Here is a 57,671-nt window from a genome sequence, read left to right as displayed (position 1 = left end):
CAGCCGATCCGCAGTCAGTTCGACCATGTGTCGGTCGTGGCTGATCAGGATCACCGCCCCTTCGTAAGCATTCAGGGCTTGAACGAGTGCCTCGCGAGCATCGACGTCAAGGTGGTTGGTTGGCTCATCGAGGATCAGCAGATGCGGGGCATCGCGCGTGACGAGCGCCAGGGCCAGCCGCGCCCGTTCGCCACCTGACAGCTTCGATACGGGCGTGAGCGCGCGCTCCCCCGAGAACCCGAAACGCCCCAGTTGCCCCCGAACGGCGACTGTGGGCTTGCCCTCCATGGCTCGGGTCATGTGCACCAGCGGCGTGTCGCTGCCAGCCAGCTCCTCCACCTGATACTGAGTGAAGTAGCCAATCGCCAGCTTGCCCGAGACGTTCATTTCGCCTTCCATAGGTTCAAGCTGTCCCGCAAGCAGGCGCGCAAGCGTGGTCTTGCCGTTGCCGTTGCGGCCCAGCAACGCAATTCGGTCGTCCGGATCGATTCGCAGGCCCAGGCGCCGCAGGATCGGCTTGCCCTCGGCATAGCCGACGGCCGCCCGGTCGAGGGTAATCAGTGGCGGACGCAATTCCTTGGGACTGGGGAAATCGAAGCTGAGCGAAGGGTCTTCCATCATCGCCAGGACGGGCTGCATCTTCGCGAGCATCTTGGCTCGCGACTGGGCCTGCTTGGCCGTTGAAGCGCGCGCGCTGTTGCGGCGCACATAGTCCTCGAGCTTGGCGCGCTGTGCGTCCTGCGACGCCTTTGCTGCAGCCAGTTGCGCGGCTCGCTCCGCCCGCTGGCGTTCGAAGCTGTCGTAGCCGCCGGCATAGAGGGTGGTCTTGCCCCCTTGCAGATGAAGAATGTTGTCGACCACGTTGTTGAGCAGGTCACGTTCGTGACTGATGACGATCAACGTGCCGGGATAAGACCGCAGGAAGCTCTCAAGCCAGAGAGTGGCTTCCAGATCCAGGTGGTTGGAAGGCTCGTCGAGCAGCAGCAAGTCAGGTTGCGAGAAGAGGAGGCTGGCGAGCGCCACGCGCATCTTCCAGCCGCCCGAAAAGCTCTCCAGCGGCTCTGCCTGCATCGCCTCGTCGAAGCCCAGGCCAATCAGGATGCGCGCTGCACGGGCCGGCGCGCTGTAGGCATCGATTGCCAGCAGGCGCTCGTGCACGTCCCCGAGGCGATCGGGATCGACGCAGGTCTCCGCTTCTTCCAGCAACTGTGCGCGTTCCACGTCCGCAGCCAGCACAGTTTCAAATGGGGATGCCGTGCCGCTGGGCGCCTCTTGTGCGATGTACCCGAGCCGGGCCCTGCGCGGCATCTCAATGGAACCGTCATCGGGCTCAAGCTGCCCGATCATAACCTTCATCAAGGTAGATTTGCCCGCGCCGTTGCGCCCGATGAGGCCCACGCGCGCGCCGGTGGGGATCGCGGCTGTCGCTTGGTCGAGGATGGTGCGCCCGCCAAGGCGAACGGTGATGCCGGAGATCGTCAACATGACGCGCCCCCTAACAGGCGAGCGTCAGAAACCCAACGGTGCGTGTGGGGTCCGCTGCGCGGGGAAAGCCCTCATCGGGTCGCAACGATGCTCTTGGCCACGGCCTCGGCCACCTTGATGCCATCTATAGCGGCCGAAAGGATACCTCCCGCATATCCCGCGCCCTCGCCTGCGGGGAACAGACGCTCTGTGTTGAGGTTCTGGAAATCGATTCCACGGGTGATTCGCACTGGCGAGGACGTCCGTGTCTCGACGCCGGTCATGACCACATCGGGATGATCGTACCGGGCGATCTGGCGGCCAAAGACCGGCAGAGCCTCTCGCATGGCTTCGACGGCAAAGGCCGGCAGGCAATTTGCCAGATCCGTCATGGTGACTCCCGGTTTGTAGGAGGGGGTCACCTCACCAAGTTCCGTTGACCGTCGTCCCGCCAGGAAATCGCCCACTTTCTGACCCGGCGCCGAGTAATTCGAACCTCCGACTTCATACGCCAGCGATTCCCATTTCCGCTGAAAGTCGATGCCAGCGAGCGGCCCTTCGGGGTAATCGCGCGCAGGATCAACACCCACAACCAGGCCCGAATTAGCGTTGAATTCGGCACGCGAGTATTGGCTCATGCCGTTGGTGACGACCCGACCGACTTCGGACGTGGCGGCGACCACACGGCCGCCAGGGCACATGCAGAAGCTGTAGACCGTGCGGCCGTTGGCACAATGATGCGCGAGCGAGTACGCGGCCGCGCCGAGGTCCGGATGCCCAGCGCAATTGCCATAACGAGCGCGGTCTACCCAGCTTTGAGGGTGCTCAATCCGCACACCAATGGAGAATGGCTTGGCTTCGAGATGAACGTGCTGCGCGTGTAGCATCTCAAACGTCGGCCTGGCGCTGTGCCCGACCGCGAGCACGACATGGTCAGCCTCCAGGAACGAGCCGTCGTGCAGATGCAGACCACGTAGCCGCTGACGCCCGTCGGGCAGTTTATCGAGCGCAATATCGTCGACCCGCGTCTGCCAGCGATACTCGCCGCCCAGCGCCTCGATGGATCGGCGCATGCTCTCTACCATCGTGACGAGACGGAATGTGCCGATGTGCGGGTGTGCTTGCCACAGGATGTCGTCCGGAGCGCCAGCTGCCACGAACTCTTCCAGGACTTTCCGGCCCAGGAAGCGAGGATCCTTGACGCGGCAATAGAGCTTGCCGTCCGAGAAGGTGCCCGCCCCGCCTTCTCCGAACTGGACGTTGGAATCGGCGTTAAGCTCGGCCCGTCGCCAGAGGCCCCAAGTGTCCCTTGTTCGCTCGCGCACGACTTTGCCGCGGTCGAGGATGATGGGCCGGAAGCCCATCTGGGCCAGGATCAGTCCGGCGAAAAGGCCGCAAGGGCCGGCGCCGACTACCACGGGCCGCAAGCCCGACCAGCCCTCCGGCGCCGTCGCTATGAACCGGTAGGTCATGTTGGGAGTGGGCCGAACATCCTTGTCGCCGGAGAAACGCTCCAGCACTTCCGCTTCCTCCGCAAGCTCCACGTCGACCGCGTAGACCAGCTGGATAGCCGTGCGTCGCCGCGCGTCGTTACCGCGCTTGAAAACCGTATGGCTCTGAAGCTGGTCGCGCTCGATCCCCAGTCGCGTGCAGATCGCAGCAGGCAGGGCATCGGGCTCATGATCGAGAGGCAGCGTAAGGCCGGAGAGCCTGAGCATCAGGACGCCTTGGCGCTGTTGTGCTCGTTCAGGCGAACGCGTTGCAAACTTGCCGAGCGGTGCAAGTTCCGTTTGTACTCCCCTGCCTGCGGAGGCCGATGTCCTTGTAATCTATGCGTCATGGCCGCGCCCCTAGCGTATTCTACGCTCGGCCACGAGGGCTTCATCGCCCCGAAGAAGCGAGCACGACGGCGTCACTCGCTCATACGGCAGACGTATTCTCGCCGATCTCCGCGAAGTAGCGTGCCATCGCATCCACGCAGCCGTTGCTCAATTCAATGAAGGCGCGGCGCCGATCGGTTTCGTCGCTCACCCGCAAGAATAGCCCTTGCTCCACCATTTGGCCGATCCACCGGAGGGCAGTCGTGGGTGGCACACCCGAAGCGATACACAGCGAGGTTACGGAGACACGCCTGTGCTCGGCACGCGCCGCCGTCAGGTCGAGCAGCATGTCCCATGCTGGATCCGCGAAGATCTGCGAACCGAAATGACGGCTGCGTAATTGGCGGTGGCGGATGATACGCCGCACGAGCCGGGGATCGGGCAGAGGCGGTCTTGCTGTGCGGGGACCCTCCTGCAACAGCGGCACTGCCGCTTCGCTCGCCACATGTTGAGCGGGAGCGAGGCGATCGATGCGACCTGCAATCTGGCCCACTTGCTCGGTAAGCCGCATGAGAAGGCCGCGCTCGTCCTCCGAGAGTTCGCGCAGCCGCCCGGAAGGGAACTGTGCCAGTACATGGCCGAGAGAAATCACACGCTCAGCGCGATCGGGGTCGACGAGAATTTGGGCGCCACTCTGGTCCAGGCAGCCAAACACGTCTTCCAGACCATCGACCACGGTCGAGACGATCAACCGGCTGCCGGTACGGGCGGCGCGAACATCCAGCCGTGCCAGCGCCGCCAGCGTTTGCGCATCGACAAAGGGGCAGTCCACCAACACCACGTCGGCCAGCGGCCGAGCCTCACCTTCGGTGAGCGCCGAAAGGTCTGCCGCCACGCTGACGCGCAGATCCGACGCTTGCGCATCTTCGCGCAGCATCCCGCGGATATGCGGGCGGTCCGCATAGATCGAGAGCGTCAGGGGCAGACCCGCAGGCTCACCTTCGGTAGCGGCATACCAGCAGTCCTCGTCAGGCGCGGCTCTTTGATCGAGGGCAGGTGCGAACTTGTTCATGACACACGACTCCGTTCCGAGGCGGACTACGTGAACAAGCGTAGAACAAAAAGGGTATATGTCAAGAATGGAGGAAACAACGAAGGCTTCGGAACCCGGGTTGCCCCGATATGCCGCTGATCCGCTTCAGGTCAGATCCAGCCGCCCAGTTCGCGGCGGATCAAGTTCTCCAACATGATCATTCCCGGCTCGCGATCATTGAGGCATGCCAAAGTGGCGAAATCTGTGCCACCCGCCTCCATGAAGGTCTCACGCCCCCGGATCGCCAACTCCTCCAGCGTCTCCAGGCAATCTGCCGAGAAGCCGGGCGCAGCCAGGACCATCCGGCGAGTGCCGTTGCGAGCTTCTTCTGCAATCGTGATGTCCGTGGCAGGCTCCAGCCATTTCGCGCGTCCGAAGCGCGACTGGAATGTCGTATCGATCCGAAGCTTCGGAAACTGCGGTGCGAGCGCTTCCCCCAACAGCCGCGCGGTCTTGCGGCAATGGCAGTAGTACGGATCGCCCAGTTGCAGCGTACGTTCGGGCATGCCGTGGAAAGACAACAGCAAAACCTCGGGATTGAAAGACAAGCCGCCGATCTGGCTTCCGATATCTCGCGCGAGCGCATCGATATACCCGCGATCGTCATAGTAGGGCGGCAGTGTGCGGAGCGCAGGCTGCCAGCGCATGGCGCCAAGCGCCTTGCAGATCGCATCCATGACCGACGCATTGGTAGCCGCAGAGTACTGCGGATAGAGTGGCGCGACGAGAATGCGATCACAACCCTGCGACTGCAGAGCGGCGAAACGGTCCGAGACAGCGGGCTTGCCGTACCGCATCGCCCAGTCCACGATCACGCGATCCCCCATTCGCTCCCGCAAGGCTCGCGCTTGGCGTGAAGTGATAGCTGCAAGAGGCGACCCCTCGTCGGTCCAGACCTGCTGGTAAGCGTGCGCAGACTTACGCGGACGCGTGCGCAGGATCACACCGTGCAGGATCGGCCCCCACACCAGCTTGGGGATCTCCACCACACGCGGGTCACTGAGGAACTCCGCCAGGTAGCGCCGCACCGCGGCAGGACTCGATTCGTCAGGCGTGCCGAGATTTACGAGCAGGACGCCGATGCGGCCAAAAGCGACACGGGGATGGTCGAGGGGTCGGGTCACACATCCTCCGAGAGCAGGGGCAATTGGCGCAGGCGCAAGCCCGTCGCTGAAAACAGGGCGTTGGCGACGGCCGGTGCTACCGCGACAACGCCAATTTCGCAGGGGTCTTCCGATTCGGCATCGCTCTTGATGAACTCGACGTCGACAGCGGGGCAATCTGTCAGAACGGGCAGATTCAATGCGCCAAGGCGCCCTGTCAACGGCAAGCCTGCCTCATAGCCGGGGCTGCACCCCAGCGTGAGGCCAAGGCCAAAAATCAGCCCACCCTCGATCTGCTGCCGCGCAATGTCGAGATTAACGACCCGCCCAATATCCACCACCGCCGAAAGCTTGTCGACCCGGACTGCCTCAGCCTCGCGCCGGGCAGTGGCGATAACGGCGATGCGGCCATTCCCCATCACATGGCAGGCAATGCCTTGGCCGCTGTTGGCGCTACCTCCATCCCAGCTCGCCAGCGTGGCGACGCGCTGCAGGCATTCAGCGAGGCGCGGATCGCCGCCAAGCAGCGCCATGCGATAGGCAAGCGGCTCTCTCCCTGCGTTGTGCGCCAGCTCATCGATGAAGGATTCGGTGAAGAACGCCGTGTAGCCATGCGCATTGCCGCGCAGCCGCCCTGAGGGCAGCGGCACGGTTGCGGGCACATGATCGATCGCGAGATGCTCAATGGCGTAGGGCGGAACCGCGCCCTCGATCGCCATCGGGTCGGCTTTGCCAGCAACGGCGTCGATCGCTTCGAAAGGCCCAGCCCCGTCAAACAGACGGCGACCGAATTCGAGCGCAGCGGGCGGCACCGCGATCCGCGCCCGCAGTCCGCCCAACCGTCCTTCCGCATCGAGATTGGCGTACATGACAGCCGCTGCGGGTGGGCGCGGCCAGCCTGCGACGTGTTCCTGTTTGCGCGACCAGACGAGTTGCACCGGCTTGTCGCAAGCCTTTGCGATCAGCGCCGCCTCAACGGCGTGATTATCCTGCAGCCGACGATCAAAACTGCCGCCCAACGGCATGGAATAAAGGATCACATCCTCCGGATCGATATCGAGCGCGCGCGCTGCGGCCTCGCGTGTCGCTTGAGGAGCCTGGGTCGCTGCCCAGAGTTCAAGGCGCCCGTTGGCGTAGCGGGCAGTGGATGTGGCAGTTTCGATGGTGGCGTGAACCGCCGGAGCCACTTCGTACCGCAACTGGAGCGGCATAGTGCCTGAGAGGTAGGCGTCCGGATCCCCACGGGAATAGAGCCGCGCAGCCTCGCCAGTGCGGAGCGCCGCGTCGAGCGGCTCGGAAATCCCCGTGCTGTCCGCACGGTCGCTGGCGGAGAAGCGCGCATCAATGCGGGTGAGCGCATTGTCCGCGGCCCACCAGTTGGTGGCTACCGCTGCGACCCAACGATCATTGCGCACCAGCGCCACCAAACCGCGCACATGGCGCGCCGCGTCCTTCTCGTAGGTTGCAAACTCCGCACGCCCGATGTGTCCGTGCCGGATGGCCGCATAGACCATATCCGGCAGCCGCACGTCGCCCGCGAACTGATAGGTGCCATCGACTTTCGAGGGCAGATCGAGGCGCGGGTAGCGCAGCTGCGCCCCGGGCGGGAAATCTTGGGGGTGCTCAGCAGGAGGAGCGTCCCGCAGAGGCGGCGATCCCGGCGGATCGAGATCCGCAGTGTCGGCTGCGAGCGGGCCGAATGGTAGGCGTTTGCCTTCATGTATCACAAAGCCGTTCTGCGCTTCGCACTCCTGCCACTCAACGTTCCACCGTTTCGCCGCAGCCATGCATAGCAGGGACCGCGCCGAGGCCGCTGCGACCCGCGCAGGAGCCTCATACGCCGCGAGCGCGGTCCCCTCAGCCGTCACGTTGAAGCTGTGATTGCGGGCCCAGCGGCGCACGAATATGCCGTCTTCTCCCCCCAGCCAGCCCGCCCAGGTGGGCATCCACATCGGCGCCCACCGGGCGGCAAGAGCATAATTGGCGTAGAGCGGGCTCGATGGCGCGGGCTCGACCGCGATCTGCCGCCAGTCCGCGCCAAGCTCATAAGCGACGACTTGCGGGATCAGCGTCGTGACACCTTGCCCCATCTCGACCTGAGGTACCGCCACAGTGACCACGCCATCGCTGGCGATCTTGATCCAGGCATCAAACGCCACTTCGCCGCGCCCGGGCTCAAGCGGCAAGGGGTAGCGGCGGGAGCGCAAGTTGTAGCCCACCAGGAGGCCACCCCCCACGAGCGCACCGATCAGGACACCGCGCCGGTTTACCGCCATCACCCGAGCCCGTTCGCAACCGGCTGGCTGCTCAAGGAGCGTTCATCCATGCGGTTACTCCTGCAGCGATTGCCGCGAATGCCGGCGCCCGGGGCCCGTCACCGGCAGCCGGCGGCACCCCCTCATCGCTCTCTCGCCGGATCGAAATATCCAGCGGGATGCGCCCAAGGAACGGGCAACCTCGCTCCTCGGCTGCGGCTTGCGCGCCGCCGATACCGAACGGATCGCTGGTCTCACCGCAATGCGGACAGACGTACCCCGCCATATTCTCCACCAACCCGATCACGGGGACGCCGCCTTTGTCGAACAGGGCGATCGCGCGCGTAGCATCCAGCAATGCGAGATCCTGCGGGGTGGAGACGATCACCGCGCCATCGGGCTTGAAGCGCTGGAGCATGGTGAGCTGAATGTCGCCGGTTCCGGGCGGCAGGTCCACGATCAGGACATCGACTCCCGTCCAGTCCCCCTCCAGCATCTGGACGAGAGCATTGCCCGCCATGGGTCCGCGCCACGCTATCGCCTGCCCCGGCTCCGCAAGATGTGCCATCGAGAGCACCGACACGCCCCACCGGCTTTCGACGGGGATCAGCTTTTTGTCGCGGGCGACCGGGCGCTGCCCTTCGGTTCCAAGCAGGCGCGCCTGGGAAGGGCCATAGATGTCTGCGTCGACCAGACCCACCTTGTGCCCGGCACGCGCCAGCGCGACCGCCAGATTGGCAGACACCGTGGACTTGCCGACGCCGCCTTTGCCAGAACCGACCGCGATGATGCGCTTGCGCCGAGCACCTTGACCCTCGCGCTCCGCCGTCATCGCGACACGGACGTCGGAAATGCCGCTCTCGCGAGAGAGCGCTTCTCGCACGCTCTCCTCCAGCACCTCGCGCTCACCGGCAGCCAGCCCGGACGAATCCAGCACCACTGTCGCGCGTCCATCGGCCAGACGCAACGATTGCAGCCGCTCCTGCGCCGGCGCAGGCAAGCGCGCCTTCATCATTTCGACCTCGTTGCCCGACATGCCCTCTTCCGCTTATCGCTTCTTGCGCTGGTTCCCCTAGCAAGGAAAAAGCACGAGAGAGACACTGTTTTTAGCGACGAGCCGTTCCTATAACGAAGGCCATGAAAATGATTGGTGGTGCATTGGCACGAGGGGCTCTCGCGATGGCGGGACGCCGCAGCCCATGGGGCGGCGGCGACGACAAGGGCGGCGGCCCGGGAGACGAGGCTGGCAAGGAAGGCGGACAAGAGCCGACTCCGGAGCAGCAGCGCGGCCCGCGCAACCCGTGGCTGCCATCTGGTGAGACTCCGCGTCGGTCAGCGAGCATTGAAGACATCTTCAAGGCGCGTGAGCAGCGCAAGTCCGGCGGTGGCGGGCCGGGTCGCCCAGGCGGCGGCATGCCGCGCATCCCGACGCGGCCTGATGGAAAGAGCTGGCTGCCGCTGATAATCGGCGGAGTGGTGCTTCTGTGGCTTGGCGTCAGCAGCGTGCACATGGTTGGGCCCAAGGAAGAGGGAACGGTCACCACCTTCGGCAAGTACGCCCGCACGATCGGTCCCGGTATCTCGCTGACGCTTCCTTGGCCCATCCAATCCGTGGAAGTGGACGATGTCACCTCGATTCAGCGTTACACGATTCCCGACGGCGAGGGTGAGAAGCTGATGCTCACCAGCGACCAGAACCTGGTCGACTTGTCCTACCTGGTTCGCTGGAACATCAAGGATCTGAAGGACTATCGCTTCCGCCTTGCCGATCCCGAAGAGACGGTGCGCGAAGTTGCAGAGGCCGCGATGCGCTCGACTTTGGCCGAGATCTCCCTTGATGAGGCACTCTCGGGCTCCGGCCGTGCCGAGGCGGAACAAGGCGCTCGCGAGCGCATGCAGCGAATTCTGGACTTCTATCGCTCAGGTGTAGCGGTGCAGGGCGTCGAAATTCGGAAGGCTGATCCGCCGACCAAGGTTATCGGCGCGTTCCAGCAGGTAACCGCGGCCCAGCAGGATGCCGAGCGCGACCGCTCGAACGCCCGCGCCTGGGCGCAGCAATTGCTGGCTCGTGCACAGGGCGATGCCGCAGCGTTCGACAAGGTTTACGAGGAATACAAGCTTGCGCCCGAAGTGACGCGGCGGCGCATGTACTATGAAACCATGGAGCGCGTGCTGAGCAAGAACGACAAAGTCATCGTAGAATCAGACGGTGTCACGCCATACCTGCCGCTATCGGAAGTTCGCCGGCGTCAGCCCACAGGTTCTGCCCCGGCTGATGTTGCCGGTCCGGCGCCCGTGCAAGCCCCTTCGCGAGGAGCGACGCCATGAACACGATATGGCAGAAGTACAAGGGCCCGATAATCGCGGCCGCCGTGGTGCTGGTGGCGCTCTTGTCGAGCGTGGTGATCGTGCCCGAATCGCAGCAGGCCGTTGTCCTGCGCTTCGGGGAGCCCGTGCGGGTAATTAACCGCTACCGGCCAGACGTACCTTACGGTGAGACCGGCGCGGGCGTTAGCCTACGCATCCCCTTCGCTGAGCGCGTGGAGCGCATCGATAAGCGCCTGCTCTCGGTCGACATGCAACCACAGCAAGTTCTCTCGACCGATCAGCTGCGCCTCAATGTCGACGCTTACGCCCGCTTCCGGATTGTGGATCCGGTGAGGATGGTCCGCACTGCCGGCACGCCCGAACGGGTGAAGGAACAGCTCGAGCCGATCCTCACATCCGAACTTCGCCAGGAGCTGGGCAAGCGGACCTTTCAGTCGCTGCTCACGGCGGAGCGGGGCCGCGCCATGGCGAACATCCGCGACGGACTGGATGAAGAAGCGCGAGAGTACGGCGTTCAGGTCGTGGACGTTCGGATCAAGCGCGCCGATTTGCCGGAAGGCGCCCTTGAGAGCGCCTTTACGCGGATGCAGGCTGCACGCGAGCAGGAGGCGACGACGATCCGCGCGCAAGGTCAGAAGCAGGCACAGATCATCCGCGCTGAAGCCGAAGCGCAAGCCGCCAGAACCTATGCCGAGAGCTTCGGCAAGGATGCGGACTTCTACGATTTCTATCGTGCGATGCAGAGCTATGACTATGCCTTCAGCGAGGGAGAGCACGGAACCACGATCGTGCTTTCGCCGGATAACTCTTACCTGAAGGAATTTCGCGGCCGCTGAGGCAGCTCACTAGCCGTGGAGCCATCTTGGGGCGCGGGAACACGCTCCATTCAAACGGGGTTAAGACGGATAAGCCTGAATCTCCGGCAGACCTAAAGACCGGGGGCCCGTGCCGCCGCATTGGAGGAAACAAAGGACGTGAAGCCTGTGCGCTATGCTTATGGATTGACCACCGCGCTCCTGCTCGGGGGCGCCACCGCTTCGCTCATCACCGGTAATCCGGCCGGCGCCCAGGTGGCGCAGAACGAAGCCAGTCAGATGAACCGCCTCTCGCCCCGGCCTGGGGCCCCTGCCAGCTTTGCCGAACTGACGGCCCAGTTGGCGCCTGCCGTGGTCAACATTTCTACGCGGCAGCGCGTGCAGGTGGCGCAGCAGCAGAACCCGTTCGCGGGGACACCCTTCGAGGGCATGTTCGGCGGCCGCGGAGGTGGCGGTAATAGCAGCCCGCAGACCCGCGAGGCCCAGTCTCTGGGCTCCGGCTTCATCATCTCGGCCGATGGCTACATCGTGACCAACAATCACGTCATCACTGCTGAAGGCCGTGGGCAGGTGGAATCAATCACCGTGACCATGCCCGATGGTACGGACTATTCCGCCAAGCTCGTCGGCAAGGACCCTGAATCCGATCTCGCCGTGCTGAAGATCAGCGCATCCAAGCCGCTGCCGTTCGTCAATTTCGGCGATTCGCGCCAAGCCCGCGTGGGCGATTGGGTCATCGCTATCGGTAACCCGTTCGCGCTGGGCGGCACTGTCACCGCTGGCATCGTTTCCGCCGTCTACCGCAACACCGGCGTCGGCGCCGGCGCCTATGACCGCTACATCCAGACGGATGCATCGATCAACCGCGGCAACTCTGGTGGCCCTCTGTTCGACATGAACGGGCAGGTCATCGGCATCAACAACGCCATCTTCTCGCCCACCGGCGGCAGCGTGGGTATCGGCTTCGCCATTCCGGCAGAGACCGCTGCGCCCATCGTGCAGAAACTGATCCGGGGAGAAGCTATCGAGCGCGGCTATCTTGGTATCCAGATCCAGCCGGTAACCGAAGACCTCGCAGCTTCGCTTGGCATCCCGCGCAATCGCGGCGAGTTCGTCCAGGCCGTCACCCCAGGCAGCGCTGGCGCAGCCGCGGGGCTGAAGGCAGGCGACGTGGTCGTCCAGATCGACGGCAAGGAAGTGACGCGCGAACAGACGCTGTCCTTCATCGTTGCGAACGAGCGGCCGGGCGCCCGTGTCCCGATCGACATCATTCGCAACGGCAAGCAGATGCGGCTTAACGCCACCATTGGCAAGCGTCCCACCCAGGAGGAACTGGCGCAGCAAACCTTTGACCCCGATGCGGAGCAAGAGAGGGACGAACTAGGCACGCCGCAGCAGAGCCAGGATCAGAGCGCTGCACAGCAAGCGGTCGGCTTTTCCTCCATTCCGCTTACTCCTCAAATCGCCCGGCAGCTTGGCGCCGCAGAGGGAACGACCGGCGTCGTCATCACTGCCGTCGATCCAAGCTCCGACGCAGGCCAGAAGGGCCTTCGCCGTGGCGACATCATCCTGTCGGTGAACTATCGTGAGGTCACCAGCCCTCAGGATGTGGAGACGGCTGTTCAGGAAGCGAAGCGCTCGGGCCGGGACGCGGTGCTCGTCCGCGTGCAGCGTCGGGGCCAGCCTTCAGCGTACATCCCTCTTCGCCTGCGCTGATCCGGCGCTCCACTCCGGCGGCTGCTGGCGATCGGAGCGGGGCCTGCATCATCACCTGCTTCTGACTGCGCCCGGTCCTTTGATCGGGCGCAGTTTCTTTATTGGGATTGCGAGCCGTATTGCAGGGGCTGCGACGGACCGTTCCTAGCACCCTGCTGAGGTGCTGCAGCCGCTCCGCTCCGCAAGCTACCTGGCGTCGAGGATCCGGCGCGCAAGCCGGGATCGCCTTGACCGCCGCGGCCGGTCGCTTGCTCCAGGAAATCATCTCCTGCGGCCGCAGGCGCGCGGCTGGCGTCGGGTAGATTGCCCGGACCGGGCACAGGGCCAGGCCCTGGTCGAACGCCGTCGTCATAGCGCAAGCCGCCCTCATCGGGTCCCGTGCGACGGACGCTGCCCGGTTCGATAAGGTTGCCGTTCTCGTCGGTGTAGTAGTACTCGTCGGGATTTCCGAAGATCATCTCGTCGTCTGGCTCCAGCTGCCACTCGGGTAGCTGAAGTTCGGTTTCGAACTGCTGCACCGGCCGGTCCTTGACTGCCTGTCGCATATAGGCGGCGAAGGCGGCTGCCGGCGCTCGACCGCCCTGCAGCCCGGGCACTGGACGCGCATCGTCGCGACCCATCCACACGCCGGTGGTAATCCCGCTGGAGAAGCCCAGGAACCAACCGTCCTTGTTGGAACTGGTGGTGCCGGTCTTACCCGCAACAGGACGCCCGATCTGGGCAGCCCGGCCTGTGCCCGTGGCCACGGCAGACTGCAGCAAGTCGGTAATTCCCGCAGCGACATACGGCGGCACCAAGACTTGTCCCGGCGACGCTTCGTGCTCGTAGAGCAGTTCACCGCGCGTCGTGGCTACTTTCACGATACCATAAGGCTCAATCGAGGTCCCGCCTGCGGACACGGCTGCGAATGCGCGAGTCAGATCAATAACGCGGACTTCGGAGGTGCCGAGCACCATCGAGGGATTGGTGTCGATTGGGGTGGTGATCCCGAACCGCCGGGCCATGGAGGCCACGGTACCAAAGCCGACTTCATTGCCGAGCGCAGCCGCAACGGTATTCTTCGAATAGGCGAAGGCCGTGCGCACGTCGATCTCGCCGGCGAAATTCCGCCCGGAGTTGTGAGGACTCCAGCCGTTGATCGTCACCGGCTCATCGACCACCCGATCATCGGGGGTGTAGCCCGCTTCCAAGGCAGCGAGATAGACGAACAGCTTCCAGGCGGAGCCAGGCTGCCGCACCGCGCTGGTTGCCCGGTTGTAATTGGTGTTCACATAGTCGGTGCCGCCCACCATCGCCCGCACGGCGCCGTCTTCGTCCAGACTGACCAATGCGCCCTGCGCGCCTTTTGGCAGGTTAGCGTTGATCGCCTGCGTCGCAGCCTGCTGCATGCTGACGTCCAGCGTCGTCCAGACTTCAATCGGCTCGTTGGTTTCGGGGATTAGAACATCAAGCTGCGGGAGAGCCCAATCGGTGAAGTACCGAACCGAGTTCTGCCCTTTCTCCTTGGCGATCTTAACCGCATCAAAGTCGATGCTCTCGGCCTCCTCCTCGGAGATGACCCCTACGTCCGCCATGGTCCCCAGCACCACCTTGCCGCGCGAGAGCGCCGCCTGCACGTCGGCCGTGGGCGAGTAGTTCGAGGGCGCCTTGACCAGCCCGGCGATGATTGCGGCCTCAGGCGTGGAGAGCTCCGTCGCCGCATGGCCGAAGAACTTGCGGCTCGCCGCGTCGATCCCATAGGCTCCGCCGCCGAAATAGACCTTGTTCAGGTAAAGCTCGAGGATCTCGTCCTTGCTGAACTTGCTCTCGATGGCGAGTGCCAGCACGCCTTCGCGGATCTTGCGACCAAAGTTGCGGCTGTTGTTGAGGAAAATCGTGCGCGCAAGCTGCTGCGTGATCGTCGACCCGCCTTGCCTCCACCGACCGCTTTCGAACCGGACCATCAGCGAACGCGCGACACCGATCGGGTCAACGCCGAGGTGCTTGCGATAGCGCCTGTCCTCTACCGAGACGATGGCGTCCTTCATGATCTCCGGGATCTGCTCGTAGGACAGCCACTTGCCGTAGCTTGGCCCAAGCGAAACCAGCTCCGAGCCGTCACGCGCGCGCACGACGATCATCTGCCCGTTCTGGCTGCTCTGCAGCGTCGAGAATGACGGTAGCTCGCGCGCAGTCATGAAAACCGCGGTCCCAATGAAGATCAGGCCGAGAAGCGCAAGCGCGCTTCCCCAGATCAGCACTGCGCGCGTGAAGCGCCTGAACCCGGATCTCTGAACTGATTTCGGAGTCGCTCCGGCTGAGCGCCGGCCCGAGCCTGCGGCGCGCCGGCCGTTTTCTTTCGGCATTCTCGGTTACAAACCCCTGTGGCGAGCGATCATGATTGCTCGACTAGCCTGTGCAACTGCGATGTGTAACCCGGGGTTAACGGCGCGGCATGTGCTTAACCTTGATCGTCGTCTTTGGGCTTGAAGTCCATGGCCGCGGAATTGATGCAGTAGCGCAGCCCCTCCGGTCCCGGACCATCGGGGAAGACATGCCCCAGATGCCCTTCACACGTGGCACAGCGGACCTCAGTTCGCACCATCCCGTGGGAGACGTCACGATGCTCGTGAACCGCCTCGTCCCCGACAGGCGCTGTATAGCTGGGCCAGCCCGATCCCGAGTTATACTTCGTTTCGGAAGAGAAGAGCGGCGCGCCACACCCGGCGCAGGTGTACAGGCCGTCCTGCTTGTTCTTCTCATACTTGCCAGTGAAGGCGCGTTCCGTGCCAGCCTGCCGCAGGACGGCATACTGCTCCGGGCTCAGCCTGTCGCGCCATTCGGCTTCGCTCAGTTCCAGCTTTTCAGTCGTCATGGAAGCTTCTCCTTGCCGAGGAATATGGAGGCGCCCTTTCCAGATTTCCAGCCGATCCCAGCATGTATCCGCAACGCACCCTGCTGGTGAACAATTTCCAGCAGGGTGCGTTGCGTGGATGAACCGGCTTGGTGTGAACCGCTCCATGCTATAGCCTTAATCAATCGCTTCACTCCGGAGACGCGCCGTGAACCAAGAGCCCGGTCAGACGCGCCTGTTTCTCAAAGGTCGCCTGCGTCACGCCATCAGCGATCAGGAGGCCGCTCTGCTCGACGCACTGGTGGACGAGACAGAACGCGTGCCCGACGCGCATCTCGTGCAACGGCGCGCGGTGCCGGCCAATCGGAGCACGCTTATTCTGGATGGCTTCGTCGCACGGATCGTCGCTGATGACGACAGACGCAGCATCGTCGGCTTGCAACTGCCTGGCGATTGGGTGGATCTTCACGCCTTCGCCCTCAAGCGCCTGGATCACGATCTGGTCACGATCGGGCCGGCCCTGCTGGCCTATGTCTCGCACGAAAAACTCAACGCGGTCCTGCGGGAAGAACCGCACCTGACGCGGATCCTGTGGTTCTCGACTTTGCTGGACGGAGCCATCTACCGCGAGTGGATCCTCAAGCTTGAGCAGCTCCGAGCAGAGGAACGGCTGGCTCATGTCATGTGCGAGTTATGGCACCGCTTGAACTTCGTCGGTCTTGCCGATGCACACGGTTTCAACATGCCTCTTCTGCAAACACATCTTGCCGACACCTGCGGCACCACCGCGGTACACATAAATCGCGTGATCAAAGCCTTGCGTCAGAAGGATCTTCTGGACATCAATCGCGGGCGGGTGTCGCTGCCTGACCGGCCGGCGCTGGAGCGGTTCGCGCGATTTCAGCCCGATTACCTCTACGGCGAAGGATCGCTTTACCTCAGCGAGAGCCTGCAAGACGCCTGATATTCACTAAAGATCCGGAAGCGACTGCTCCGCGAATCCCCACCCGGCAAGAGCCTTGCTGCGGGAGCGCTGGATCAGTTTTTCCGTGTCTGCGATGGTGAATGCATTGCCGCCCGTGAACCCGTCGAGTTCATTCCAGCTGATCGGCGCCGCTACCGGCGCACCGGCGCGGGCGCGGGCGGAATAAGGCACGACGGCAGTCGCCCCGCGCTGGTTGCGCAGCCAGTCGATGAAGATCTTCCCCTTGCGCTTCGCCTTGCTCATAGTAGCAACGAAGAGATCAGGCCCGGCCATCGCGAGGGCTTCGGCGAAGCGGCGGGAAAAGTCCTTGTGCACGGCCCAGTCATGCCCCGGCGTAAGCGGGGCGATGACATGGACGCCCTTCCCGCCCGAGAGCATGGCGAACGTGGTAAGGCCCAGCCCGGCCAGACGTTTGCGGATGTCATGAGCCGCACTTTTCACGTCTGCGAAGTCAAGACCTTCATCGGGATCAAGGTCGATGATCATGCGATCGGGCTGTTCGACGGCATCGGCGCGGGCGCCCCATCCATGGAACTCGATCGTGCCCATCTGCACGCATTGCAGCAGCCCCGGCGCATCCTCGACATAGAGGTAATCCTCGGTGCCGCCGTCCTTTTCCTGGATGGGGACGTGATGCACGTGCTCGCCAAAGCTGCCGCTGTCGTGCTTTTGAAAGAAGCACTTGCGGGCGCGCCCCTGCGGACAGCGCACCAGACTGATGGGACGGTTTCCGGCAAACGGCAGCATGAGAGGCGCGATCTGATCGTAATAGGCCGCAAGCTCGCCCTTGGTCTGGCCGCTTTCCGGGAAAATCACCCGGTCCGGATTGCTGATCGGGACTGGCGGCTCAGCCTGGGGCGCGGCAGCAGCCTTTTCCGGCTTGACATCCTTTGCCGGCTTGTCACCTCGCAGCCCCAGAAAGCTTGCGTGACGCACCCGACCTTCGCCGGTGAATTCAGCGAAGGCGATTTCAGCAACAAGCTCGGGCTCGACCCACTGCGCCCCACGACTCTCGGCGCGCGGCACTTCCAGCGGCGGCGCCTTTCGGGCCAGAGCCTCCAGCTTGCGCCCGACGTCCGCGAGCGTCTCACCGTTGAAGCCGGTGCCAACCTTGCCCTTGTACACGAGCTCCCCGCCCTCGTGCTGCGCAAGGAGGAGGGACGCGAACGGTCGCATCTTGGTGGACGATTTGTTCCAGCCAACGACCACGAACTCCTGCCGGTTGATGCACTTCACCTTGACCCAACTCTGAGAGCGCCGACCGGTGTAGGCAGCGTCGATCTTCTTGGCGATGATACCTTCCTGCGCCGCATCGCACATCGCCTTGAACAGCTTTTCGCCTGCACCGATCACGTGATCGGCAACCCGCACCGGCGGCTCGGCGTCAGCGAGCAGCGCTTCCAGACGCTCCTTGCGCTCGATGTTCGGCAATGCGGTCAGATCCTCGCCGTTGAGTTCGAGCAAGTCGAAGGCAAAGAAATCGAGCACGTCTGCGTCTGTTTGCGATCCGTGCCCGCGCTTCAGCACTGCTTGCAGAGAAGAGAAGTCCGGGTTGCCGTCCTTCCCGTAGGCGACGATCTCTCCATCGATGAGGCACGGCGGCAAGTCCAACGCGGCGACGGCCCGGACTAACGGTGTGAACTTCTCCGTCCAGTCGTGACCGTTACGTGTGTTGACCACCACCTTATCGCCCGCAGCAGCAATCAAGGCGCGGTAGCCATCGAACTTGATCTCGTGCATCCACTGGTTGCCCGCCGGTACCGCGTCGACCAGCGTCGCAAGCTGCGGAGAACGGAACTTCGGCGGTTTGTCTGAGGTGGCACGCCGCTTTGGTTTCGGCTTGGCTTTGCCGGCATTATGCTCTGCCGCGGCTTCCATCTGCGCGGTGAAGTCCTTCCCCTTCTTGCCTGCGAGGGAGAACTCGCCTCGCTTGTCTGCGGCGATCTCCGCCATCGGCCTGCCCGTTAGCACGCTGGTCAGACCATGTTCGACAAGCTGGTCTCCCTTTGTCGCATAGGCGTCCTGAACTTTGCGCAGCAGCCAGTTCTCGCGTTTCTCACCAGGGCGTGGCTTCATCCGCACCAGGAGCCACTCGCCTTTCATGCGCTCGCCATCGAGAGTGAAGTGGAGGTGACCGGCCTCAATGTCTTTCGCGCTCTTGCCCGGGATCGGTGCCCAGGTGCCCTTGTCCCAAAGCATCACCGAACCACCGCCATATTCGCCCTTTGGGATCACCCCCTCGAACTCGGCGTAAGCGAGCGGATGATCTTCCGTGCGTACGGCCAGCCGTTTATCGTCCGGGTCAGGACTAGGTCCCTTGGTGACCGCCCATGACTTGAGCACACCATCGACTTCCAGACGGAAATCCCAGTGCAGCCGAGTCGCAGCATGCTTCTGGACGATAAAGAGATTGCCGGTGGAGCTCTGCGCAGTCTTGCCGGCGGGCTCGGCAGTCTTCTTGAAGTCTCGTTTGCGGTTGTATTCGGCGAGCGGATCGGCCTTGCTCATGGCTCCCGCTCCTCTGCGGCTCCCGGCTTTCCGATCCGCCGCTCCTGCGTCCAGCCCCGCTCGACGAAGTGGAGCAAGGTCAGCAGCACCACGGAGATGATGGAGCCGGCGAGCACGAGTGGCCACTGCCCCGCGCCACAAGCGATCCCGATCACGGCCGTGAACCAGATGTGCGCCGCCGTGGTAAGGTTATGAAGATGGCCGCGCGAGAACACGATCAACCCTGCGCCGATGAAGCCGACGAACGCGCCCGTTCCTTCGAACACACGCAGAGGATCCATTCGCTCGCCATCGAGCTGATGATAAAGCGAGAGGATCGACACTGTCATCGTGGCGGCGGCGACGCACACTATTCCATGAGTCCTGAGGCCAGCCGAATGACCACGCACCTCGCGATCCAGCCCGAGCAGGAGACCCACCAGAGCGGCGAAACCGAGACGGCTGACCAGATCCAGACCGAGAGCTTCTACCGGAACCGGCGCATTAAGATGCATAGGGTCAGGCGCTCTTGCGTGTGCGGGACGATGAGGAAGAGGCCTTCGCCTTGCTGGCGCTCGCTTTCGCCGGGGCCTTCTTCGCAGGTGCCTTCTTGGCCGGCGCCTTCTTGGTCGCTGTGGTGGAGGTGTCGCTCGCGCCGACGGACTTCTTGAGAGCCGCCATAAGGTCGATCACGTTCGATCCCCGGTCGGCGCTTGGCTCCTCGACATCTTCCAGGATCTTCTTGCCCTTCGCCTTGGCCTTCTTCTCGACCAGCGCCCGAAGCGCATCGACATACCGGTCGCGGAATTCCTCAGGTTCGAAAGCTGCGCTCTTCTTCTCGATCAGCGTTGTCGCTAGGTCGAGCAGATCGTCCGTAGGCGTCTCGTCCGGAATCTCATCGAAATAGCTCTGCGCCTGGCGCACTTCGTCCGCATAGCGCAGCGTCTCAAGCACGATGCCCTTGCCGCAGGGTCGCAGGCTGACCAGCTGCTCACGCCCGCGCACCGAAAGCTGGCCCAACGCGATCTTCTTCGTCTTCCGCAGAGCTTCGCGCAGGACGATGAACGCCTCATCCGCCAGGTCGTCGGCGGGAACGACGTAGTAAGGTTTTTCGAAGTAGAAGACGTCGATCTCGTGCTGGTCGACGAATTGCACCAGTTCCAACGTTTTGCGGCTCTCGATCTTGACCGCTTCGATCTCCTCGTCTTCCAGCAAAACGAAGTTGCCCTTTGACAACTCGTAGCCCTTTACGATTTCGTCGCGGTCGACCGGGCCGATCCCCTGAACCACCTTCTCATACTTGATAGGCTTGCCCGAAGGCTCATGAATCTGACGGAAGCTGATGGCCGCGCCCGATTTCGTCGCCGCGTAGATTTCTACGGGGATCGATACCAGCGCCAGCCGGATCTGTCCCTGCCAGTACGCACGCGCCGCCATGTCACTCGCTCCTGTCTTCGCGAGTCCATAGCTCGCGAGGGGCGGCCGGGTTCCCGAGCCGCCCTCGCGCAACTAGTCCTCCGGTATGACCCAGCGGATCGAGCCAGCGTAAGTTCCGCGAACTCGCGCGCCGGAGGCATCCACCGCCGGCTCGAAGCGCGCCCGGCGTGAAACATGCCGGCAGGTCGCCACGTCCAGTTCGTTGAAGCCGCTGGAGCCCGTGACCCGGCAGTCCGCCACTCTGCCGTCGGCGCCGACAGTCAGTTCGAAGCGCACAGTGCCCCGCTCACCCCGGCGCAGCGCCGCCGTCGGGTAGTCGTCGGTGCTTACCCACAGGCCAGGATCGTTGCGAGGACGGGCAGATTGGGCGTTGCGGACGAGCGTATCAGAAGCATTGGAAGCCATCGGAATGGGCACCTCCAGCGGCAGAGTTGAAGGCAATACAAGCGGCGGAAGCGTTGATGTCGGCAACGGTTCGAGCCGCACGTGGCGGTTGGGCACCGTCATCATGACGGATGCGCTCGCAGGCTGCGCTGCACTTGTCGCAGGCGCCTGCTCAGGTGGAGGCTGCTTAGGCGGCGGCGGCGGCGCCGCCTCTATGGGTATGTTACGCCCTTGCAGGACGGTGACGGCATCGTTGACGAAATCCACATTGAGCCCGGTAACAAGGGCGTAGAGCGCCAGGCAGTGCAGACCGGCAACAGCCACAACGACCGCTGTCCTCGTCTTGTCCGGCGTCCTCTGGGCGTATGCCATAGGGACATCCTCTCCATGCCGAAGCTTCTCAACTTGCGGAAGTCCGCAAGGGAGCCTCGATCTACAGAGAAGCTATCACGAATTCGCGACGAGCAAACTGCTTTTTACTAAGCAAGACAAGCATTCAGGCGCAGCTAATATAAGTTAAGGATGCCTGGCGCCCTATCGCACGGCGGCAAGTGCTTTCTGCCGCCGCCGCTGGACCGAACTACCAAGTCCGATCGCTTCCCGGTATTTCGCCACAGTACGCCGTGCGAGGTCGTAGCCCTGGGCCTTGAGCAGATCCACAAGAGCGTCGTCGGAAAGAATGGCCTTTGGATCTTCGGCGTCTATCAAGCGCCGGATTGCCGCCTTCACCGCCTCTGCCGAGACCCCCTCCCCACCGGCGGTCGCGATGCCGGAGGTGAAGAAATACTTCAGTTCGAATGTACCGCGTGCGCAATGCAGGTATTTGCTCGAAGTGACTCGGCTGACTGTCGATTCGTGCATGCCGATGGCTTCAGCGATGGCGCGTAAAGTCAGCGGTTTCAGATGCGAGACGCCGTGACGGAAGAATCCTTGCTGCTGGCGGACAAGTTCGCCGGCGACTTTCAGGATGGTTTTCTGCCGCTGGTCCAACGCCTTGATCAGCCAGTTCGCATCCGACAGCTTCTCCGTCAGCCACCCGCGCGAAGCCTTGTCGGCGCAGCCGCCCTTGAGCTCGAGGTAGTAGCGACGATTGACAATCAGCCGCGGCAACGTTGCTTCGTTCAGCGTGATCGTCCAGTCGCCAGCGGCACCCGGCTCGACGAGGACGTCCGGCACCACTGCCCCGCTGCTCTCCCCACCGAAGCGCAAGCCGGGCTTGGGATCATAGCTGCGCAGCTCGCTCAGCATCTCCGCGAAGTCTTCCTCGTCCACCCCGCACAGCCGCCGAAGCCGCGCGAATTCGCCTCGGGCAACGAGATCGAGATTGTCAATGAGGCGCACCATGCACGGATCGTAGCGGTCCGCCTCGCGAGCCTGCAGGGCGATGCACTCCGATAGCGTCCGCGCTCCGACGCCTGTAGGATCGAGCGACTGGACCAATGCCAGTGCCCGCTCACTCTCGACCAGCGGCACGCCGAGATCACTGCAGACCTCGCGCAGAGTCACGGGCAGGTAGCCGGTCTCGTCCAGCAGCCCGATGATGTATCGCGCCAGGAAAGCACTGTGGGCATCGGGTGCAACGAGTCCGATTTGCGCCTCGAGGTGTTCCACCAGAGTTTCGCCGTGGCTGCCGCGTTCGTCGATGGCGGGCCCCTCTTCGCCCCCACCCCGCAGATCGCTGCCCCAGGCGCTATCCGCCACCTGTACGGTGACGCCGTCTCCTGTCTCTCGCTCTGGTGCCGCAGTCACAGGATCTATGTCGAGCGGGCGATCGTCAGCGGCGCGGCCTTCGCCAATCAACCGGTCAACCGATGAGGCCTCCAGCGTCGTGCGGCGCACGTCCGGCTCAGGCGGGGCCTCGAACGAGTTGGATCGCTCCCCGGCATCTCCGCCCACGTCGAGCAGCGGATTAGCAGCCAGCGCGTCGCCGATGAAGGATTCTATTTCGAGGTTCGACAACGCCAGCAGCTTGATCGCCTGCTGAAGCTGCGGTGTCATCACCAGTGACTGGGTCTGCCTGAGGTCCAGGCGCGGTCCCAACGCCAAGGTTCAGCTCTCCGCAGCCCATCCCGGATGGGCACTCACAGCGTGAAGCCTTCGCCAAGGTAAAGGCGCCGCACGTTCTCGTCAGCTACCAGTGCCGTAGGGCTGCCGGCGAACAAGACCTGGCCACCGTAAATGATGCAGGCACGGTCGACGATATCGAGCGTTTCGCGCACGTTGTGGTCTGTGATGAGAACTCCGATGCCGCGTGTCTTCAAATCCCTTACGAGGTCACGAATGTCGGAGATCGAGAGCGGATCGATACCGGCAAAAGGCTCGTCCAGCAGCATGATCGAAGGCTTCGCGGCCAAGGCGCGCGCAATTTCACAGCGCCGCCGCTCACCACCCGAGAGGGCCATCGCCGGGCTCGACCGCAAGCGGGCCAGACCGAACTCGTCGAGCAGCCGTTCCAGCTCGGCAGCGCGTACGGCCTTGTCGGGCTCCATCAGCTCCAGCACGGCGCCGATGTTCTGCTCGACCGTCAGACCGCGGAAGATCGAGGTTTCCTGCGGCAGGTAACCGAGGCCAAGGATGGCGCGCCGATACATCGGTAGCCGCGTGACATCGACGCCGTCCATCAGGATTCGACCCGAATCGGGACGTACGAGCCCCATGATCGAATAGAAGCACGTCGTCTTGCCCGCGCCGTTTGGCCCCAGCAGACCCAGCACTTCGCCTTTCGCAACCGACAGAGAGATATCGGTCAGGACCGCGCGCTTGTCGTAGCTCTTGGCGATCGAGATCACCTCAAGGCCGCCATTCGCCGCCAGCGACGCGGCATCGACGGCGTCCGGCGTGGCTGTCTGGGTGGTTTCAACAGGCTCGGTCATCCCGATGCGGTTTAGGGAACGGCTCTGGCCCAAGCAAGGCGGCATTTGGCGGGTGGCTTAACAAGACCACCCGGCAGCGCTGCCCACCAGAGCAACCCCTCCAGTTGCAATTATCGGAACCCCGCTTGAACAATCTGCAATTTGGTGATTTACTATCATTACAGTTGTATGACCGCGCGCAATGAGAGGACGCCGGATGGACAAGTTCACACGAGCCAGTGCCTACATGCACGCCGAAGCGAGGCAGACGACAGCGGACTGGCGCCGCCGCATGAGCGACCATATCGCTTACGCCTTGCTGGTCTATACCGCGCTCCAGATCTTCGTGACCATCGGTGCTCTGAAGTCCGAAAGCGAGTCGCTGCTGCCATACCTGGCGCTGGTCATGCTTGTCGTGGCTATCATCCCGGCTTGCCGGCGCTTTGAAAATCGCTGGAACCGCCTGAGCGACGATCAGGCCCATGATCCGGCGCTTGCCCCTGCTTACAAACGCGATCGAGCCGCTCTGTGGCTGCTCGCGATCGGCCTGCCTTTCGCGCTCACCGGCTTGCTCAAAGGTCTGGCACACTTCTTCGCCTGATAGCGCCGTTCTTTTCCTCCGAACGGCCGCTGTCCCCATCCCGATGATTGCCCTCGCGCTTGTGCGCGCCTAGTTCGAGGCCGCGCCGCATCGCCGATTTCGGCGCGCACGAGGAGATCAATTTCGCATGCTCAGCCCCCAAGCCGCCACTGACCGCGCCGCAGACCTCGTCGCCCGCGCGAAGGTCGCAGGAGCAGATGCGGCCGACGCCGTCTATGTCGCCAGCGCGTCGGAGGGCATTCAGGTGCGTCTTGGCCGTCTCGAAGACGTCGAGCGCTCTGAAGGCGAGCAGATCGGCTTGCGAGTTTTCGTCGGCAATCGCTCGGCCAGCATCGGCTCGTCCGATCTCACCCCCGCGGCTCTCAACGAGCTTGCTGAGCGAGCAGTCGCCATGGCCCGCGCTGCGCCCGAGGATCGCTTCGCCGGCCTTGCTCCTCAGGACATGCTCGCGCAGGGGCCCTTCCCCGATTTCGACGCTTTCGATCCCGTCGATCCCGGTGCCGAGACCTTGCGAGCCGTTGCCGAGGAAGCAGAGGAAGCCGCTCGCGCCGTCGCCGGTGTTACCAACTCGGACGGCGCCAGCGCCAGCGCCGGGTTCAGCGTCTTCGCGCTTGCCACCAGCCACGGCTTCGCGGGCGGATACCATGGCTCCAGCCACTCCGTCAGCGCCAGCGTCGTCGCCGGCGAAGGCGCCGAAAAGCAGCGCGACTCGGCGTGGCGGCATACTCGCCACCGCGCCGACTTGCCCTCGCCTGCGGAGATCGGCACGCTCGCAGGTGACCGCGCCGTCGCGCGCTTGAAGCCGGCGCGCGTGCGCAGCGGTCAAATGCCGGTGGTTTTCGATCCACGCGTATCGAGCAGCATCGTCGGGCACCTGATCGGCGCGATGTCGGGCGGCGCGATTGCGCGGCGCAGCAGCTTCCTGCTCGACAAGCTGGACGCGCAACTGTTCGATCCGTCGCTTCTCATTGTCGATGATCCGCATAAGCCGCGCGGCGTCCGGTCGCGGCCTTTCGACGGGGAGGGGCTTCCCACCAGCCCACGCAATCTGGTCGAGAATGGGCGCCTGACCGGCTGGCTCATGGACAGCGCTGCGGCGCGCCAACTTGGCGGAGTGCCTACCGGCCATGCCGTGCGCGGCAGCGGCGGCGCGCCCGGCATCTCCGTCGGCAACGTGCATCTCGCCGCTGGCGCTGTGACCCGCGAGGCTCTGATCGCCGACATTCGGGAAGGCATTCTGGTGACCGAACTCATCGGCCAAGGCGTCAATGGTGTGACGGGCGACTACAGCCGGGGGGCGAGCGGCTTCCGCATCGTCGACGGCGTGATTGCCGGACCGGTTGCTGAGTTCACCGTAGCCGGCAATCTCCTCGCCATGTTCGCGCAGATGACCCCGGCCAACGACCTGGAATGGCATCGCCCGATCAACGTGCCGACGCTGCGGATCGACGGCATGACCGTGGCCGGGGATTAAAGCCTAAGGGTAGAAGCGGGCGCTCTCAGGTCTCGTCGGTGTTCACGCTTGCGATGCCCGGGCGCTCCGCCCCCATCCCTGAGAAACCTATGCAGTAGCCGCCATCGACGGGCAGTACCGTGCCGGTGACATAGGCGGATTCGTCACTGGCGAAGAACAGCGCCGCGTTGGCGATGTCCTCTGCGAGTCCCCACCGGCCCATCGGTATGCCCGCCAGCAGGGGGAAGTCGTCGGGCGGCGTGTCATGGGTCTTCGAGGCTTCAACCAGGCCGGTCCACATCGTGCCCGGAGCAATCGCATTCACGCGGATATTCTTGTCGGAATAGTCCAGCGCGGCTGCCTTGGTGAGCTGATTCACGCCCGCCTTGGCCGCGCCGTAAACGCTGTGGTGCTTCCAGCCGACCACGGCCGAGGCCGAGGTCGTGTTCACGATCGAACCACCGCCGGTCTTCAGCATCGAGATCACGCCGTACTTGATGCCCAGGAACGCGCCGCGGATGTTCGTGCCATGCACTTTGTCCCACGTTTCGGCGGTCTGCTTGTGCAGCGGCGCCATCGGGCCGCCGAACCCGGCATTGTTGCACAGCACGTCGAGCCGGCCGAACGTATCTTCGGCTTTGGCGATCATCGCCTGCACGTCATCCTCGTCCGAAACGTCGCAGCGGACGCCGACCGCGCCGTTGCCGAGATTTGCCGCGACCTCGTCCTGCTTGCCTGAGATGTCTGCCAGCACGAGCTTGGCGCCTTGCGCGCTGAACAGCTCTGCCATGGCCTTGCCCATGCCCGAACCCGCGCCGGTGATGACGGCGACTTTGCCCTCCAGCCTTCTAGCCACGCCTGCTTCTCCCTTGTTCCGTTCCGTCTAGTGCGCGTCCTTAGGCGCTCGCGTCGATCGTCGGGCGCACCGTGATTTCCGAGATGTTGGCACGGCGCGGCATCGAGAGCATGAAGACGATCGTCTCGCCGATGTCGCGCGGCTTCACGGCGCCTTCCTTTGTGACATGCTGCTGGATCGCCGTGCGCCAGTTGGGGTCCTTGATGCTGTCGCCCACTTCGGTCTCGGTCGCGCCGGGCATCAGGGTGCATACGCGGATATTCCGGCCGCCAAGTTCCTGCCGCATCCCGTCCGTCATGAAATTCACGGCGTGCTTGCTGGCCGAATACGCGCTCGTCATCGGACCACCTTTGCGCCCGGCCAGTGAGGAGATCGTGATGATATCGCCCACGCCTTGCTCCAGCATGTGCGGCACGGCTTCGGCGCAGGTGTAGACGGTGCCCATCAGATTGATGTCCATAACTTGGCGGTATGTTTCCGTGTCGCAGTTCTCGATACCGCCCGCCTGCATGACGCCCGCTGAGTTGACGAGAATGTCGATGCGACCGAACGCCGCCACCGTTTCTGCCACGGCCCGGCGGGCATCGGCCTCGACGGCCATGTCGCCAGGGATTGCCAGGGCTTTGCCGCCCATGCCCTCGATTGTCTCGACCAAGCCTGCAAGACGCTCGGCCCTCCGGGCCGACATCGCCACGCTGGCGCCGGCTTCAGCCAGGCACAGGGCCGTCGCCTCGCCGATGCCTGAGCTTGCGCCGGTCACGAGCGCGACTTTGCCTTCTAGCGTTTCCGCCATGCTTTCACATCCTCTTCGATCGTGCTCGCCCACTTGCGACGCGGGCCCCGAAAGTATCCAATCGGTGGCCGCTCAGCATGGCAGTGTCAAGACCGACGCTGAACACCCGTTCAAATCTGACGCTTGGCGTATACCATCACGCGATCACCAGCACGCTGCGATGAATGAAACGGACGAGATCCGCCTGCCCCCGCGCGCCCGTCTTGGCGTAGATTCGCTTGGAATAAGTGCGCGCAGATTCCACCGTGAGGCCCAATTCCACGGCGGCTTCGGAGATCGACATACCCCGGCTCAGCGCCAGCGCCAGCCGCGCCTCGCTGGGCGCGAGATCGAAGAGCTGGCCCAACTGGTCACAGCGGTCGGCCGAGGACCAGTTGTCCGCATGCACATAGGCGATGACTGCGGGCGCCGCGCGCATCGTTCCCACTCGTTCGGCCGAGGGAACCAGCAGCAGGTCAAGCCACGGCTCTCGACTCAACACAATGGCGCGTGGCCGGGCCAAGGGATTGCCGAGTAAGTCGGCCACGGCTGCACTGATCTCCTTGCGCAACTCAGGGCTGCGCGCGGTCAGTCTACCATCCTTGCCCCGCGCAAGCGTAGCGCTGCCCGCCAGGAGCTCGGCCCCGCTGTAGTCAGTATCGAGGATGCGCCCTTGGGCATCCAGCGTGACCCAGCCGAAGTTCATCCGCCGGATCGCTTCTGTAGCCACCGATGCGCTCATCCGCTCTCGCTCGAGCGCGACATGGGCGCGCATCGCCGCGCGCAAATAGGGTGCAAGGTCTGCCAGCAACGCATCCACGTCCGCGCCGAAGTTGCTCTGCGGGTGAGTGATCGTAATCCAGCCGCTCACGCCGCCCGCTTCCGCCACGCGAATCATGCGCATGTGGCTCATGCCGCTCGGCACCAGCAACTGGCTGATGTACTCGCGATGGGAGGGATCATCGATCTGCAGCAGCTCATCGAGCGGATAGACCCGGCCCTCCACCATGTCGTGGTAGGGCATCGGGTCGAGGCGCTGGAGTTCCTCGCGAAAGCGAAGGGACACCGGGGCAGGCCACGGCTCGCCGGCGTAGAGGTGGACCACTCGCGCGTCAGGCGTGCCGAAAGGCAATGGGCGGAAAACAAGGCTGGCGTAATGCGCCCCCACGCGATCCTTCAGCCGGTGCAGGAACACCGACCACGGCGGGACCTCCACCAAGCCCGCAATAAGCGGCTCGACCAGCGCGGCAGCATCGTCTCCGGAAAGCATAGTTCTATCCCCATATGGGAATTTGCCTGAGCCGTCCGGTAGACCACAAACGGCTGCGAGACAATCGCGCCCGAAGCCAAGAGGCGCGGATCAGGAGAGGATGCCGCCCCTATGCCCTTGGACATGCCCGTGCAGCCCGCCGCCTTCCTGCGCACCACGCTGCCGCTCGGTATTGGCACGGTGGGTGAGTACGACACGGGCCGCTATCACTCGATCTGGCTGCCCGACCACATGGTGAGCTTCTGGCCGGATTCGATCTGGACGCCCGAGTTCACCGACCTCGCCAAAGCCAGCCCCAGCCCGCACCGTCATCTCGACGGCATGGCGGTAGCGGCGGCCGCCGCAGTGCTGACCAAGAACACGCCGCTGGCGACGACCGTGATCGATACCGTGCGCCGCCACCCCTCGCTACTGGCGCAATCGGCCCTGACAATCAGCCATTTGAGCAAGGGCCGCTTCATTCTCGGCCTTGGCTCAGGCGAGTTGGAGAACACGGTGCCTTATGGGTTCGACTTCAAGAAGCCGGTCAGCCGGTTCGAGGAGTCGATCAAGGTCATCAAGATGCTGTGGCATTCCGACGGCCCGGTCGACTTCGAGGGCGAGTTCTACAAGCTGGAGCACGCGCGGCTCGATACCGAGCTTTATGACGGCAAGGCTCCGGAGATCTGGACGGGTGCGGCCGGCCCTCGGATGCTCGGCATCACTGGCCGCGAGGCAGACGGCTGGTGGCCGGCCGGCTCCTATACGCCCGAGGATTACGCCGCCAAACTCAAGACCATCCTCAACGCAGGCGAGGCGGCGGGGCGCGACATGAGCCACTTCACCCCCGCGCTCACCCAAATCGCTCTGATCGGCGAAGAGGACGAGATAGCCGAGATGCTCAAGCAGCCGATGGTCAAGTCGATCATCGCCATGCTGAACGCCAAGGACGTGGCGCAGTTCGGCTACAAGCACCCGATGGGGCCTGAGTGGCACGGCATCATGGACTTCGATCCCCATATCCTCACGCGTGAGCGGATGATTCAGTTCTGCGAGGATCTCGACACGCAGATGATCCGTGACATCTTCCCGGTCGGCACGCCAAAACAGGTCGCGGCGAAGATCAAGGGCTTCGCCGACGCCGGGATGCGCGTTTACAAGCTGATGGAGTACGGCGCGATGGGGGGAATTCGCTTCAGCGACAACTCGGCGGCCAAAGTCCGCGAGACCGAGGACGAGATCCAGCAGCTGGTGGCGGGCTGACGATGGCAACGACAGCAATACATACCACCGCCGGCGGCCAGTTGGTGGCCGAAGCGCTCCTCGAACGCGCCAGAACCGAAAGCGGTTTGTCAGACTGGGGGGATGACAGTTTTCCCGAACGGCTCGCCAAGGCCGTTGCATACATCAACACCATCGCGATGGACGAAGCGGGGCGTGAGGCCGCTGCGCAGAACATCCACTGGCTGCTGACCGACCGGTTGCAGTTCTTTCAGGACCGGAAGGACTACCCGCTGGCGGGCGAGGCGATCGACCGGCCGATGTTCGCCACTGGCGAGCCGCGATCGGGCACCACGCTGATGCACGCGCTGATGAGCGTCGATCCCGATGCGCGAGCCTTGCGCTTCTGGGAAGTCATGCATCCCTCCCCACCGCCCGGCACCGTCGAGGGCGAAGACCCGCGCCGGGCGCTTGCCGACGACGAGTGGCGCGAAATCAACGCCAAGATGTGGAAGTGGCTGCACTGCCACCCTTACAACGATATGCTGGGCGAGGGCCTTCCCGAGGACGAGCGCTGCTGGGCCATAGACTTCCGCGTCATGACTCCCACCGGCTGGTGGCGCGTGCCGATGCAGAGTCTCTCGCTGGGCCTGCCGAGCGACCCGGTCGCGCAATACCGCATCCACAAGGCGATGCTGCAGGCATTCCAATACAATCGCCCGAAGAAGTATTGGGTACTCAAGGGCTTCCACACCACGCGGCTGGAAGCGTTCTTCGACGCCTATCCCGATGCCACGCTGGTCTGGCTACATCGCGATCCCGTCATGGTAGCGGCAAGCTCGACGATGATGATGTCGGACATCATGGAGGGGATCGTCGGTCCGATCGACCTCGTCAAGGAAGCACGCATGCATGTCGAGCGCGTCCGCACGTCGATTGCGAACACGATGTCGCACCCTATGGTCAACGATCCGCGCATCTATCACGTGCTGTATCACGACTTCGTGCGTGACCCGATCGGCACCGTCCGCGGCTACTACGACTTCGCCGGGCGTGCCCTCACGCCTCAGGCCGAGGCAGCGATGCGCGACTATCTCGCCAACAACAAGGGCGACCGGCACGGCAAGTTCCATTACTCGACGCAAGTGCTGGTGGATGCCGGCTACAGCATCGACGCGCTCAACGAGGAGTTCCGGCCATTCCGCGAGCGCTTCCACGTGCCGATCGAAGTGCGCAAGTAAGCCCATGCACCCGCGCGTCTGCCTCCACCAGGTCGCGTTCATGGGGCAAAGCACGACCGCCTTCGTCGCGTTCTGCCGCGAGGCGGGCATCGGCTGGATGACCATGGTCAACCCGCACTTGCTGGGCCCCGGCGTGCTCGACGAGGCCGAGGCGGCGCTGGCGCCCGGCGGCCCCCGGCCGATGACGCTCAACCAGCCCTTCGCCCAATTCCCGGACATCGAGCGTGACACCGGCGAAGCGGCCAAGCGCCTGAACGAAGCCATCGAAGCCGCGGCACGGCTGAGCGCGCCGCAGCTCTACATCGTCACCGGCGGGCGCGGCTCGCTCGACTGGGAGGACGCCGCGCAGCGTCTCACGAGGCTGATCGCCCCCTGCCGTGAGTTGGCGGAAGCACGCGGCGTGCGGCTGTTGGTGGAGAACGCCAACCCGTTCAATGCGGACATCCATATCGCCCACACCATCGAGGACACCGTGCGTTTGGCCGAGATGGCCGATATCGGCGTGTGCATCGATCTCGGGGCATGCTGGTACGAAGGCGACCTCAAGGCCAAGTTCACCCGCGCCATGCCGCTGACGCATCTCGTGCAAGTCAGCGACTACGTGCTCGGCGATCGCAGCACCCCTTCGCGCGCGGTGCCCGGAGACGGCGCAGTGCCGCTGGAGCGCCAGATCGGGTGGCTGCTCGAAGCTGGCTATGAGGGCGTCTTCGATCTCGAACTGGTCGGGCCAAGAATTGAGAGCGAAGGCGCGGCAGGAGCCTCGCGGCGGGCGGCCGAGAACCTTTCGGAAATCCTTGAACGACTGGGAGCCTGACGACATGGCCTATGGAGACGGACCTGCCGACGCGGAGCTCAAGGCAGCCTGGGAGCGCTTCTGCGACCGGCTGAAGGAAGCCGGCTCTTACGCCTTCAAGGACGTCAACCCGCCCGCGCCGATTCACCGCGCCGACGGGTTCCGGTTCCTGACCCAGAACCTTGGCCAAGCCTTCGACCTCGCCCTGGAAACGCGCGACCCGGCATTCCCGCAGATCCACTACTTCACCACGCCGACGATGAAGCTGGGCGGAGACGTGGCCGACTTCACCTATCGCCAAGCCTGGATCTCGGGCGAGCACACGTATCGCATCACCGGCAAGCGCGGCGCCGCGCGCTGGCTCAACATCACAGTTCAGGGTCCCAAGCCGGACAAGATCCCCGGTACCGACTACCCTCCGCTGCACGAACCGTTCGGCGACATCCCCGAGGCCAATATCCTGGGCTCGCAGCTCCAGACCGATGCCGAAGGCTGGTTCGAACTGTTCATCGGGGGCGAGGAGCGCAGCGGCAACTGGCTCCCGACCACGCCCGGCAGCCGCAAGCTGTTCATCCGCGAGGCTTTCGACGCGTGGAGTGAAACGCCAACCCACCTGACCATCGAGCGCGTCGGCATGGCCGAGCCGCGCCCGATGGCCAGCCCTGCGCAGATGATGGAGGCATTCGGCTGGGCCGGTGACTTCGTGACCGGCCTGATGCAGCAGTGGCCGGAACACTCCTGGATGACCTCGGGCGGGGTCTGCGATCCCGACCAGCGCAACCAGTTCCCCGCCGACAAGTCCGCCGACACCGCCGACGATGCCAAGCGCGGTCGCATGGCGGCCCACATGATCTGGCGGCTCCAGCTGGACGAGGCGCTGATCGTCGAGATGCCCTTCCACGACGGCTTCTGGATCTTCGGCATGGGCGGGCCTTTCGTGGGCTCGATGGACTTCCTCCACCGCCCCACCAGCTACACCCCGGCGCGTACCAAGGTCGACAGCGATGCCGTGGTTCGCTTTGTCCTCAGCCATGACAACCCCGGCGTTCACAACTGGCTCGATACGCAGGGCTTCAGTGACGGCAACCTGACGTACCGCAACCTGATGAGCCGCAACCCCGCAACTTTCCGCACCATGCTGGTCCCCCGCGCCGAGGTGATGGATCACTTGCCCGCGGACACGGCGATGGTGACGCCCCAAGAACGCAGCGCGATGCTGCTGGAGCGCTACCGCGCGATCAAGCAGCGCTTCGGGATCTGACGGCGAGCCATTCCGCTGCTGCACTGTCGGGGCATGGCCAAGCGCCGTCGCAGAACTTATCGCCTTTTTCGGGGGCGCTCTGCGACGGGTGTCGTCCAGCGCCGGATGCGTTATTCGGCATCTCGATACGTGATGAGGATTGCACGCAGCGATGAAGCACGAAGAAGTAGCCGATCTGCCTTACTTGCGCAGAGTGGTGGGGGCCTCGATGGCCGGAACCGTGGTCGAATGGTATGAGTTCTTCCTCTATGGCACAGCCGCGACTCTTGTTTTCGGCAAGCTCTTTTTCCCCCAGACCGGCAACGAACTCGACGGAATCATAGCCGCGTTCGCCACCTATGCCGTCGGCTTCATAGCGCGACCCTTGGGCGGCATCGTCTTTGGACACATCGGCGACAAGATCGGGCGAAAGTCGCTGCTTCAGTTCAGCCTCGTTATGATTGGTGTGTCGACCTTCCTGATGGGTTGCCTCCCGACGTTCGGCAGCATCGGTTACTGGGCGCCCGTGCTGCTCGTGCTTCTTCGCTTCATCCAAGGCTTTGCTCTTGGGGGCGAATGGGGCGGCGCGATCCTTCTTGTCGCGGAACACAGCCCCAACAAGAGCCGGGCGTTCTGGGGCAGCTTCCCCCAGGCAGGCGTTCCGCTTGGCAACGTCTTGGCCACGATCGTGCTACTGGTGCTTTCCGCTACATTGTCGGAAGCGAGTTTCCTGCAGTGGGGTTGGCGCATCGGCTTCTGGCTGTCGGTCGTTATCGTCGGCATCGGCTACTATATCCGCACCCAAGTGGCAGACTCGCCGGTCTTCGAAGCCGCCAAAGCCGAAGCCGAGCAGAACGCGCACGAAGGTTACGGCCTTACAGAGGTCTTCCGCCGCTACCCTCGTGGGGTGTTCACCGCGATGGGGCTGCGGGTGGGCGAGAACATCCTCTATTACATGGTCGTCACCTTCTCGATCACGTACCTTGCTCACATCGGGGTGGATACGACAGAGATCCTGACGCTGCTATTCTGCGCGCACATCCTGCACTTCCTGGTCATTCCGCCGATCGGGACGCTCGCCGACCGCATCGGGCGCAAGCCAGTCTATATCGCGGGAGCGGCGCTCACGATGGCCTGGCCTTTTGCGGCTTTTCCGATGTTTGGAAGCGGAAGCGCCCTTATCGTGCTGGGCGCGATCTTCATGGGCATGATCGTACACGCGCTGATGTACGCGCCGCAGCCGGCGATCATGGCCGAAATGTTCCCCACTCGGATGCGCTACTCCGGCGTGTCGCTCGGCTACCAGGTCACTGCCATCGTCGCGGGTTCATGGGCGCCTTTGGTCGGGACCGCGTTGCTACGCGAGTATGACGACTGGCTGCCGATCGCGTTCTACATCCTTGCTGCGGGCGCAGTCAGCCTCGGGTCGGCACTCCTCATGATCGAGAGCAAGGGCATATCGCTTGTGGCCATCGACCAGGAGGACCGAAGGCGCCTCGGCGGAGCAGGGTGACGGCGGTGGCGCGCCTCAACTGGTAATCAAATGCGGCACGAAGCGAGAGAGGTTGCGGGTGATCCTGCCGCCATCCTCGCGCATGCCGAGGCCGGCGGCCCGGTCTCCGATGACCCAACTGCCGAGAACGGCATGCTGGCCGTCTGCGCAGAACAACGGTGCATAAGCTTGAACGATGCGCGGTTGCTCCGCGTAGTCGCCTGGGGTCGTCTCGACGACGACGCTGTCCTCGATGAGGGAGATGTTCTCTCCCTCACGAGAGAACAGCGGCTTGGACACCGCTGCCGGCAAGTCGCCGGCGCGCGGATCATCGGCGAAGTAGGCCGGCAGCACGTTGGGGTGATCGGGATGACGCTCCCACAAGAGCGGTAAAATCCCCTTGTTCGACAGGATCGACTTCCAGACCGGCTCGATGAAGATGCCAGCTTTCAGATGTGGCGCGAAGGGCTCGCGCAGCATGTCTTCCCACGGATAGAGCTTGAAGCAACGCTCGATGGTGCGATCGGCGAGATCGGTGAACCGGCCTTGAGCGTCGGTGCCGATCGCGCGAATGTCGATCATATCTACGCTGTGTCCCGCCTGAACCGCGCAGTCCATGAGATAGCTGCAGGTGCCACGATCCTCGTCGTTCGCGGTCCAACATGCGAAGTGCAGGATGCGGTCAGCAGAGAACGACGCGAATGCCTCAATCAGGCTTTCCTGCAGCAGATTGAACTGGTCCGAACCTTCGGGAAGAACGCCGGCCTCGATCTGGTCGATCAACCAGTTGTGCTGGAAATAGGCGGCCTCGAAGATGGCTGTCGGGGTATCCGCATTATACTCGAGGAGCTTTGCTGGCCCCATCCCATCATAGGCAAGGTCGAAGCGACCGTAGAGGTGCCGATCGCCCTGGCGCCAGCTTGCACGCACAAGATCGAAGCGATTTTCGGGGATGCTCAGGCGCCGAAGCAAGGCCTCGTCCTCGACCACCTCGGCGACGAGATCCATGCACAACTCGTGCAGCACCTCGGTCGGGCCTTCGATCTTCTCCTCGATCTCGTCCAGCGTGAACGCGTACGCTGCGCCTTCGAACCAGTAAGGCTCACCATACATTTCATGGAAGCCGAAGCCGATGGCGCGCGCCTTATCGCGCCAGTCCGGCCGCTCAGGCAAAGTGAGACGTTGCATCTGGGTGCTCTACCCGCCGAAGCTGCGTGACTTACCCATCCCGCCGAAGCCGCTGCGAGCGACGGTGGTGGTGTTCACGTTGACAGGCGTTTTGATCGCACGGCCGCCGCTGCGATCGACTGTCACTGTTGAACCGCCACGATCCCTGTAGATCGGGGAGCCGCCGTAGCCGCCATAATAAGCGAAGCCGGGCCCGCGATCGTAATAGTTTCTCTGCAGTGCTCGCGAGAGGACGAAGCCAGCCAGCATCGGCACGAAGATGTTGCTGCCCGACGACGCGCTCGTGCCGGAGGCCGGCACGCACTGCTCCTGGCCCCACTCCTGCTCGCAAGACCTGAGATTGCTGAACTGCGGCGCGCCCTGTTGGTGTTCTTGCAAAGCCGCGCCGTAACTCGTCTGACACAAGTCATCCGGAAATCCGGCTTTCACGCATTCGCTCACGGACGTGAACTGCGCGTTGTCGAACTCGGGCGTTCCTCCGCAGCCGGCCAGGGTAAAGCTGGCGGCAGCCGCGAGGCCGCCTAGCGCTAGCGTGGGCCGGGTACGACCAGCGAACCGGCGCCGGCGTGGTGCTTGGGGTCGAGAATCGACCATGGCAGTATCCTCCTGAACGCTCAGTACGTCATGCAGGCGGCGTTGAGCAGGCCTACCGTCAGCGCCACTCCGCCGGCCCAAAGCCCTGCCGCCATCTCTCCGCCGGTGATCCGCGTCGCAAGCTCCTTCTGCGTGCCTGCCGCAAGGCCGAAAGCCAGCAACTGGATCAACCCGCCGATGACCGCCCAGATAACGAAATCGACGATGCTGACCGAATTGGCTGCAGCCGAGGCCAGCGGCAGGCTGAACCCGAACAGCGCACCCAGGTATGCTGTGGCCGCGGCGGAATTGCCTGCCCGCAACAGGACCAGTTCCTTCTGCGGCGTCACCAGCGAATACAGCGCGGCAAAGACAACCAGAAGCACGATCCCGGTTCCGAAGTAGGCGAGAAATGCGGGCAACCCCGCAACGTATCCGTACATAACCTCTCCGTGTGTAAGGGCCTGCCCCCGCGGCAGCCTACGCCTGTTCAGACCCGACGAATGTCGGCCGCACCCAGCCCATAGCCGATCATGAAGGTGATTGCCGCCCCTTGTGCTTGCGCCTGATGCGCCAAGTCACGCTCGATATTGAGCAGCAGCATTTCCTCGCCCGACCCGACCGAGCGCGAGTAGAGCATGCAGCGTTGGTGAATCTGGCGTGTCTCATCCCCATCGTCCACGGTCTCGACGAACTCCACAAGGTCAGCGTGGTCCTGCCCCTCACCCCAGTAGCGCGAGAACAGGATGCCGTCAGCGTCATACTCCGGTGCGCCGATCAGCCCGCGAGGTCCGGTCCACCGCGCCCACTCTGACGGACCACCCGGCACGACGCTGTCCCAAGGCGCATAGAAGCTGACATCCTGAACCGTGTCCTCGCCGCCGCCCGGCCCCGCCATGACCTGGATCATCCGGTGATCATCGTCGTAGTAGCGAGTGAGTTCGCTGTTCCCGTCGAGCCGGGCAGTGCCGATTGCGCTGACGATGAAGTTGCCCCCTGTCGGCGGTCCCATCGCAGGCTCTCCGGCTGCCAGCGATGCCTGAAGACCCAGCGTATCAATCTCGAGCGCGCCGCTGATGGCGCACCGCAGCGGGCCGCGTTCTTGCGGAAGCTGGGGATCGCTGCGCCCCTTACCGAACCAGGAGCGGATCATGCTGCTATCACCTCGCTGCGCATCGCGGTCCAGTCCACCGTCTCAGCCCGGACCCGGTGATCAGCGATGTAGAACAAGGTGTCGCGAGGTCCAACCTCGCAGTCCGAAGGGCAGTTGAGGTCGACGCTGCGTCCGCCATCGCGGCACATGCCGATCAGGGTCAGGCGATACCTGCGCTTGAGCCCCAGCAGCACCTCCAGGTAAACGAGCTTGCCCGCCTCGGCCGGCACTTGCATGGAGAAAGCCGTATCGACCGAGTGGCTGGCGAACATCCGCTCGGCCAGCTGCGACGCCCCGGGATCGCGCGCGGCACGCACCAGCAAACCGGCAGCGATGGAGGTGACGACTTCGACGCCGGAAAGCTGATGGCGCACGAGCTGTGCGGCGCCTTCCTCCTGAAAATGCGCCACGATGTGAGCCTGAGGTGCCGCGCTCTTGGCTGCAAGCGTAGCCGCCAGCGTTTCGTCGTCGTCAGCCCCGCGAATGACAAGAGTCTGTGCGCCAGCAGCTCCCGCGCGAGCATAGCTGGAGAAGTCGCTGAGTTGCTCAACGGCGACGAAATCGAGGTGGTCAGGCATGGGATTGGCCTCAATCCCCCGCGCCAGAAGCACGATCCTGGGCGCCCGGGCGTGGCGATCTTCCAGCAGCCCCTCGACGACCTGGCGACTGCGCACCCCCTGCCAACCCACGACAAGCGTGTGGCCAGACCGTTCGGAGTAGTCGCCAAATCCCTGCAATCGTCGCCTCCAGAAGGTGCTCATGGACGTGACCACCTTGCCGAGGAACACCGTAAACAGGGCGATCGAGCCCGGCAAGACGACAAGGACGTTAGCGAGCCGACCCGTGTCTCCGCCCGGCGACAAATCGCCGTACCCGACCGTCGTCGCCGTCGTCATGTAGAAGTAGGCGAAAGTTATCGGGCTGTCCGTCAGCTGGGTCTCACCCGCGGCAATAAACAGAGCGTAGGAAAGCAGCGCGTGAGCCAAAAAGGATGCCGCCAGCACGCCCCATGAGAGCGTAGCGATCGCGACGTAGATCCTTTGCCATATGCTGACGATGCGCGGCAATGTCCCCCCTTGCCCGCGCGCGTGCGGCCACTAGAAAGGCGAGCGAGCGGGACGGTTATATATCCGCCCCGCAGTCCCGCAAGCATGTCGGAGGATAAACGGATGAACGCAGAATGGCCGGTACCGCCCGGAGGTTGGGACATTTCCAGCCTCACCCGTCTGTTCGCCGCCGACCCTGAGGAGCTCGGCGATGTCGACGTGAACGTCGAACAGGGCAGCGATGTCTTGCGCATCACTCTCAAGGAGCGCGGCCAGCTTGACGTGCTGATGGTCGCCAGCGGTGAGCAGATCCTGTGCAGCGTGCTGCTGACACCCTGCGAAACCATACCGCAGCGTGAACAGTTCGAACGTCGGGCCCTGTCGGTCCACAAGCTCATCCCGCTGTCGACCTTCGGCATCTCGAACCTTGGGGGGACCGAGTGGTACGAGCTGTTCGGATCGCTCTCCGCACGTTCGACGGCCGAGGCACTGATCGAGGAAGTGGCCGTGCTCGCCGCGAACGCCGTCGAGGCCGCCGAGTGGATTACCGAATGGATTGAGGCTGAAGGAGAGCCCGCATGAGCATCTGGGGCAAACTGTTTACCGCCATGCGCGGCGGTGCCAATGAAGCGGCCGAGTCTGTCGTGGACAGCCAGGCCATGCGCATCCTCGATCAGGAACTCCGAGACGCGGACAACGCGCTGCGCCAGGCCCGCAGCGATCTCGCCGGCATGATGGCTACCGCCAAGCGCATCGAGAAGCGCATCCAGGACAACCGCGCCAAGGAAGAGCGCGACATCCACAATGCTCGCTCCGCCATGGATGCCGGCCGTGAGGACCTCGCGCGTGGACTGGCCGAGCGTGTCGCCGCGGTTCGCTCGGAACTCGCACGTGACGAGGCGGACCACGCCAACATGCAGCAACAGCAACAAGCCATGCTGCGCACCGTCAAGGACACCGAGCAGCGTATCGCGGCGATGAAGCGCGAGGTCGAGAGCGTCAAGGCGACGGACTCGCTCCAGCGCGCTCAGAAGGCGATCGCTTCCTCGCACGCGGGCGTGAACTCGCGCCTTGGCAGCGCGGTCGGGTCGCTCGAGCGGATTCGCGATCGTCAGGCTCAGCTGGGCGCCCGCCTGGAAGCGGGAGCGGAAATGGCAGAGATCGAGTCCGGCGCCGACCTCGACAGGCAATTGCTTGAAGCCGGTATCGGCGGAAAGACCAGCAACGCCGACGACATCCTTGCCGAGATCACGGGCCCGCGCGAGCTGAAAGCGCTTCCCCGGTCATAACTTCACGGTGTGCGGTTCGCGCCGGGGCATGTGCACGCCAGCCCATCGCTACCGCCGCACACCTTGAAAATACAGCACATCCTCACATGTGGTGTGCAGAAAGGCGCGAGGGGCTTGCCTGGCTGATAGCTGGGCTCAGGGCGATGCCGTCGAGGCGGCGGTATCGCGAAGTTGCCCGCATCCGCGCACAATCCGTTGGCCGCGAAGAAAGATGCGGCCTAGGCCGAGCGAAGAGCCCGTGCGGCATCGCCGGCGCAAATCAGTCACTGTTCAAGGAAGACCATGTGAGCGACGAAGTCGAGTGGTGGGAATATGATGATGCGGCCGAGATGGCAGACGCGGTAGCGGGTGATATCGGGTTCATCATCGAAAGCGCGATCGACGCTCGTGGCGCTGCCGTGATCGCGCTCGCTGGTGGGAAGACACCGGTCCCGATCTACGAGAAGCTCTCGTCGGCGAAACTGGACTGGAAGCGCGTCACGATCATCCCGGGAGATGAACGCATCGTCCCGCTGGGCGACCCGCTGAGCAACGTGACCACGCTCGCCAAGTTCTTCTTGCCCAAGGGCGCGCGGGTGATGCCGATCGTGCCGAACGCGATAGCGGACTACAAGGCTGCCGGACGTTCCGCGGATGCGCTTATGCAGGACCTGCATTGGCCTCTCGACCTGTGCCTGTTGGGTGTGGGGAGTGACGGGCATACCGCGTCCATCTTTCCGGGTCCCGATCTCGACGAGGCACTCAGTGGCCCAAAAGAGCGCCGCGCATTGGGCGTAATGCCGGATCCGATGCCTGAAGACGCACCAGTGCCCCGCGTCACGCTCAGCCTGGCCGCGATCACGACTGCGCGCGCGCTCATGATCGCGGTGACGGGTAAAGAGAAGCGTGCGGTGATCGAGACCGCTATCAAGCAAGGGCAGTCCTCACTCTACCCCATCGGTCGCGCGTTGGCCGGTACGGAGCTGCCAGTGGATATCCATTGGGCTGCAGCATGAGCATTGCATGACGTTCAGGAGCTTCATCCGCCACAACCGAGCGGGTTAACGCCGACGGGCCGCGGTGCGCTGAGGCGAGAGCATCTAAACCGATGCTCGCGCCTCGGTGATCTTCGGCCGTAAAGCGGATCGGCAGAGTGCGCAGCCCCCATGCGCCGAGGAAGGGGCGCCAAGCTATCGGGCCGTCTCGGCGCGGCGCCTGGATGCGACGGGCGATCAGATGAAGGCCTTCCTCCAGTTGCTGGCGCGCCAGGTACTGCGCGATGCAGAAATGCACGCCTCTTCCGAAAGCGGGATGACTGCTTTCCCGTTCACGATCGGAATCAAAGGTCAGCGTCATCTGTGCCAGCCGCTTTCCATGCGCAGGCGTATGGCGGTCCGCGAGTCGGCGTCAACTCTGATGTATTCGAGTGTCGGCAGTCGGACAGCGCTCCCCGACAGGGCATAGGGAGTTGCCGGATGCACTGTCGAGGCAGCTGTGTGGCATCGGGCACATTCCCGCGCGGCCCGGCTGATTGCGCCCCTAGAACGCTGCGCCGCCATTCACACCGAGCAATTGCCCGGTCGTGTATCCGGCATCCTCAGCGGCGAAATAGGCGCATGCGGCGGCGATTTCGTCCGGGCGGCCCATCCGCGCAATGGGATAGCCAGCCAGGATCGCCTCGAATTGCTTCGTGAAGTCATCGCCGGTGATGGCGCGGCGCGCCATGGGGGTGTCGATGAAGCTCGGGGCGATGGCGTTGACCGTGATGCCCTTTGGCCCGAGTTCGACCGCCAGAGTACGGGTGAAAGCCACGATCCCGCCCTTCGATGTGCTGTAGGCAGACATGTTCATCGCACCGATCTGCGCGGCCAGGGAAGCGATGTTGACGATCCGCCCCCAACCCGCCTCCTGCATGTCGGGCAGCACGGTCTGCACCGCAAGGTACGGCCCACGGACATTCACCGCCATGATCCGTTCCCACGCCGCGTCATCCACTTCATCGAACGGCGTGAACGCCTCAATGGCCGCGTTGTTGACGAGGATTCCCACCGGGCCCAATGCGGCTCTGGCGGCGCCGATCGCGGCCTCCATATCCGCGCGCATGGAGACGTCGGCGCGATAGGCTTGCGCGACGCCGCCAGCCGAGCGGATCTCGGCGGCCACACGCTCCGCGTTGTCCGAGTCGATGTCGAGAATGGCGACCTTGTGCCCGTCGCGCGCGAAGCGCCGGCTTACCCCCTCCCCGATGCCCGATCCGCCGCCTGTAACCACTGCGCAGCGCTTTGCATGTTCTGCCATCCCTCTCGCCCTCTCGCCATTTATCGAAGCGCACGCCGCACTCCATACTCATACGTTTGGCAGTAAGGAGGTCGTTCAGCAATTGCGTGGCGCAACAACGGCTTTATCGCGACGGATCACTGTCAGCGCCTTTACGATCCACATCTGCGGCCAGTGAGCGCTTTCTTAGGCACCTCGTGCTGGCTTCGAGCGGAACCTTCAGCGATCGGATCAAGGCTCCCGCGCGATCGGGTACGTCATGTGAAAACGGCTGCGGTCGGGCAGTCGCTGAGTGAGCCAGGCTAGCCGCTTCTCGGGATCGGCGGAGAATGCCTGATCGTTCGCAAGCTTGGCTGCGAAAGCCTCTCTGACCGCAGCGTTCTGCTCCAGTAACGCCTCCGCGAGCGGAGCCCTGACGAAATCCTCAACACCGGGCTCCGGAGATAGCATCTCGGGGAAGAAACCCCAGGCAAGAAACGAGTCCGGCGCCTCCGGCTCGAGCAGCGCGGCGGCGAGCAGGCCGAGGGGTTGGTCGAACGGCACGCGGATCGTGCCTGCAGGCAAAGTCTCTCGAACGGTCCGATGCTCGAATGTCGCGGTGATTGGCACTCGCCCGTCCTGCGCAGGCCGGATCGTTGAATCGTGCAGGTGAACCCGATCGAGCACCAACGTGCGCGGCGCCTCCAGGGCCTTAAAGGCGACGCCATGCAGTCGCAGGCGGTCGATCACATCGGTCTGTTCGGGCGGCACCCACCAAGCCTTCGGCAGCGTAACGGTCTCAACTGGCTCCTGCCCTATCACGGGCATACGGAAACTGATCGGCTGGCCGGTCCACTGTTGCTCCATCCTGCCACTGGCAGGTGATCGATAGGTTTCGAATGCAACGCCCTTGAAGTCTTCGACCCAGTCGATCGGCTCGGCGGACGGTTTCCAGCGGACCAGCATCTGCTTGGGGCGGCTGGCGCGGTCGGCCGCCTTTGCAGCGGCTATTCGCTCGGCATCTTCGCTCGCCAGACGGAGTGCAGCCTCCAGCAGCACGTAAGTCCCAAGCACGCGCTGGCGGTAAGGCTTCAGCATGTGGTTCTCGACCAGCACGGTCGGCACGCCGATGAAGTCGCCATAACCAGTGGAGTAGCGCGGCCCTTCGGGTGCCTGCCGGATGCCGGCGGATGGGTTCCGCGTGTCAATGGGGCTCGGGTAAATGGTCGGTATGTGTCCGGCGCGCTCCAGAGCTGTTGTCACCCGCGGACCGAAGCTGTTCATCAGCCAATCTGCCGTGGCGCGGTGATAGGCGTAGCGACCCCAGCCCGCGTACGTGAAGGTAATGTCGTACTGCATGTCGAAACCGTCACTGACATGGCAGTCGATATAAAGGATCGGATCCAGCCGGCGCAGCAGGGCGACCATCGCCCGCGTCTCCGGTGCGTCGGCTTTCGCATAGTCGCGATTGAGATTGATGTTGCGCGCGTTGGCGACGAACCCTTTCTCCAGCGGCCCGCGAAGAGCCGGGAAGTTCCATCGGCTCATCTTCTCATGACCATCGATGTTGTAGATGGGCACGAACACGAGATCCACGCGATCGAGCAGGCCTTTCTTTCCACGCAAAGCGATATCGCGCAGCAGCATCAGCCCTGCATCCTTGCCGTCGATCTCTCCGGCATGGATGCCTGCCTGCACCAGCACCACCGGCTTGGGAGCGCCACCGGCACCTCTGCCCGTACTGGCGCGCACCATCAGCAATTCGCGCCCCTGTCCCGTCCGGCCGAACGTTTCCAGCGAGATTACCGAGGACGCGGCGGCGAGCCGCTCCAGCCAGGCGCGCGTCTGCGCGTATCGTGGCGTCGTGGCGAAGCCAGCCTGTTCCGCCGGGGTGATCCAGGGATCGTTCGCCGAGGCAACCAGGGTCTCGCTCGCGCCTGACCAAGGTAGCTCCGGCGGCAGCACCGCGGCAGGCAGAGCTGGCAAAGGCTGGGCCGTCGCTACGGCCGGAGAAGGCAGCGCAAGTGCGGCTGCGTAGGCTAGAATTGCCATCACGTTGCCCTCAGAAAGTGGCGCGCAGACCGATTGACGCCGTGCGCGGCGCTCCCGGCTGCACCCATAGTGGCGAGTAGCTGTTGGCATACCACTGCGCATTGAAGAGGTTCTGGATTGCCCCGAACGCAGTGACGCCCTGCATCAGTTCGGCGTCTCCGAACACACGAAAGAGCGTGTGAGACGGGAGCGTGAAGGTGGTTCCGGTCTCTCCCGCTCGCTCGCCGATGTACTGCACGCCCGCACCCAGTTGCGCGCTCCTGCCGCCAATATCGAAACGCTTGGCCGCCTGAATGTTCAGGTTGTGCCGGGGTATGTTGATAAGCGGGTCACCGGGGCGGATCTGGAACGAAAAGTTCGGGTCCAGCACGCGCGATCGTGCTTCGGCGTCAATGAAAGCGTAGCTCATCAGTACATCGACGTCTCCAGGCAGGCGCCCGGTCAGATCAAGCTCTACCCCTCGACTGCGCGCCTTTCCGATCGCGACCGAGAAACCGGGATTGGCGGTGTCGCTGGCAAGCACATTGCTCTTGTTCAGCTCGAACACGGCTAGCGTGCCGTTGAGCCGCCCTTCCAGCGCCGTCAGCTTCAGGCCAACCTCTTTGGACGTGCTGGTCTCAGGATCGAAGATCGTGCCATTCACGTCCGTGCCGATGTTCGCGCGAAAGCCCTCCCCGTAAGCGACATATACGGTCAGCGGTTCGCTTACCCGGTAGACGATGCCCGCCTGCGGACTGAAGCGGCTCCGCTCGCGACGAGATTCGACACCGGTCAGCCGGTTGTCCGTTCGCAGCGAGACACGATCATAGCGCCCACCCGCGCGCACCTGCAACCCGTCGGTGAGCTCGATCTGATCCTGAACGAACAGCCCGGTAGACTTCTGAACATCAAGCCGATCAGTTTGCGGGCCAGGAACGGGCAGCGGAAAGCGCCCGTAAACGGGATCAAGCACATCGATGACATTGCCTGCTCGATCAGTGGTCGCGGGGCCGAGGACCGGAGGGCGAGTGCGGCGGAAATCCTGTTCGTTGCTGAACTCATCATGGTCAGCACCGATCAGCACGCGATGTCGGAGGCTGCCCGTCATGAACTCGCCGGACAGTTCAGCGCGAACCACCCATTGCTGGGAGTCGTACCGCCGTGAGCGGCGCTGGCGCGACAAGGAGCGGCCGTCGCGAAAGATCTTTTGGCGGGAGGGCACAAGCTCGGCGTCCGAGGAAAAGCCGGTCAGAAGCGTGTCGCGAAGGCTGGCACCGACCAGCACGCTCCAGTCTTCATTGAAATCATGCTGGAGGCGAAGCTGGTGACCGGTCGTCCGGGCCACCGTATCGCCATCGGCCGGTTCGCCAAGGAAGCGCGAGCGAGGCACGGTTTTGAAGTTGTTTTCGAGAACGACGATACCGCGGTCGAACGGCACTTCGGTGCGTGTCCACTCGAAATCGTAGGTAAGCCGCGTCGCATCGCCAAGCGCCACGCCGATAGACGGCAGGAAGCCCCAGCGTTTGTGCTCCACCGTGTCTCTGAACGTGTCGCCGTCCTCGGCGTAGCCGATCAATCGCGCGGTCAGACTGCCGGTCAGCGCGATATTCGCATCCGCCTGCCCGCGAACCCGGTCGAAGCTGCCGTACTGGAGCGACGCCGAGCCGAAGCTGCGGCCCAGTTCCGCCTGCTTGGTGACGAGATTGACGGTGCCACCGGGTTCACCGCGCCCCAGCAGCGCGGCGGCCGGTCCCTTCAGCACCTCCACCCGTTCGATCCCGGCGACATCGCGCGGACCGCCGAAGCCCCGACCGCCGTTGAACCCGTTGACGAGGTAGCCTGTCGGAATATTCTCGTCGCCCGCGAAGCCGCGAACGGCGAAACTGTCGAACAGGCCTCCCAAGGAGTTCTGGCGTGAGACGGACGCGTTGAGGTCAAGTGCATCGGACAAGCGCAGGATATTGTTCTCCTGCAACGTCTTCTCACTGATCTGCGCGATAGACTGGGGGATCTCCGCCAGCGTGAAATCACCGCGATATGCCTGCCTTACACCCGAAACGGTGATGTCCGCGGCCCCATCCTGCTCCGCTGCCTGAGCACGCACGGACGTGATGGACAGCGCGAGTGCTAAGGAAAGGCACGCGGCAGACGAGCTGGCGTACGGTGAAAGGCGTAACATGTATTTCCCCCGGTTTGGGTCCTCGTCGTGCTCTATCGAAGACGCGCGGCCTGATGCCGTAACGATATATCATCGTCAATGATATCTTGTTACATAAGGCAGCTTGCGGCATGAGCGCACCCGCCATTTGATTCCTGAGGTACCAATGCTTTCGACGAACCCCGATCCCATCCTCGCCGAGAGCCTGACGCTTGCCTACGGTGCGCACCGCGTGTTGGACGAGCTATCGCTCAGCGTCCCGGCCGGCAGCATCACCGCGCTGCTGGGCGGCAACGGAGCGGGAAAGTCGACCACTCTGGCGGCGCTGCTGGGGTTCGCCAAAGCACAGTCAGGCACGATCGTCGTATGCGGCATCGATCCCGGCAACGATCCCGACGGCGCACGACGTCGTATCGCTTATCTGCCTGAGAACGTGGCGCTTTACGAACATCTCTCGGCGGTCGAAAATGCAGATTACCTTCTTGCCCTGTCAGGCGAACGCCACAGCCGCAGCGCCATCACCGACGCGCTAGCGGGGGCGGGCCTGCAGGAACGCGCCTGGGACCAGCGGCTCGGCGGCTTCTCCAAGGGAATGCGCCAAAAGGTGGCGATTGCCGTTGCTCTGCTCCGCGCGGTTCCGGTCCTGCTGCTGGACGAGCCGACCTCCGGCCTCGACCCGCGCGCCACGGCAGACTTCAACGCGCTCGTATCCGCCGTCCGCGAGCGAGGCACGACCGTGCTGATGGTGACGCACGACCTTCTTTCGGCAGCGGACGTCGCGGATCGCATCGCCTTCCTGGAGGGGGGGCGCGTAACCCACGAGGTTTTGGCGAGCGGTCCGGATCGCTTCGACGTTCGCGCGCTTCATGCCCGCTTTCAGGTCGCCAGCGAGCGAACGCCCGCATGAGCCCGATCGGTCTGATCGCGCGGGACGAACTGCGCCTGATGCTGCGCAATCGCGTCGCCATCGTCGCCTTCGCGCTCCTTGCACTGCTGACGCTGGTCGCGGTGACGAGCAGTTGGGCGCACCAGCAAGCCATTGCCGACTTGCGCGAGCGGCACCAGCATGAGGCCGAGCACGCCTTCGACGCCCAGCCCGACCGCCATCCCCATCGCGTGGTGCATTACGGCCATTATATCTTCCGCCCGCTGGGACCGCTCGCCGCGTTCGATCCTGGAGTGGACGCCTTCACCGGCAACAGCATGTTCCTCGAAGGACACCGGCAGAACACCGCCAACTTCGGTGACGTGCGGCAAAGTTCTCTGCTGGTCCGCTTCGGCCAGTTGACCCCTGCCTTCGTCCTGCAAGTCGTGGCACCGCTGCTACTGATCTTCCTTGGCTTCGGAGCCGTGTCGCGCGAAACGGAACGGGGAACGCTCAAGCTCCTGATGCTGCAGGGCGTCAGCCGCGGGCAGCTGATAGGTGGCAAGCTGGTGGCGCTCGTCACCGTGGCCCTGGCCGCAGCTTTGCCGGCCCTGCTGGGCCTGCTCGCGATCGGCATGCAGCCGGGCGCCACGGCGTTGCCGATGCTGGTCATCGCGCTTGGATATGTCGCCTATCTTGCCTTGTGGACAGTGCTGGTGCTGCTCGTTTCAGCGCTGGTGCGCCGCAGCCGCGATGCACTGCTTGCACTGCTGGCGATCTGGGCCGTCTCGACAGTTCTGTTGCCGCGCTTGGCACCCGATGTAGCCGCCAACCTAGTGCCGCTGGAGAACCGGCTGCAAACCGACGTCTCCATTGCCCGCGACTTACGCCGCCTGGGAGACAGTCACAATCCCGATGACCCGCACTTTGCCGAGTTCAAGCAGAGCCTGCTGCAGCGCTATGAGGTCTCGCGGGTGGAGGACCTGCCGGTCAACTTCAAGGGCCTGCTCGCGATCGAGGGCGAGCGGCTTACTTCCGCGCTGTTCGATCAGTATGCGCGGGAAAGTTACTCCGCGCAGGAGCGTCAGAACGGCATCGTCGACGCTTTCGGCCTGGTAAGTCCAGCCATCGCGCTGCGGTCGTTGTCCATGGCCGCGGCCGGTACTGACTTCGCCGCGCACCGCCGTTTCCTGGAGCAGGCAGAAGCCTATCGCTACCGTCTGGTCCAGCGCCTCAATCGGATGCAGGCAGAGGATGTCACCTATGCCGATGACACTGCGATCGATTCAGGGGCCGACCGCCGCAAACGCGTGGATGCAAGCAACTGGAGCGCCATGCCCAGCTTCGCCTTCGCGGCGCCCACGGGCGAGGCGCTGGCGCGTGCAGCCCTGCCCGGACTCGCCGTGATATGCCTGTGGCTCGTGGTCGGCGCAGTGTTGCTGGTCATTGCCACACGCCGCCTGGGAGCCCGCCGATGAACCTTTGGGCTCATGAACTTCGGTTGCTGGTCCGCCAGCGCCTCAGCTCCTTTTCGCTCGTCCTGCTCATGCTGCTCACTATCGCCGCCCTCGCAGCGGGTATGGCGGAGGTAGCCCGCCAGCGCGCCGCCATCGCCGCCATACCGGCCGCTCAAGCGGAGGACATCGGCGCTGTCGCGGACTATGTAGACCGCACCAAAGACGCGGGCAGCGCTGCATACTACAGCTTTCATCCGACGTGGGACGCCCCATCGCCGCTCGCCTTCGCGGCGCTCGGCATGCGTGACGTCTCCCCCTACATCCTGCGCGTCCGTGCGCTGGGGCTGGAGGCGCAGATCTACGACGGCGATACCTTCAACCCGGAACTGGCTCTGCCCGGACGGTTCGACTTTGCATTCGTGCTGGTATTCCTTACCCCGCTGTTCGTGATCGCGCTGTTCCACGACTTGATCTCTGGCGAACGTGAAGCGGGGCGACAGCGAACCCTCGATGCTCTGCCACAGGGCGGCGCGGCGCTGAGGCGAAGGCGCACTTTGTTGCGGCTCGGTATGCTCTGGTCTTGCCTCGCGCTTCCGTTCCTTGTGGCGGCCCTCGTGGAAGGCGTCACCCCGGCCTCGATCCTGATCGTGCTGGCAGTGACTGCGGCCTATCTGCTGTTCTGGATTGCGCTTGCGGCTCTTGTCGGCCGATTGCGCTGGAGTTCGATCGCGAATGCCGCAACCTTGGCGGCCGCCTGGCTGGTGCTCGTGCTGATCGTGCCCACGCTCGGAAACGTCATCATCAATCGCGCGGTTCCGGTCACCCAAGGTGCCGAGATCACGCTCGCGCAGCGTGAAAAGGTGAACCACGCCTGGGACGTCCCTCGCGAGGACACCATGCGACGCTTTTACGCAAACCACCCCGAGTGGTCGAACTCGGCTCCGCTTGGCCCAGAGTTCCACTACAAGTGGTATCTTGCCTTCCATCAGAACGGCGATGAGAGCGTCGCGCCGCAAGTCCGCGCCTATCGCGCTGGGCTGGAGCGTCGAGACGCAGCGGCCCGGGCGCTCGGCTGGGTACTTCCTTCCGTCGGGGTCCAGGCGCTGCTGATGCGCCTTGCGGAAACCGACCTTACCGGCCAACTCGCCTATCAGGACCGCATCCGCGACTTTCATGAACGACTGCGCCGGTTCTACTACGGCTATCTCTTCACAGATCGTCCCTTCGGCCGAGGCGACTTTCAGCGGGCGCCGCGGTTCGAAGACGCTTCGTCACGACCAATGGAAGCGAGCTAACAGCTGCGCCGGCTCGGCGGGTCGGGCGGCAGAACTTCAATAACAGCAAACGTTCGCCTGTAACCGCAGAACGGCCTATCTGGCTCGCAGGGCCCTGGCCTGACTTCCCGCCGCTGGGGGAGCTACGACGCCGCCTTCTTGCGGGTCAGCAGCATATACAGCGCCGGGACGACGAACAGCGACATCACCGTCGATGAAATAAGCCCGAAGATGATGGTCAGGCACAGGGGCCGATACATCGCATTGCCGATAGCAAGCGGTATCAGCCCAACGATGGTTGTGACTGACGTGGTCAGGATGGGGCGCAGGCGATCCGCAACACCACGGGCAGCAGCCTCCACCTTGTCCACCCCGGCAAGCAGATGACGGTTCATCGTATCGACCATCACGATGCCATTGTTCGCCACCACCCCGATCAGCGCAATCACCCCGATCATCGCGAAGAAAGAGAACGAGAGGCCAAACAGCCAGAAGAAGGTGAACGAGCCGATCAGCGCCAGCGGCATAGTCGTTATCAGGATGAACGCCTGGGGAAAGCTGTCGAACATGATGACGAGTACGCCGAACACCAGGAGCAGCGCCACGACCAGCGCGATGGCGGCAGAGCCGAAGGTCTCAGCCGATTCTTCCGCCTCGCCGGCGACGGTATATGTGTACCCGTCGGGCCACTTGGCCGCCATGCTATCAAGTTTAGGGCGGATGGCTTCGATGATGTCGTTCACGGGCCGGCCCTGGTTCTTCGCCAGAACGGTGAGGCTGCGCTGGCCGCCGACATGTGTGATGGAGATCGGCGCCTCGCCCTGCACGAGGCGCACGACCGAGGCCATGGGAACCGATTGCCCCTCGCGAGTAAAGGCGCGGGCTAGCGCGATGTCGTCCAGCCTGGCGGGGCCACCACTTGCCCCCGGATCGCGGCCCGGCCAAGCCGTGCCCATGCGAATATCGAGATCGTCGTCAGTACCCTCAGTGGGGAACGTGGCGATAGTATCGTTCGACAGGGCAAAGCGGAGCTGCGCGACCACGTCAGCCAGGTCGAGACCATAGAAATCAATGGCCTCCCTCTTGGGGAGCAACCGCACCTCGGCGTTCACGTTGCCCAGATTGTCACGCACGTCGATGACGCCGTCGGTCGCCTTGAGCAGATCCTGAACCTCTTGCGACACGCGCTGCAGCGTGCCGTAATCGTTCCCGCTCAAGCGGATTTCGATGGGATCTCCCGACGGCGGTCCACCTGTTTCAGGCACGACCAGCAAAGTCGCACCCGCGACGTTGGAATCCAGCCAGTTGGAAAGCTCGGCTCGCAGCTGTTCGGCCAGGACGTAGCTTGGCTCGGCTCGCTCGTCGCTTTCCTTGAAAATCGCGGAAAAGCCGATGAAATTCTCCGCTTCCGAAGGCTGCAGCGAGGACGCGGCGGACGTCGAGGTGAAGGGGCTCTTACGGCCCACCAGCTTGATGACGCTATCGAAATAGGGCTTTTCGCGCAAAATGGCGCCGACGGCGCGGGCGACGCGCTCGCTCTGGTTCAGCGTGGTACCCGCGGGCAGTTCGACATCGATTCCCAACGTCTTGCCATCGGTATCGGGATAAAGCTCGAGCGGTGTCTGCATGAACAGCACGATGGAAATCACGAAGGCGCCGAGCGATGCGAGCACGATGACGCCCGCGCGCTTCTTGCTCGACAGCACGTGGCCTTTGGCAAAATCGTAAAGCCGTGCCGATGCTTGCTCGCTTAGCCGATCCGCCTTCGACTTCTCACGCTCTTCTTTGTTTTTCGCCTGGGATTCCAACAGGTAGCGCGACAGCGGCACGCAGATCAGCAGCGCGACGGCATAGGCAAGCGCCAGGCAAGCGATAGCCGTGATCGGCAGCACCCGGATGAACTTGCCCGACACCCCGCCGATCGCCATCAGCGGCGCCAGCGCAAGGATCGTCGTCAGCTGTCCGGCGAAGGCCGGCACGGCAAACTGCTTGATGGTGGAGAGCGCCGCCTCGTTGAAGCTGCGGCGCTGCACGTAGATTTCTTCGTGCAGCCCCTCCATCATCAGGATGAACACGTCGACCAGCAGGCCGAGCGCCAGGACCATGCCGATGATGACCAGCTCGTTCAGCGTGTAACCCAGCAGCATGATCACGAGCAGAACGCCCGCGAAGGTCACCGGAATTGCAAGCCCGGCGATCAGCCCTTCGCGCCAGGTCAACACCAGCAGCAGGATGACGAACACCGCCAGCATGGCTTGCCAGCCATTGTTGAAGACGCCGATCAGCGCGTCCCAGATGGTCTCCGCCTCGTTTTGAGTGATCGCGTATCTGACACCGGCCGGCCAGTTCGTGCCATCGCGCATGGCCTGCATTTCACTGCTGACCAGATCGACGATCTCAATCGTGTCGGCGCCTGGCGTCTTCTTGATCGAAAGCGAAACGCTGGGAATGTAACCTTGGCTGCCTTCCTGGTAGAAGGCCTTGCTGTTCTCGGCTTCGAGGGCGCGTTCCACCGTCGCGATATCGCCAAGCAGGATCGGCGCACCGCTGCCGCCCCCGTTCCGCGCTCGCGCCACTGGCAGGCGGGCAAGATCCTCCGGCGTGCGGAAGCGGCCCTCCATCCGCACGACGGCGGTGAGCTGATCGCTCTCGAGCTCGCCAAAGGGCTGGTCGAGATTAGCGCTGCGAACCGCATCGCGCACGGCGGTGGGCGAAAGTCCCAGCGCCAATAGGCGATGCGGATCGAGCAGGATGCGCACGATCTCCTCGCGCGCGCCCCCCAGTTCTACCTCGTTGACGCCCGACAGTCGTTCGAGCCGTTCCTGGGCGCGTTCGGCCAAATTGCTTAGCGCGACGTCGCCTGCCTCGCCATAGAGGGCGATGGTCATGATCGGCCGGTCGTCGACCGAAACCTGTTCGATGCTCGGCTGCTCTGCTTCGCTGGGCAGCTCGGCCCGGGCCTTATCCACCGCGGCACGCAATCGCTGGATTGAGCTCTGTGCATCGGCATCGGCTTGGAATTCGACCGAGATCAGCGAGAAACTATCAAATGAGGCGCTGGTGATCGTATCCACCCCAGCCAGTGAGGTCAGTTCATCCTCGATCGGCTGGGTAACCTGCTGCTCGATGGTCTGCGGATCGGAGCCCGGCCACTGCGTCGTGATCGTCGCCTGCGGGATTTCCAAATCGGGCAGCGACTCCTTCACCAGCTGCGTATACGCCAGCAGGCCGCCGATGCTCATGATCAGCAGCAGCAGGATACCGAAGGTTGTCTTGAGGAAGAAGAAATTCGCCGCCTTGCCTACCTCAGGCGCATCCTCGCCATGCGACGTGCCGTCTTCATCGGAACCGGAGTGGGGTGCGCTCACTTGAGATTGCCTTGCGCGCCCGCCGATCGCGGGCTGCGGCTGAGCACGCGCACCCTATCGCCATCGTTGATGCGGCCATTGCCCGAAGTGACCACCCACTCCCCGGCGCGAATGCCGGAAAGGACAGCGCGCACGTCCGAACCGCTCTGCCCTACCTCAAGCGCGCGGCGCGATACGGTGTTGGTCTTGGGATTGTAGACAAAGGCGAAAGGCTGGTTGTCCTGGAAGCGAATGGCATCCAGCGGGATCGAAAGCTTCTTCTCGGCCTCCTGTCCTTTGATCCACAGCGAAACGAATTCGCCGTCACGCAATTGGCGCGCTCCCGAGACCGTGCGGATCTTCGCCTGAAACGTGCGCGTCACCGGATCGAGCGAAGGGCTGACCGCACTCACCCGACCGCGTATCACGGATTGCTCATCGGGAAACGGCGGCGCATCGGCCGATGCGCGGGGCGACTGACTGCCCTGCACACCGAGAGTGCCCTCATTGCTGCGGATCAGCACTTCATCTCCCACCGAGATTGCCCCGCTGGCAAAGGAAGGGACATCGACGGTTATCTCGAACTTGGAGGCATCGATTACCAGCACCGGCACTGTCGACAATGCCGAGCTCTCGTCACCCGCCTGCACGTACTCAGGGGAGAAATATCGGCCCCGCTCGATATTCAGACGGGCGAGCGTGCCCGATATCGGCGAGACGATCCGCGTTTCCGACACTGTAACTTGCGCAGCTTCGCGCTGCGCTCTGGCAGAACCGATCTGTGCGCGATTGGCGGCGACTTGCGCCTCTGCCTTCTGAACGGCGGCGCGAGCTTGGGCTAGCTGGGCCTCCGCCTCGTCATATTCCTGCTGCGATGCGCTGTTCTGCCGTAGCAGAGTTCTGAAACGCTCGAAGGTCTGGCGGGCGAGTTCCATCTGCGCGCGCGCTTCGCTGAGCGAAGCCTGTGCCGCAGTCAGTTCGGTCCGTGCCCCGGTAACCCCGGCCTGGGCCTGAGCGTATTCCGATTGCGCGCGCGCTGGTTCGATCCGCGCGATCAGTTGCCCCTCGCGCACCGGAGAGCCGACCTGGAGGCCGGGCGCGATATAGGTGATGCGTCCCGCCTGCTGAAACGACAGGAACTCCCGCTGCGCCGCGCGCGCAGTGCCCTGCGCATAGATGTAGGACTGGATCGGTTCGACCGAGGCGCGCGCGATCCGTACGCTGGCGGCCGGCGCTTCGCTGCCTTCGGCTTTCTCCTGGGAATCGGCGTTATCGCCGCAACCGGCAAGAAGCGGGCAAAAACCGAGAAGGATCGGGACGCAAATGCGGGCGATGGAAACCATGGCGTGTTGTCAATCCTGAGGCGGCGCGGCGGGCGGCACGTCGCCAAACCCTCCGCCAAGAGCCAGGTGAAGGGTTACGCGATTGTCAAGCCGCGCGGACAGCGCTTCCAGGTAGGCTGCATTGGCATCCAGCGCGCGCTGCTGGCTTTCTAACACCGTCACGAAGGGATCGAGACCGGCACGATAGCGATTGAAAGAGATCTCGACCGAGGCGCGCGCCGCCTTGGCGGCCGCTTCCAGCGCCGCCTGGCGGGCGAGCAGTTGTTCCTCCACGGCCAAGGCAGTTTCCACCTCGGTTAGCGCCTGCAACACGGTTTCCGCATAGGCCGCGATGGCTTCCGTCCGCACGCCTTCCGCCTGATCGACTTGCGCCCGAAGCCGACCTCCCTGAAATATCGGCTGCAGCAGCGATCCAGCGATTGTCCAGATGAAGAAATCGCCTTTGAGCAGGTCTTCCAGGGCATTGCTGGAGGTGCCGGCATTGCCCGTCAGCGATATGTCCGGAAGGAAGGACCGCCGCGCCGCATCAAGCCGGAACCCGGCGGCACGCAACTGCCATTCGGCGGCGCGTATATCGGGGCGGCGCAGCAACAGATCAACAGGCAGGCCAGCAGGCGGCGGCGGCGGAACGGGCGGCAGTGCCGCCGCAGTTGCGACAGCGCCGTCCGGATAGGCGCGGATGAGCTGATCGAAACCGCGCGTGACGCGTTGGAGCGCCTCGCGCTGCTGCGCCAGCCCGGCCCGAGCCTGTCCCAGATTTGCGATGGCCAGCGTGCGATCGTTGGGCGGAGCCACGCCGACTTGCGCGCGATTGCTCACCTGCCGTGTAACCTCTTCGATTGCGTCGACAAGCTCGTCGGACACCGCGACCTGGTTGGAGGTGGTCACGACATTGAAATAGTTGCGCACCACCTCTGCCGCGATCGACTGCCGCGTCGCGCGCAGGTTTTCCGCACTGGCCAGAAATTCCGCGCGCGCAGCGGCGGTTTGTGCACCGATCCGTCCCCACAGATCGACATTCCACGATACCCGCCCGGTCAGCTGATAGTTGTCCGTGGTAAAGCTGGTCGGCGCGTCGTTCTCTCCACCCCCGCCGGTCAATAGATCTCCGAACCCGCTACCGGACAGATTTTGGCGGCTGCGGCTAGCGTCGATGCCAGCGGAGACTTGCGGCAACAGATCGGCGCGAGCAATGCGGGCAGCCGCGCCTGCCTGTTCCAACCGGGCGATCGCCCGCAAGACAGCTGGGCTGCTTTCCACCGCGCGCTCGACGTATCCGGTCAGCAGGGGATCGTTGAAGCGCAACCACCATTGGTCATCGACCGCACCGTTCTGCCCCGAGGCGGCGGCGAGAAACGTGTCGGGCGGCTCGGCCACGACTTGCGAAAGCGCGGGCGGCTCGGTGACGGTGGACGCGCAGGCAGACAGCAACGCCGCACCTGCAAACGTCAATCCCAGGCGCGCCCAGGTCGTGAAATGCGGTGTGGAGCTCATCAGAACTGTTCAATAGTTATTGAACACCGGCATAGCAATGAAAGTTCGCCAGATGGTTTTGTCGCAACATCATTCTGGATCGGCCGCTGAGACGGATAGCGTCTCCATCAGCTTCGATCGCGCTTCCAGCGAGAGTTGCAGGACCCGGGTAAGCTGATCAAGATCCTTACGAACATCAGCCGACAGGGATGCATCTTCGTTCATCAACTGCATCGTCGTATCGAACAGTTCCTTGTCCTGCCGCATTCGACGCTCGAAAAGACGCCGCCAGAGATCTTGTGGCAGCTGAAAGTAGTCCTGCCGCTCGCCCGGCAGGCTAACCCGCTCGATCAGACGCTGTTCGACGAGGCTGCGAGCATTCATGCTCATGCCCCCGCGGCTGATCTGGAGGCGTTGCGCTATCTCGGAAAAGCTCAATGGCCGATCCGCTGTCATCAGAATGGCGAAAATGCGCCCCAATGTTCGCGTCGATCCATTGCGCTCTGACATCAGGCCGAGGCGTTCCACGAAGCGATCGATCGCTTTCTCATTCTGTTTGGTCAGCATCGCGTCGACGGTAGCGTGCTCCTTCGGTAGGGAGCAAATGAATTGCCGCTAAGACGTGCCAGCCGCGCTTGGCCCGACGGCCAGCCATAGATAAAGCAGACGGCAGGTGAGAGCCCAACGATCGGAAGTCTTTAGAAAGCGCTCAGTTCACGCGCCTTTGCATGCCAACCGAATAAAAAGGGGCCGGAGCTTCTCACTCCGACCCCCCAAAATCTTAGACGTTCGAGACGTCCCTGATCCGTTATTAACGGAACAGCGACATGATCGACTGCGGCGCCTGGTTGGCAATCGACAGAGCCTGCAGACCCAGCTGCTGCTTGACCTGCAAAGACTGCAGCTTTGCAGATTCCTTGGCGAGGTCGGCGTCAACAAGGTTGCCGATACCGCCTTCGATCACGTCCGACAGCTTGCTGGTGAAAGACAGCTGACCGTCGATCTGACGCGAAGCTGAACCCAGAGTCTTCAGCGATGTCGAGACCGCCGTGGCGAACGTATCGATCGTGCCCTTCAGCGTGTCAGCTGCGGCGGCAGAGGCGAGCGCAATGTCGCTGCCGGCAGCACCGAGGCCGGTGGCTGCGGACGCGTCGAGACCCTGGTTGGCGACGCTGATGACGTTCGTGGTCGACGTCGACTTGGTCCCCATCAGAGCGCTGACCGTACCCGTCGCGCCGGAAGCCGGAGCCTTGAGCAGGTTGACGCCATTGAACTCAGACGAGTCGATGATCGAGTTGATCTGCTTCTTCAACGAAGTCATGTCCGCCGCGATCGCATTCCGGCTGTCTTGGTCGAGACCAGCGTCCGAAGCTTCGGTGACCTTCGTCTTCATCTGATTCAGCAGGTCGGAGATCTGCTCCGCACCAGCCACGGCAACATCCGTCGTGCTCTTTGCGCGGTTGAGCGAAGAGGTGACCGCAGACAGGCTGCCCACATCGCCGCGCAGCTTCTGCGCGATGGTGTACTTGGCCGAGTCATCCTTGGTCGACGAAACCGCCAGGCCGGTGTTGATGCGGCTCTGCGTGGTGTCGAGACCCTTGTTCGTCGCGGTCAGGTTCTGCAGAGCTGCCAACGCGCCAGTGTTGGTGTTTACGGAAAAGCCCATGATTATCTTCCTTCTAAGTATGCAGCCTCTTCTGAGGCCTTGAGCCGGAGCGGCGGCCCGCCGGCGAACGAACTTCTTGTCAC

General features: G+C 63.7%; 47 protein-coding genes (1 of these 47 running past the window's edge). 17 read left to right on the top strand and 30 right to left on the bottom strand.

Annotated elements, in window-relative coordinates; genetic code table 11:
• The 6 genes from ABVV53_RS15545 to ABVV53_RS15520 all read right to left on the bottom strand — a co-directional run.
• On the bottom strand, window positions 1-1,485 hold the 5' portion of the coding sequence (locus tag ABVV53_RS15545; RefSeq protein ID WP_353985353.1) for an ABC-F family ATP-binding cassette domain-containing protein. Its footprint begins 399 nt before the window's first position; 1,485 of the gene's 1,884 nt are visible here — the first part of the coding sequence; its start codon is at window positions 1,483-1,485; the stop codon falls past the left edge of the window.
• Between the two features lie 71 nt (window positions 1,486-1,556).
• The gene (locus ABVV53_RS15540; protein WP_353985352.1) at window positions 1,557-3,182 is read right to left on the bottom strand and encodes an NAD(P)/FAD-dependent oxidoreductase; all 1,626 of its coding nucleotides are present in this window, start codon (window positions 3,180-3,182) and stop codon (window positions 1,557-1,559) included.
• 202 nt (window positions 3,183-3,384) lie between these two features.
• Window positions 3,385-4,356, bottom strand: a complete 972-nt coding sequence (locus ABVV53_RS15535; RefSeq protein ID WP_353985351.1) for a MarR family transcriptional regulator — start codon at window positions 4,354-4,356, stop codon at window positions 3,385-3,387.
• A gap of 131 nt (window positions 4,357-4,487) precedes the next feature.
• Window positions 4,488-5,501 (bottom strand): ferrochelatase, encoded by a 1,014-nt coding sequence (hemH, locus tag ABVV53_RS15530; protein ID WP_353985350.1) that lies wholly within the window; start codon window positions 5,499-5,501, stop codon window positions 4,488-4,490.
• Complete coding sequence (locus ABVV53_RS15525) at window positions 5,498-7,756, bottom strand: xanthine dehydrogenase family protein molybdopterin-binding subunit (RefSeq protein WP_353985349.1); 2,259 nt, start codon at window positions 7,754-7,756, stop codon at window positions 5,498-5,500. Before ABVV53_RS15525 ends, hemH begins: the two co-directional genes overlap by 4 nt.
• Window positions 7,757-7,787: 31 nt before the next feature.
• Complete coding sequence (locus ABVV53_RS15520; protein WP_353985348.1) at window positions 7,788-8,771, bottom strand: Mrp/NBP35 family ATP-binding protein; 984 nt, start codon at window positions 8,769-8,771, stop codon at window positions 7,788-7,790.
• 143 nt (window positions 8,772-8,914) lie between these two features.
• On the opposite strand from ABVV53_RS15520, the gene hflK reads away from it, so the two are divergent.
• The 3 genes from hflK to ABVV53_RS15505 all read left to right on the top strand — a co-directional run bounded on the left by hflK (window position 8,915) and on the right by ABVV53_RS15505 (window position 12,594).
• Window positions 8,915-10,063: a protease modulator HflK gene (gene hflK / locus ABVV53_RS15515; protein WP_353985347.1), complete on the top strand. Its 1,149-nt coding sequence runs from the start codon at window positions 8,915-8,917 to the stop codon at window positions 10,061-10,063.
• Window positions 10,060-10,899 (top strand): protease modulator HflC, encoded by an 840-nt coding sequence (gene hflC, locus ABVV53_RS15510; RefSeq protein WP_353985346.1) that lies wholly within the window; start codon window positions 10,060-10,062, stop codon window positions 10,897-10,899. Before hflK ends, hflC begins: the two co-directional genes overlap by 4 nt.
• Window positions 10,900-11,046: 147 nt before the next feature.
• Window positions 11,047-12,594, top strand: coding sequence for a Do family serine endopeptidase (locus ABVV53_RS15505; RefSeq protein ID WP_353985362.1), 1,548 nt, complete (start codon window positions 11,047-11,049; stop codon window positions 12,592-12,594).
• A gap of 98 nt (window positions 12,595-12,692) precedes the next feature.
• Here ABVV53_RS15505 and ABVV53_RS15500 read toward each other — a convergent pair whose 3' ends face one another.
• Both ABVV53_RS15500 and msrB read right to left on the bottom strand, forming a co-directional pair.
• Entirely contained in the window at window positions 12,693-14,939 is a 2,247-nt protein-coding gene (locus ABVV53_RS15500; protein WP_419956785.1) for a transglycosylase domain-containing protein, read from the bottom strand.
• Between the two features lie 95 nt (window positions 14,940-15,034).
• Window positions 15,035-15,448: a peptide-methionine (R)-S-oxide reductase MsrB gene (gene msrB / locus ABVV53_RS15495; RefSeq protein ID WP_353985345.1), complete on the bottom strand. Its 414-nt coding sequence runs from the start codon at window positions 15,446-15,448 to the stop codon at window positions 15,035-15,037.
• Window positions 15,449-15,635: 187 nt separating this feature from the next.
• Between msrB and ABVV53_RS15490 the strand changes: the two genes are divergently transcribed.
• On the top strand, window positions 15,636-16,391 hold the full coding sequence (locus tag ABVV53_RS15490; protein ID WP_353985344.1) for a Crp/Fnr family transcriptional regulator: 756 nt from the start codon (window positions 15,636-15,638) through the stop codon (window positions 16,389-16,391).
• A 6-nt stretch (window positions 16,392-16,397) separates the two neighbouring features.
• Here the strand turns inward: ABVV53_RS15490 and ligD are convergent, their stop codons facing one another.
• The 6 genes from ligD to lptB form a co-directional block, all read right to left on the bottom strand.
• Window positions 16,398-18,920 (bottom strand): DNA ligase D, encoded by a 2,523-nt coding sequence (ligD, locus tag ABVV53_RS15485; protein ID WP_353985343.1) that lies wholly within the window; start codon window positions 18,918-18,920, stop codon window positions 16,398-16,400.
• Complete coding sequence (locus tag ABVV53_RS15480; RefSeq protein WP_353985342.1) at window positions 18,917-19,414, bottom strand: MgtC/SapB family protein; 498 nt, start codon at window positions 19,412-19,414, stop codon at window positions 18,917-18,919. Before ABVV53_RS15480 ends, ligD begins: the two co-directional genes overlap by 4 nt.
• Before the next feature lie 4 nt (window positions 19,415-19,418).
• Entirely contained in the window at window positions 19,419-20,336 is a 918-nt protein-coding gene (gene ku, locus ABVV53_RS15475; protein WP_353985341.1) for a non-homologous end joining protein Ku, read from the bottom strand.
• A gap of 72 nt (window positions 20,337-20,408) precedes the next feature.
• The gene (locus ABVV53_RS15470) at window positions 20,409-21,092 is read right to left on the bottom strand and encodes an energy transducer TonB (protein ID WP_353985340.1); all 684 of its coding nucleotides are present in this window, start codon (window positions 21,090-21,092) and stop codon (window positions 20,409-20,411) included.
• A gap of 162 nt (window positions 21,093-21,254) precedes the next feature.
• A complete protein-coding gene (gene rpoN / locus ABVV53_RS15465) occupies window positions 21,255-22,766 on the bottom strand; it encodes an RNA polymerase factor sigma-54 (protein ID WP_353985339.1) in 1,512 nt (503 codons plus the stop codon).
• 35 nt (window positions 22,767-22,801) lie between these two features.
• Window positions 22,802-23,593 (bottom strand): LPS export ABC transporter ATP-binding protein, encoded by a 792-nt coding sequence (gene lptB / locus ABVV53_RS15460; protein WP_353985338.1) that lies wholly within the window; start codon window positions 23,591-23,593, stop codon window positions 22,802-22,804.
• A 196-nt stretch (window positions 23,594-23,789) separates the two neighbouring features.
• On the opposite strand from lptB, the gene ABVV53_RS15455 reads away from it, so the two are divergent.
• Both ABVV53_RS15455 and ABVV53_RS15450 read left to right on the top strand, forming a co-directional pair.
• Window positions 23,790-24,173 carry a hypothetical protein gene (locus ABVV53_RS15455; protein WP_353985337.1) on the top strand — a complete coding sequence of 128 codons (384 nt, stop codon included), beginning with the start codon at window positions 23,790-23,792 and terminating at the stop codon, window positions 24,171-24,173.
• 127 nt (window positions 24,174-24,300) lie between these two features.
• Window positions 24,301-25,647, top strand: coding sequence for a TldD/PmbA family protein (locus ABVV53_RS15450; RefSeq protein WP_353985336.1), 1,347 nt, complete (start codon window positions 24,301-24,303; stop codon window positions 25,645-25,647).
• A 25-nt stretch (window positions 25,648-25,672) separates the two neighbouring features.
• On the opposite strand, the gene ABVV53_RS15445 is transcribed toward ABVV53_RS15450, so the two are convergent.
• From ABVV53_RS15445 to ABVV53_RS15435, 3 genes are all read right to left on the bottom strand, one after another.
• The gene (locus tag ABVV53_RS15445) at window positions 25,673-26,482 is read right to left on the bottom strand and encodes an SDR family NAD(P)-dependent oxidoreductase (RefSeq protein ID WP_353985335.1); all 810 of its coding nucleotides are present in this window, start codon (window positions 26,480-26,482) and stop codon (window positions 25,673-25,675) included.
• A 40-nt stretch (window positions 26,483-26,522) separates the two neighbouring features.
• Entirely contained in the window at window positions 26,523-27,275 is a 753-nt protein-coding gene (locus tag ABVV53_RS15440) for an SDR family oxidoreductase (protein ID WP_353985334.1), read from the bottom strand.
• 136 nt (window positions 27,276-27,411) lie between these two features.
• A complete protein-coding gene (locus ABVV53_RS15435) occupies window positions 27,412-28,524 on the bottom strand; it encodes a helix-turn-helix transcriptional regulator (protein ID WP_353985333.1) in 1,113 nt (370 codons plus the stop codon).
• Between the two features lie 111 nt (window positions 28,525-28,635).
• On the opposite strand from ABVV53_RS15435, the gene ABVV53_RS15430 reads away from it, so the two are divergent.
• The 5 genes from ABVV53_RS15430 to ABVV53_RS15410 all read left to right on the top strand — a co-directional run bounded on the left by ABVV53_RS15430 (window position 28,636) and on the right by ABVV53_RS15410 (window position 34,511).
• Complete coding sequence (locus ABVV53_RS15430; RefSeq protein WP_353985332.1) at window positions 28,636-29,766, top strand: LLM class flavin-dependent oxidoreductase; 1,131 nt, start codon at window positions 28,636-28,638, stop codon at window positions 29,764-29,766.
• A 2-nt stretch (window positions 29,767-29,768) separates the two neighbouring features.
• Complete coding sequence (locus ABVV53_RS15425; protein WP_353985331.1) at window positions 29,769-30,965, top strand: sulfotransferase family protein; 1,197 nt, start codon at window positions 29,769-29,771, stop codon at window positions 30,963-30,965.
• A 4-nt stretch (window positions 30,966-30,969) separates the two neighbouring features.
• Window positions 30,970-31,779, top strand: a complete 810-nt coding sequence (locus ABVV53_RS15420) for a sugar phosphate isomerase/epimerase family protein (protein ID WP_353985330.1) — start codon at window positions 30,970-30,972, stop codon at window positions 31,777-31,779.
• Window positions 31,760-33,019, top strand: a complete 1,260-nt coding sequence (locus ABVV53_RS15415; protein ID WP_353985329.1) for a DUF1214 domain-containing protein — start codon at window positions 31,760-31,762, stop codon at window positions 33,017-33,019. Before ABVV53_RS15420 ends, ABVV53_RS15415 begins: the two co-directional genes overlap by 20 nt.
• 151 nt (window positions 33,020-33,170) lie before the next feature.
• On the top strand, window positions 33,171-34,511 hold the full coding sequence (locus ABVV53_RS15410) for an MFS transporter (RefSeq protein ID WP_353985328.1): 1,341 nt from the start codon (window positions 33,171-33,173) through the stop codon (window positions 34,509-34,511).
• A gap of 15 nt (window positions 34,512-34,526) precedes the next feature.
• Here the strand turns inward: ABVV53_RS15410 and ABVV53_RS15405 are convergent, their stop codons facing one another.
• The 5 genes from ABVV53_RS15405 to ABVV53_RS15385 are packed head-to-tail and all read right to left on the bottom strand — an operon-like array spanning window position 34,527 to window position 38,471.
• Window positions 34,527-35,678 carry a glutathionylspermidine synthase family protein gene (locus ABVV53_RS15405; RefSeq protein WP_353985327.1) on the bottom strand — a complete coding sequence of 384 codons (1,152 nt, stop codon included), beginning with the start codon at window positions 35,676-35,678 and terminating at the stop codon, window positions 34,527-34,529.
• Window positions 35,679-35,687: 9 nt separating this feature from the next.
• A complete protein-coding gene (locus ABVV53_RS15400) occupies window positions 35,688-36,272 on the bottom strand; it encodes a DUF1190 domain-containing protein (RefSeq protein WP_353985326.1) in 585 nt (194 codons plus the stop codon).
• A 20-nt stretch (window positions 36,273-36,292) separates the two neighbouring features.
• On the bottom strand, window positions 36,293-36,694 hold the full coding sequence (locus tag ABVV53_RS15395; RefSeq protein ID WP_353985325.1) for a DUF350 domain-containing protein: 402 nt from the start codon (window positions 36,692-36,694) through the stop codon (window positions 36,293-36,295).
• 47 nt (window positions 36,695-36,741) lie between these two features.
• Window positions 36,742-37,404 (bottom strand): DUF2491 family protein, encoded by a 663-nt coding sequence (locus tag ABVV53_RS15390; protein ID WP_353985324.1) that lies wholly within the window; start codon window positions 37,402-37,404, stop codon window positions 36,742-36,744.
• Complete coding sequence (locus tag ABVV53_RS15385) at window positions 37,401-38,471, bottom strand: potassium channel family protein (protein WP_353985323.1); 1,071 nt, start codon at window positions 38,469-38,471, stop codon at window positions 37,401-37,403. Before ABVV53_RS15385 ends, ABVV53_RS15390 begins: the two co-directional genes overlap by 4 nt.
• Window positions 38,472-38,573: 102 nt before the next feature.
• Between ABVV53_RS15385 and ABVV53_RS15380 the strand changes: the two genes are divergently transcribed.
• The 3 genes from ABVV53_RS15380 to pgl all read left to right on the top strand — a co-directional run bounded on the left by ABVV53_RS15380 (window position 38,574) and on the right by pgl (window position 40,734).
• A complete protein-coding gene (locus ABVV53_RS15380) occupies window positions 38,574-39,032 on the top strand; it encodes a DUF2170 family protein (RefSeq protein WP_353985322.1) in 459 nt (152 codons plus the stop codon).
• The gene (locus ABVV53_RS15375; RefSeq protein WP_353985321.1) at window positions 39,029-39,739 is read left to right on the top strand and encodes a PspA/IM30 family protein; all 711 of its coding nucleotides are present in this window, start codon (window positions 39,029-39,031) and stop codon (window positions 39,737-39,739) included. The genes ABVV53_RS15380 and ABVV53_RS15375 overlap by 4 nt, the downstream gene beginning before the upstream one ends.
• 284 nt (window positions 39,740-40,023) lie before the next feature.
• A complete protein-coding gene (pgl, locus tag ABVV53_RS15370; RefSeq protein ID WP_353985320.1) occupies window positions 40,024-40,734 on the top strand; it encodes a 6-phosphogluconolactonase in 711 nt (236 codons plus the stop codon).
• A gap of 523 nt (window positions 40,735-41,257) precedes the next feature.
• On the opposite strand, the gene ABVV53_RS15365 is transcribed toward pgl, so the two are convergent.
• The 3 genes from ABVV53_RS15365 to ABVV53_RS15355 all read right to left on the bottom strand — a co-directional run bounded on the left by ABVV53_RS15365 (window position 41,258) and on the right by ABVV53_RS15355 (window position 46,184).
• Window positions 41,258-42,016, bottom strand: coding sequence for an SDR family NAD(P)-dependent oxidoreductase (locus ABVV53_RS15365; RefSeq protein ID WP_353985319.1), 759 nt, complete (start codon window positions 42,014-42,016; stop codon window positions 41,258-41,260).
• Between the two features lie 210 nt (window positions 42,017-42,226).
• On the bottom strand, window positions 42,227-44,026 hold the full coding sequence (locus tag ABVV53_RS15360) for a M14 family metallopeptidase (RefSeq protein ID WP_353985318.1): 1,800 nt from the start codon (window positions 44,024-44,026) through the stop codon (window positions 42,227-42,229).
• Window positions 44,027-44,036: 10 nt separating this feature from the next.
• On the bottom strand, window positions 44,037-46,184 hold the full coding sequence (locus ABVV53_RS15355; protein ID WP_353985317.1) for a TonB-dependent siderophore receptor: 2,148 nt from the start codon (window positions 46,182-46,184) through the stop codon (window positions 44,037-44,039).
• A gap of 145 nt (window positions 46,185-46,329) precedes the next feature.
• On the opposite strand from ABVV53_RS15355, the gene ABVV53_RS15350 reads away from it, so the two are divergent.
• Genes ABVV53_RS15350 through ABVV53_RS15340 form a run of 3 tightly spaced genes read left to right on the top strand, consistent with a single transcriptional unit; the run spans window position 46,330 to window position 49,780 of the window.
• Window positions 46,330-47,070 (top strand): ABC transporter ATP-binding protein, encoded by a 741-nt coding sequence (locus ABVV53_RS15350; protein WP_353985316.1) that lies wholly within the window; start codon window positions 46,330-46,332, stop codon window positions 47,068-47,070.
• Window positions 47,067-48,506, top strand: coding sequence for an ABC transporter permease (locus tag ABVV53_RS15345; RefSeq protein ID WP_353985315.1), 1,440 nt, complete (start codon window positions 47,067-47,069; stop codon window positions 48,504-48,506). Before ABVV53_RS15350 ends, ABVV53_RS15345 begins: the two co-directional genes overlap by 4 nt.
• Window positions 48,503-49,780 carry a DUF3526 domain-containing protein gene (locus ABVV53_RS15340; RefSeq protein WP_353985314.1) on the top strand — a complete coding sequence of 426 codons (1,278 nt, stop codon included), beginning with the start codon at window positions 48,503-48,505 and terminating at the stop codon, window positions 49,778-49,780. Before ABVV53_RS15345 ends, ABVV53_RS15340 begins: the two co-directional genes overlap by 4 nt.
• A 122-nt stretch (window positions 49,781-49,902) precedes the next feature.
• On the opposite strand, the gene ABVV53_RS15335 is transcribed toward ABVV53_RS15340, so the two are convergent.
• The 5 genes from ABVV53_RS15335 to ABVV53_RS15315 all read right to left on the bottom strand — a co-directional run bounded on the left by ABVV53_RS15335 (window position 49,903) and on the right by ABVV53_RS15315 (window position 57,588).
• A complete protein-coding gene (locus tag ABVV53_RS15335) occupies window positions 49,903-53,127 on the bottom strand; it encodes an efflux RND transporter permease subunit (RefSeq protein ID WP_353985313.1) in 3,225 nt (1,074 codons plus the stop codon).
• A complete protein-coding gene (locus ABVV53_RS15330; RefSeq protein WP_353985312.1) occupies window positions 53,124-54,449 on the bottom strand; it encodes an efflux RND transporter periplasmic adaptor subunit in 1,326 nt (441 codons plus the stop codon). The genes ABVV53_RS15335 and ABVV53_RS15330 overlap by 4 nt, the downstream gene beginning before the upstream one ends.
• A gap of 9 nt (window positions 54,450-54,458) precedes the next feature.
• The gene (locus tag ABVV53_RS15325) at window positions 54,459-55,943 is read right to left on the bottom strand and encodes an efflux transporter outer membrane subunit (RefSeq protein ID WP_353985311.1); all 1,485 of its coding nucleotides are present in this window, start codon (window positions 55,941-55,943) and stop codon (window positions 54,459-54,461) included.
• Window positions 55,944-56,012: 69 nt separating this feature from the next.
• Window positions 56,013-56,489, bottom strand: coding sequence for a GbsR/MarR family transcriptional regulator (locus tag ABVV53_RS15320; protein WP_353985310.1), 477 nt, complete (start codon window positions 56,487-56,489; stop codon window positions 56,013-56,015).
• 244 nt (window positions 56,490-56,733) lie between these two features.
• A complete protein-coding gene (locus ABVV53_RS15315; RefSeq protein WP_353983499.1) occupies window positions 56,734-57,588 on the bottom strand; it encodes a flagellin in 855 nt (284 codons plus the stop codon).
• Window positions 57,589-57,671 lie beyond the last annotated feature (83 nt).

The sequence above is a fragment of the Novosphingobium kalidii genome, assembly GCF_040534015.1.
In the GTDB taxonomy this organism is placed as follows: Bacteria; Pseudomonadota; Alphaproteobacteria; order Sphingomonadales; family Sphingomonadaceae; genus Novosphingobium; species Novosphingobium kalidii.
This window is presented reverse-complemented; position numbering and strand designations above follow the sequence as displayed.

Coding starts and splice junctions, on each gene's coding strand:
- ABVV53_RS15540 (WP_353985352.1), bottom strand. CDS start 3,182: ATGCTCAGGCTCTCCGGCCTTACGCTGCCTCTCGATCATGAGCCCGAT.
- ABVV53_RS15535 (WP_353985351.1), bottom strand. CDS start 4,356: ATGAACAAGTTCGCACCTGCCCTCGATCAAAGAGCCGCGCCTGACGAG.
- ABVV53_RS15525 (WP_353985349.1), bottom strand. CDS start 7,756: ATGGCGGTAAACCGGCGCGGTGTCCTGATCGGTGCGCTCGTGGGGGGT.
- ABVV53_RS15520 (WP_353985348.1), bottom strand. CDS start 8,771: ATGTCGGGCAACGAGGTCGAAATGATGAAGGCGCGCTTGCCTGCGCCG.
- hflK (WP_353985347.1), top strand. CDS start 8,915: ATGGCGGGACGCCGCAGCCCATGGGGCGGCGGCGACGACAAGGGCGGC.
- hflC (WP_353985346.1), top strand. CDS start 10,060: ATGAACACGATATGGCAGAAGTACAAGGGCCCGATAATCGCGGCCGCC.
- ABVV53_RS15500 (WP_419956785.1), bottom strand. CDS start 14,939: ATGCCGAAAGAAAACGGCCGGCGCGCCGCAGGCTCGGGCCGGCGCTCA.
- msrB (WP_353985345.1), bottom strand. CDS start 15,448: ATGACGACTGAAAAGCTGGAACTGAGCGAAGCCGAATGGCGCGACAGG.
- ligD (WP_353985343.1), bottom strand. CDS start 18,920: ATGAGCAAGGCCGATCCGCTCGCCGAATACAACCGCAAACGAGACTTC.
- ABVV53_RS15480 (WP_353985342.1), bottom strand. CDS start 19,414: ATGCATCTTAATGCGCCGGTTCCGGTAGAAGCTCTCGGTCTGGATCTG.
- ku (WP_353985341.1), bottom strand. CDS start 20,336: ATGGCGGCGCGTGCGTACTGGCAGGGACAGATCCGGCTGGCGCTGGTA.
- ABVV53_RS15470 (WP_353985340.1), bottom strand. CDS start 21,092: ATGGCATACGCCCAGAGGACGCCGGACAAGACGAGGACAGCGGTCGTT.
- lptB (WP_353985338.1), bottom strand. CDS start 23,593: ATGACCGAGCCTGTTGAAACCACCCAGACAGCCACGCCGGACGCCGTC.
- ABVV53_RS15455 (WP_353985337.1), top strand. CDS start 23,790: ATGGACAAGTTCACACGAGCCAGTGCCTACATGCACGCCGAAGCGAGG.
- ABVV53_RS15450 (WP_353985336.1), top strand. CDS start 24,301: ATGCTCAGCCCCCAAGCCGCCACTGACCGCGCCGCAGACCTCGTCGCC.
- ABVV53_RS15440 (WP_353985334.1), bottom strand. CDS start 27,275: ATGGCGGAAACGCTAGAAGGCAAAGTCGCGCTCGTGACCGGCGCAAGC.
- ABVV53_RS15435 (WP_353985333.1), bottom strand. CDS start 28,524: ATGCTTTCCGGAGACGATGCTGCCGCGCTGGTCGAGCCGCTTATTGCG.
- ABVV53_RS15430 (WP_353985332.1), top strand. CDS start 28,636: ATGCCCTTGGACATGCCCGTGCAGCCCGCCGCCTTCCTGCGCACCACG.
- ABVV53_RS15425 (WP_353985331.1), top strand. CDS start 29,769: ATGGCAACGACAGCAATACATACCACCGCCGGCGGCCAGTTGGTGGCC.
- ABVV53_RS15420 (WP_353985330.1), top strand. CDS start 30,970: ATGCACCCGCGCGTCTGCCTCCACCAGGTCGCGTTCATGGGGCAAAGC.
- ABVV53_RS15410 (WP_353985328.1), top strand. CDS start 33,171: ATGAAGCACGAAGAAGTAGCCGATCTGCCTTACTTGCGCAGAGTGGTG.
- ABVV53_RS15405 (WP_353985327.1), bottom strand. CDS start 35,678: ATGCAACGTCTCACTTTGCCTGAGCGGCCGGACTGGCGCGATAAGGCG.
- ABVV53_RS15400 (WP_353985326.1), bottom strand. CDS start 36,272: ATGGTCGATTCTCGACCCCAAGCACCACGCCGGCGCCGGTTCGCTGGT.
- ABVV53_RS15395 (WP_353985325.1), bottom strand. CDS start 36,694: ATGTACGGATACGTTGCGGGGTTGCCCGCATTTCTCGCCTACTTCGGA.
- ABVV53_RS15390 (WP_353985324.1), bottom strand. CDS start 37,404: ATGATCCGCTCCTGGTTCGGTAAGGGGCGCAGCGATCCCCAGCTTCCG.
- ABVV53_RS15380 (WP_353985322.1), top strand. CDS start 38,574: ATGAACGCAGAATGGCCGGTACCGCCCGGAGGTTGGGACATTTCCAGC.
- ABVV53_RS15375 (WP_353985321.1), top strand. CDS start 39,029: ATGAGCATCTGGGGCAAACTGTTTACCGCCATGCGCGGCGGTGCCAAT.
- ABVV53_RS15365 (WP_353985319.1), bottom strand. CDS start 42,016: ATGGCAGAACATGCAAAGCGCTGCGCAGTGGTTACAGGCGGCGGATCG.
- ABVV53_RS15360 (WP_353985318.1), bottom strand. CDS start 44,026: ATGGCAATTCTAGCCTACGCAGCCGCACTTGCGCTGCCTTCTCCGGCC.
- ABVV53_RS15355 (WP_353985317.1), bottom strand. CDS start 46,184: ATGTTACGCCTTTCACCGTACGCCAGCTCGTCTGCCGCGTGCCTTTCC.
- ABVV53_RS15350 (WP_353985316.1), top strand. CDS start 46,330: ATGCTTTCGACGAACCCCGATCCCATCCTCGCCGAGAGCCTGACGCTT.
- ABVV53_RS15345 (WP_353985315.1), top strand. CDS start 47,067: ATGAGCCCGATCGGTCTGATCGCGCGGGACGAACTGCGCCTGATGCTG.
- ABVV53_RS15340 (WP_353985314.1), top strand. CDS start 48,503: ATGAACCTTTGGGCTCATGAACTTCGGTTGCTGGTCCGCCAGCGCCTC.
- ABVV53_RS15330 (WP_353985312.1), bottom strand. CDS start 54,449: ATGGTTTCCATCGCCCGCATTTGCGTCCCGATCCTTCTCGGTTTTTGC.
- ABVV53_RS15325 (WP_353985311.1), bottom strand. CDS start 55,943: ATGAGCTCCACACCGCATTTCACGACCTGGGCGCGCCTGGGATTGACG.
- ABVV53_RS15320 (WP_353985310.1), bottom strand. CDS start 56,489: ATGCTGACCAAACAGAATGAGAAAGCGATCGATCGCTTCGTGGAACGC.
- ABVV53_RS15315 (WP_353983499.1), bottom strand. CDS start 57,588: ATGGGCTTTTCCGTAAACACCAACACTGGCGCGTTGGCAGCTCTGCAG.